Raw genomic sequence first — 55,485 nt, 5'->3', positions numbered from 1 at the left:
GAACGCGGCACCATCAAAAGCCGAGCCGGATTTCACTGGTGGCCCGAAATCGCAAATGCGAAGTGATCAAACGGAAACCGTATCAAACCCCAGCCGCCGCTCGCCGGCGCTTCCGGAAGCAGCGCGACGCCGAAATAGCAGGCGGAGACCACCACGAACATGAAGGTGAGCGACTTGATGCCGCCGATGCGGTCGGCGATGGCGCCGCCCACCGGGCGGAAGGTGGAGCCGAAGAACACGATCGGCGACACGATCAGGCCAGCCGCCACCTGAGTGACGTGAAAGTGAGCCGTAAAATACAGCGGCAGCGCCGAGGCGAGGCCAATGTCTGACACCATTAATGAATTCTTAATTGATCGCATTAATAATTTTACGGGAAGCAATGCCGGTTCAAATCTCTTCAGCGCGCCTCATGGTCGCAACGCGTGCGGGTATTCAGCGATCCTGCCCAAATCACGTTGTTACGCGTTTGGCGCTCATCACCAGTGGGGTGGATATGGCTCGACAAGCGGCTTACGTATCGCCAGCATATGTACTCGATATCGACGACGACGACTGGCGGATCATCGTTCCCATTTATGGCAAGCTGAATCCCTACAAGCACGGCGTCCGTTTCGGAACGCGCGTTGAAGCGGAGCAATGGCTGTCGGGCGCCGAGGGTCAAACCATGATCTCCCAACTGCAATCGCGCGTTCCGGCCGCCCGATAGATCAAAAAAGACAGATGCGTTCATTCGCGCGCCGCATCCAAGGAATCCGGGGACGCCAAAGGCGCGCGCGTGGCTCTCGTCTGTTCCCGGGCCGCTGAGCAATCCGCCATTTGGGATGTTGTCCGACGATCGCCAAACGATGCCGTGGCGTCCCGGTCGTCTGTGGCCTTCGTCACCCGGCGGGCGGCGCCCGATCGCTGATTTTTTTTGAATTCAAAATTGTCGGTTAACGATTCGTTCAGCAATACAACGCAAGGTTGCGTCGCGCGCTGTGTACGTCGGAACCCCATGTTTTTCCACTTGAAATCCGAGACCGCCAAAGCTGTTGCCGCTTTCGCCGCGCTTGATCGCGCGCAAGCGATGATCCCGTTCGACAGGGCGGGCGCGATCCTCACCGCCAACATTTCGCAAAACATGCAGGTCGCGGCCGGCGGCGTCGAGGCGATCACCCATGCGATGAACCGGATCGCCGAGGCGACGACGAAGATCGACGACGCCGCGCAACAGGCGCCCGCGATTTCGCCTGCGGCCGCACAAAACGCCCGGCGAAGGCTCACAGCCTTCGCGTTCGAAGCCGTCGAGCCGGGCGCCCCCCGGCTCGATATCAATGTCAAGGATCGAATTCGTGCCGGCCATTCTTCGAAAACCTTCGGGGCCCATCAAACAGAAACTGCTCTCGCGGGTCGCTCCGACAGGCGTCGAGCGCAGCTTCGCCGAGACCGACATCATCGTCTCCAAGACGGACGCCAAGGGCGTCATGACCTACGCGAACAGGGTCTTTCTCGACATGGTCGGCCTGAGCGAGCGTGAAGTCATCGGCGCGCCCCATTCGATCCTCCGGCATCCGGACATGCCGCGCGCCGTGTTCGCGCTGATGTGGGAGCGCCTCAACGCCGGGAGGGAAATCTTCGCCTATGTCGTCAATCTCGCGGCGAACGGCGATCATTACTGGGTGCATGCCCATGTGACGCCAACCTTCGGCGCCAATGGCCAAATTCTCGGCTTTCACTCGAACCGCCGCGTTCCCGACCGGGCCGCGGTCCAAAAAATCGAGCCGATCTATCGGACCCTCAAGGGCATCGAAGATGGCGACGCCAGCCGGGCCGAGGGGCTCGCGCGATCCTGCGCCCATCTGAAATCGATCCTCGCGCAAGCTGGAATGACCTATGACCAATTCGTCTTCTCTCTCGCAAGCTAAGGCGCTCGCCTGGCTGAGCGCCGGCCTGACGACGGCGGGCGCGCTCTTCTCCATCCTGTCGGGCGAATGGCTTTGCGCGGGCCTGTTCGCCGGCGCCGGAATCGCCGCGATCCTGACCGTGGTCCGCCTGGGGCATTGCCATTCCACGATCAAGGCGATCCGCGCCGTTCTGGCCGCCGCCGCCAGCGGCGATCTGGAGCCTCGTCTCGTCCTCATCGGCGAAGGCGGCGAAATCGGGGCGCTGACCGACGACCTGAACCGCGCGCTGGACCTCGTCGACGCCTTTGTGCGCGAGGCCACGGCGACGCTCGCTTGCGTGCGCGACGGCGAATTCCATCGCCGCATCGTCCGACGCGGTCTTGGCGGCACTTTTGCGCGCGGCGCGCAGACGATGAACGAGGCGGTCGCGGTCATCCACGACAGGTTGAACAGTTTTTCGCAAATGATCGGCGCGTTCGAGCGCACGGTCGGCGCCATTTCCGGCGTCCTGTCGAGGGAGGTCGATGTGCTCGATGGCGCGGCCAAGGCGATGAAGTCCGCCGTCGCCGACACGCGTCATCGCTCCGGCGCCATCACGCATCAGGCCGGCCAGACCTCGGCGAGCGTCGCGACGGTCTCGTCCGCCTCGGAGGAGCTGACGGCTTCGGCCAGCGAGATCGCCGCGCAGACGCGCCGCGCGCTCGACGTGTCGCGCTCGGCGCAGAGCCAATCGGCGCTCGCCGGCGAGGCGATGACCACGCTCGCCGCGTCCATCGATGAAATCGGCGCGATGGTGGACCTGATCGCCAGCATTTCCGGGCAGACGCGCACCCTCGCCCTTAACGCTAATATCGAGGCGGTGCGCGCCGGCGAACATGGTCGCGGCTTCGGCGTGGTCGCCACCGAGGTGAAGATGCTGGCGGCTCAGACCGCCGAGGCCACCGAAAAGATCAGGACGCAAATCGCCGACATCCAGGCGAAATCGGATCGCGGCCTGAATTCGATCGAGGAGATGGGCAGGACGACCTCGGAAGTCGTGGAGATCGCCACGGCGATCTCGGCGTCCACGGAGCAGCAGACCCTGGCGACACAAGAGATCGCGCGCACCATGCAATCGGTGACCGACGCGACCGTGGCCGTCTCCAGCGATGCCGCGGCGGTGACCGATGTCGCCAATGACAGCGGGCGGACCGCCGACAATGTCGCCAAAATGTCCGCCTCGCTCGCGGAGGAAGTCGGACGCCTCAATGGATCCGTCGCCGATTTTCTCTTGATGGCGCGCGAAGTGGCGACCGGGCGGACAACGCAAGCCGCGTGAACCGGGGCGTCAGCGCATCGGCGATCTGTCCGGCCCGCGCCGGCCAGCCCAAGCGATCTCGTCCCGGGCCACGCCGGTCGGGGCGACGAGGGCGCGGCCGCCGGAAGGCCCGGGCGATTGCGGCTTATACGGAGCGCAACACCGGGAACCGCATGCGTCGGCGCCGGAATGAACGGCCTTCCCCCGGCGCGCGCCGGATCTTCAAGATCAATGTCAATGGCCACGATGTCGACGGCCCCGAGGACAATCCGCTCCCATCAAGCGGAATCAACAGGCTACAAATTTTGAACGAGGGAGCTTCCGTTTGGACGCGCTGGCAAAATCCGCCGACGTTGGTGTGGCCCAAAAGCGTCAGTCTCGCCGGATTATGTATCGCCACTTCTGAACGCCGATGACTTACCCCATTTGGGTGAAGCGTCGGGCTTTGTCACATGATTAGAGAAGGCGAATGTGTCTGATCGCGGACGAGGTGGGGCATGCGCGATTTCCTTGAGTTCGGGACCAGGTTGGCGCGCGAGAAGGCGCCGGGCAATTACATGGTCTGCGTCGGCGGCTACCCGCGCGAGGCCCTGCCGACCTTCGCGGCAGCGGAACGCCGCGCATGGGATCTGCTCAGGGTCGAGCCGAAAGGGGACTTCTCGATCTACGAAGTCGAGACGGGCATCCATTTCGACATCCCGGAAAGCCCTCGACTCGATGAAGGCGTGATGCCCGGCGTTTTCGATGCGTTTTTCGGCGTTCCGCAGATGAGGTAGGTCTGAATAGACTTTTCGGCGTCCTTCGTTAGAGTTGCACGCAACCTAACGGATCGCTCCGCCATGGGCGGGTCGATATTTGAAGCTGAAATGTTCGATCCCGATTCCTTTATCGACCGCATCTACGAAGCCGCCATAGTTCCCGAAGCCTGGCCCGACGTCCTGGAAGCCATTTCGACTCCGGCGCGTTCGGTCGGCGGCGTGTTGTTCACGGCCAACATGCATTATCAGGGCTGGACCGCCTCGCCGGCCTTCGCGCCGCTGTTCCAGGATTTTCTCACGACCGGGTGGAGCGAGCGCAACCAGCGGCGTCAGCGCGGCCTCGACCGGATGTTGCGCGGCTTCTTCACCGATCTCGATCTCTTCTCCCAGCAGGAGATCGACGCCGACCCGAGCTACGACTATCTGCGCGGCGTGGGATGCGGGATTTGCGCGGCGCTGGCCGCGCCCGTGCCCAGCGGCGACGTGATCGCCTTCAGCTGGGAGCGCAGCGTCGAGACCGGCCCCTACGAGGCGGCAACGCTCGACGCCTTCAACCGGATCGCCGCGCACTTGCAGCGGGCGGCGCTGATCGCGGGGCGGCTGGGCCTGGAAAAGGCGCGCGTCGCCGCCGAGACCATGCGCGCCATCGGCCTGCCGGCGGCGGTCTTGGGGCACAGCAGCAAGCTTTTGGTCGCCAACGATCTGTTCTCGCCCTTGATTCCCGGCGTGGTGCAGGACCGCCTTGCTCGCGTCGCTTTCGCGGACCCGCGCGCCGACGCGCAGTTCGAGCAAATCCTTGCGCGGCTGCGGCGCGGGCATCTGGTCGCCGACCAGGTTCAGTCGCTGCCGATTGCCGCTCAGGAGGGGCGCTCGCCCATGGTCGCCCATGTCGTCCCGATCAAGCGCAGGGCCGCGGATGTGTTTTCTGCCGCCAGTTGCATGCTGGTCATCACCGAACTTGCGGCCTGGGCCTCGCCACAGGCGGCGCTGATCCAGGGGCTTTTCGATCTCACTCCCTCGGAAGCGCGGGTGGCCCAGGCCATCGCCGCCGGGGCGCAGCCGGCCGACATCGCCCGTCAGCAAGGCGTGGGCGTCGATACGGTGCGCACCCACATGAAGGGGGTTTTTGCGAAAACCGGGACGTCGCGGCAGGCGGAACTGGCCCTGCTTCTGCGTGGGGCGGTGCTTTAGAGCATTTTCAAGCGAAGCGGATGCTGGTTCGCGTGAAGAAAATGCGTCGAAACAAGAATCTAGAGCTTTTTCACGTTTCCATGAAACGTGAAAAAGCTCTAGGTCCCTGATCGACGATCGAAGCCAAGGCGGAACAAAACGCCTTGCTTATGACAGTCGTGCAATCAGGGCCGCGAGTTCCGTCTGGCTGCGCACGTTCATTTTCTGCATCGCCATCTTCAAATGGGTCCGGACCGTTCCCTGGCCGATTTGCAGGCGCCCGGCGACGGCCTCCACGTTGAGCCCGGTGGCGATCAGGGCGGCCACCTGGGATTCGCGTTGGGTGGCGCCGAAGGCGGAGCGCAGTCCGCAGAGCAAGGCTTCGCTCAGGTCGAGCCGGCGCGCCGTGTCGACCAGCGCCACGATCGCGCTGGCCGAACAGAAAATGTCGCGCGCGTCGCCCTCGACGGGCATCGCCACCAGCAGGTACCGCGCGGCGCCCTGGCCATCGTCGATCCGCTCCATCGCCGGACGAAGGTCGCGAATGGCGCGGCCGATCGCCTGTTCCACGCGCTTCTGGTCCAGCGGCGAGGCCGAGGTCAGGCGTCCGTTGACCAGGCGAAGCGGCCCCTTCAGGGCCTGTTCCGCCGCGGCGTTCATGCCCATCACCGCCCCGTCGTAGTCGAGGCGGAACACCGCTTCGCCACGGCGTTCATAAGGCGCCGCCTGCACTTCGGCGCGCAGCCGCGTGAACTCCTGCGCCACCAGCACGGTCGCCTGCAGGTGCGGAATGACCGTGGCGAATTCGGACAGTTCGCCATCGTCATATGGACGCAGGCGGGGGTCGCGAATGATGTTCAAAGCCAGCGGCGCGTTGCTGATGTTCAGGACCGGCGTCGCATAGCGTTGGGTCAGTTCGTTCGGGCGCATGAATTCATTGTAGAACGGATCCCGATTGGCCTGCTGGAGCCAGTCGGAATCCAAGGTGTGGGAAAAGCCTGATTTGCCGGATTCGAGGAGAACATGGAGCTGCGACATCGGCGGCGTCTTGTTCGAAAGAAAGGCGGTGGCGCGCTCGTCCGGCGGCGCGAAAATATAGGGGCGCTGATGGGCGAAACGGCAGAGATAGATGAGCGAAGCGCCCATGGCGTCGGAAATCGCTCGCATCGCCGGCGCAACAGAGGTCTGCGTCGCGCATGCGGTCAGGAGAGAGCGCGAGGCTGAGAGCAGGGCTTGCGATCGGCTGCTCAAGGCATGTCACCTCATCGAAATTCTTATAATCTCTGTATAGGTTAAGCTCTGGCCTGTGAAGCCGGGAGCGCGCCGCGTGCGTCCCGTTCGCGCTTCGGCCGTCCAATTGCCCCGCCGAAACGGCGGAGGACCTGAATATTGCGCTGCTCGAAATGGAGCATGTCGAATCGGGTTGTTGACGCGCCCCAGGACATACGCGCCGCCCTCAGGGCCGGCGTTTCCGCCGCCTCACGATCAAAAATGCTCCTTTTCGTCCTCCGCCTTGATCTCGTGTTTCATGATGAGCGGGGTCTGGGCGAGGGCGAAGATGAGCGTGAGCGGCATGATCCCGAAACTCTTGAAGCCGGTCCAGACATCCCAGCTCTGAGTCAGGCGCACCGCTTCGTTCAGACCTGCCAGCACGAAAAAGAACACGCCCCAGCGTAGGGTGAGCTTTTTCCACCCCTCCTCGTCGAGGTGCAGCACGCTGTCGAGCGCGATGGGCAGCAGCAACTTTTCGAACGCCAGCCCGATCAGCAGGGCGCAGCCGAACAGCAGATTCACGACGGTCGGCTTCAGCTGAATAAAGGTCTTGTCCTGAAAGACAAAGGTCAGCCCGCCGAAGAACAGCACGGCGACCGCCGTCACCAGCGGCATGATCGGCCAATGTTTTGTCAGGACCCAGGAGGCCGCCAGGGCGACCACGACGGACGCCATCAACACGGCGGTCGAGGTCAGGATCGCGATCTGTTCCGCCGGCAGTCCGGCGGGCAGGGCGGGCGCGACCAGCCAGGAAAACAGGGCGGGTTTCGAATTGGCGAGGAAGAACAGGACCAGCGGCCCCAACTCCAGCGCGAATTTCAGCAGCGGATTGATTCTCTTGTTGGCTGACATTCTGTTTACTCGTCAAAACCCGCGATGGCGCGGGCGAAATCACGGGCGGCGAACGGCTCCAGGTCGTCGGCCTGTTCGCCGACGCCGATGAAATGCACGGGAAGGCTGAATTTTTCCGCTATTGCAACAAGGATGCCGCCGCGCGCGGTGCCGTCGAGCTTGGTCATCACCAGTCCGGTCACGCCCGCCGTCCGTCCGAAAATCTCGACCTGATTCAGGGCGTTCTGGCCCACGGTGGCGTCGAGCACCAGCAGAACCGCATGCGGCGCCTCCGGGTCGACCTTGGCCATGACCCGGACAATCTTGTCGAGTTCCGCCATCAGTTCGGTGCGGTTTTGCAGGCGTCCCGCCGTGTCCATCAGCACAATGTCAGTGTTCTGCTCCTGCGCCGTCTTGATGGCGTCGAAGGCCAGGCCCGCCGCGTCGGCGCCGGGCTCGCGGGCGATGACGGGGGTGTTGTTGCGCGCGCCCCAGATTTTGAGCTGTTCGATCGCGGCGGCCCGAAAGGTGTCGCCGGCGGCGAGCAACAGGGTCTTGCCCTCGTCGGTGAACTTTTTGGCGAGCTTGCCGATGGTCGTGGTCTTGCCGGAGCCGTTGACGCCGACAACAAGGATGACGAACGGTTTTTTCGTCTCGTCGATCTCCAGCGGCAGGGCGACGGGGTCGAGCACGCGCTCGACTTCTTCCGCCAGGATGGCGCGGACCTCGTCCGGGGCGATCTGCTTGTCATAGCGGCCCTTGCCCACCGTCTTGGCGATCCGGGAGGCGACGGTCACGCCGAGGTCGGCGCGCACCAGCACGTCCTCCAAATCCTCCAGCGTGTCCACCGACAGTTTTCGTTTGGTGAAAATGTCGGAAATGCCCTGGGCGATGGAGGAGGAGGAGCGCGAAAGGCCCTCGCGCAGCCGCCGCCACCAGCTCTTTTTCTCGGCCATTTCGGGCGGGGAAGGCGGCGCAATTTCGGGCGCCGCGGGGACGGGGGCCTCCAGGGGCGGCTGCGTCGGTTGCGGGTCGATGGACGGCGGATATTCGGGCGGCGAGGGCGGCGAGGGCGGCGCGACCGGCGAGGGCGTCGGTGCGGGAACGGGGGCGGGCGGGACCGGCTGGGGCGGCGTCGGCTCGGGCTGGGGCGGGACGGGCTGCGGCGTTTCCGGCAAGGAGGAGGGAGAGGGCTCGGGCTGAAGTTCGGGCTGCTGGTCGGCCGGCTTGGGGCGCACGCCGAACATGCGGGACATGAAGGTGGATTTCTGCTCTTCGCTCATGCGCAAGAATCTCCCAAGGCGAAGCCCTTCTCAGCGTAAGAGCTATCTGCGATAAGCGGGCATGGCCTGCCGCGCAATCCCTAAACGCCGAACCATCGTCTAAATGACCCCCGAAGCGATTTCCACCAGACTGCTCTATCGCGACGGGCTGGTGCTGGTGGTGGACAAGCCCGCCGGCTTGCCCGTGCATCGTGGCCCCAAGGGCGGCGAGTCCTTTGAAGACTCCTTCAAGCATCTGCGCTTCGGCCTGCCGCGCGATCCGGCGCTGGCGCATCGGCTCGACAAGGACACCTCCGGCTGCCTGGTGCTCGGGCGCCACCGCAAGGCGCTGGAAAAGCTGATGAAGCTGTTCAAACAGGGCCGCATTTCCAAAACCTACTGGGCCGTGGTGCGGGGCGGGCCTGCCGACGATGAAGGGTTTATCGATCTGCCGCTCGGCCGGCTCGACGCCACGCGCGGCTGGTGGATGAAGGTGGACCCGATGGGACAGCCCGCGCAGACCCGCTGGCGGGTCTTGGGGCGCGGCGGCGATTTTTGCTGGCTGGAGCTCAAACCGCTCACCGGGCGGACCCACCAGCTGCGCGTCCATTGCGCGTCGGAAAACTTTCCGATTTTCGCCGATCCCGTTTATGGCGTGGCGGCGCCCGGCGAAACCCTGCACCTGCACGCCCGCGCCATTTCCATCCCGATTTCCGCCAACAAGCCGGCCGTTGAGGTCGAGGCCTGCGCGCCCGACCACATGAAGGTCCTGCTCGCCGCCTGCGGCTGGACGCCGGCGCTGGACGTGGCCGTGGTTGCGGCGCGCCGGGCGCGGGAGGCGGAGCAGCTGCGGCGCGCCGACGAATCCGCCTCGAATCCGCCCGAAGCGTAACGTTATCTCCACGCGGAGAAACGGCGCCTCGCGCGCTGGGTTTCGCCCGCATATATGACTATAGGACTGGCGCCCGTTCGGGGCTGAACATGAGCAGGTTATGGCCACCACACCGCTGAGCGCGAAGCTTTCGTTTTCCTTTGTCGTCGTTTTCGCAACCGCCGTCTTCGCCTGGCTGCTGCTGCCGTTTTACGGCGCGATCCTCTGGGCCGCCATTTTGGCGATTGTCGTGAATTCCGCGAACAAGGGTTTTTTGCGCATGCTCAACGGGCGCAGGACGCCCGCCGCGGCGCTGTCGGTGCTGACCTGCGTGTGCATGCTGCTGTTGCCCGCCTCAATTGTCCTGGCCTCGCTGACGCGGGAGGCGACAAACCTTTATGTCGCCACGCGAGACCGCCAGTTCGACCCCGCCAAGACCCTGGAGCAGGTCTGGGCGGCGATCCCCGCCTCGTTGCGCGACCTCCTCGCCAACAACAATTTTGTCGACGTGTCCGACCTGAAACAGAGCATCAACGCGCTGGTCGGGCAGTTGAGCCAGATCATCGCCACCGGCGCGCTGAACGTCGGGCAGGGGACGGCCATGCTGCTCGTCAATATCCTGTTGATGCTCTACCTGCTGTTCTTCTTCGTCCGCGACGGCTCCGAGGTCATTGAAACCATCAAGAGCGCCAGCCCCTTCGAGCGCCGGCACACCGACCATTTTATTGAAAAATTCTCGGCGGTGGCGAAGTCGACCGTGCTCGGCAGCATCATCGTCGCCATGGTGCAGGGCGCGATCAGCGGCCTGATGTTCTGGGTGGTCGGCATACCCTCGGTGCTGGTCTGGTCAGCGGTGATGACCCTGCTGTCGCTGTTGCCGGCGATCGGCGCCGCTCTGGTCTGGGGTCCGGCGGCGATCTATCTCATGGCGACCGGCTCCGTCGCCAATGGCGTGGTCCTCGCCGTGGTCTGCGGCGTCGCCAATACCGCCGTGGACAATTTCTTGCGGCCGCTGCTGGTGGGCAAGGGGATCAGGCTGCCGGATTACATCGTGCTGGTCGCCACCATCGGCGGTCTCGCCTCGTTCGGGGTGAACGGGCTGGTGATCGGGCCGCTGATCGCCACCCTGTTCTTCTCCGCATGGTCGCTGTTCCGGGACGATTTGCGGCGGCCGAAGGAAGAGTAGGCCGAAGTTCAGCCCATATGGCGCATTGCCCTCACTCTCCCGATGCTGTAGTCACTCGGCCTTAAATCTGGAGAGGATCATGGGTTACAAGGTCGCTGTCGTCGGCGCCACGGGAAATGTGGGCCGCGAAATGCTGGATATTCTGGCCGAACGTCAGTTCCCGGCGGATGAGGTGGTGGCGCTCGCCTCCTCGCGCTCGATCGGCACGGAAGTCTCCTACGGCGACAAGACCCTGAAATGCAAGCATCTCGACACCTATGATTTTTCCGACGTGGACATCGCCCTGATGTCGGCCGGCGGCGACGTGTCCAAACTCTGGTCGCCGAAAATCGGCGCGCAGAAATGTGTGGTGATCGATAATTCCTCCGCATGGCGCTACGATTCCGATGTGCCGCTGGTGGTGCCGGAAGTGAACGCCGACGCGCTCGTGGGTTTCGGCAAGAAGAACATCGTCGCCAATCCGAACTGCTCGACGGCGCAACTCGTGGTGGCGCTGAAGCCTTTGCATGACGCGTTCGGCATCAAGCGCGTGGTGGTTTCGACCTACCAGTCGGTGTCCGGCGCCGGCAAGGAAGGCATGGACGAACTGTTCGCCCAGACCCGCGCCGTGTTCGTCTCCGATCAGGTCGAGAGCAAGAAATTCCCGAAGCGCATCGCCTTCAATCTCATCCCGCAGATCGACGTCTTCATGGAAGACGGCTTTACCAAGGAAGAGTGGAAGATGATGGCCGAGACGAAAAAGATTCTCGACCCGAAGATCAAGCTGACCGCGACTTGCGTCCGCGTGCCGGTGTTCATCTCGCATTCCGAAGCGGTGAATGTCGAATTCGAGAGGCCGGTGACGGCGGATGAAGCGCGCAAGATTTTGCGCGAGGCGCCCGGCGTGCTGGTGATCGACAAGCGCGAGCCCGGCGGCTACATCACTCCGCATGAGGCGGCCGGCGAAGACGCCACCTACATTTCGCGCATCCGCGAGGACGCGACAGTGGAGAACGGTCTGGCCTTCTGGTGCGTCTCCGACAATCTTCGAAAAGGCGCGGCGCTGAACGCGGTGCAGATCGCCGAGGCGATGATCAATCGCAAGCTGCTGACGCCGAAGAAGATGGCGGCCTGAAGTCGTTCCGATGGCCATGGTTCGAGACGGCCGCTGTCGCGGCCTCCTCACCATGAGGAATTCTCTATAGTCAAGTCGCCCTCACCCTGAGGAGCCGCCGGCAGGCGGCGTCTCGACGGGCGAGGGCGGGCCACGAACCGCACCGGCGCCGCGAGCGTCGGTTTTTCGTTGGAGGGCCAATGGAGCCGCGTGAACCCCTCAATGAACTGAAGCTGCCCGAGGGCCTGCGTCCGTTCAACGATTTCGTCCTGGACCTGATGTCCTGGCTGAACGGCCTCGCCCATCTGGTGCTGGGATTGGCGCTCGGCGCCTCCGTCCTGCTGTTCACCTGGCTGTTCGTCATGGACATTTGGACGGCGGTCGGCGCCGACAATCTCGCCCAAGGGTTTTTGCACGGTCTGGGCACGCTGATGCTGCTGTGGACGGTGTCGGCGCTGATCACCGCCGAAATCCGATATATGCGCGGTCACAAGCTGAACGTGGACACTTTTGTTGAAGTCGCCATCGTCGTGTTGGTGCGAAAATTGATCACCATGCCGGTGCAATCGACCCTGCCGAGCCCGCAGGACTTTTTGCTCTGGGTCGGCGCGGCGGTGCTTTTGGGCGTGATGTATCTCGTCGTCCGCTTCGCGCAGAATCTGGAGCCTCCCGACAGCCGGCCGTCAAAGGCTGAGGACATGCTCCGCAATCGCCAGTGACGAGGTGAGGCCCGGGCTCTCGATGCCGAACAGGTTTATCAGGCCGGGAACGCCATGTTTTTTCGGGCCGTCGATGCGGAAATCCGCCGAATCCTGGTCCGGTCCCACGATTTTCGGCCTGATGCCGCAATAGGCCGGGGACAATTTTTCCACCGGGGCTTCCGGCCAGTAGCGGCGGATGGCGTCGCTAAACATTTTGGCGCGCCGGGGATCGACATTATAATTGATGTCGTCGATCCATTCGACGTCCGGCCCAAATCGCGCCTGCCCGCCGACGTCAAAAGTGAGGTGCAAACCGACCCCGTGTTTCATCGGCATGGGATAGATCAGGCGTGAAAACGGCGCGCGGCCCGGCAGGGTGAAATAATTGCCCCGGGCGTAGCGCGTTTCCGGAATTTTCGCGGGATCGAGGCCCGCGATGCGCGCCGCCACCCGCGAGGCGTAAAGGCCGGCGCAATTGACCAGCAGCGCTGTTTTGAGCCGCATCGGCTCCGCCCCGCCGGCTTCGACCAGGATGCCGTCGTCCTCGACCTGCGCCGACAGGAACGGGGTTTTGAGGGCGAAACTCGCGCCCGCCGCCTCCGCGTCGCCTTGGAGGCTCAGGAAATAGGCGTGGCTGTCGAAAATGCCGGTGGAGGGGGAGAGGATCGCGCCGACGCAGGCCAGCGCCGGCTCCAGCTTTTTGGCCTCTTCCGCCGAAATCAGTTTGAGGTCGTCGACGCCATTGGCGGCGCCTTTGGCCGCAAGCGCTCGCAGGCCCGGCATTTCGCTGTCGTCCGCCGCCACCACCAGTTTTCCGCAGCGCTTGAAGGTCACGCCCCGGCTCTCGCAATAAGCGTAGAGTTTTTTGCGGCCAGAGACGCACAATTTCGCCTTCAGACTGCCGGTGGGATAATAGAGCCCGGCGTGGATCACCTCGCTGTTGCGCGACGAGGTCTCCGAGCCGATGCGATCCGCCGTTTCCAGCACGACCACGCTGCGCCCGGTGAGCGCAAGGGCGCGGGCGACCGCGAGGCCGATCACGCCGGCGCCAATCACCAGGGCGTCGATGTCAGTCATGGGTGAAATTTGCCGGACGTTTTTGCACGAATGCCGCCATGCCCTCCTTCTGGTCGTTCATGGCAAAAGTCGCCTGGAAGACGCGGCGCTCGAAGCGCACCCCCTGCGCCAGCGGCATTTCGAAGGCGACGTTCACCGCCTCCTTGTTCATCCGTGTGGACGGCAGCGACATCGAGGCGATCAGTTTTGCGGCGTCTAGCGTCTCGTCCATCAGGCGTTCGGGCGGGACCACGCGCGAGACGAGGCCGGAGCGCTCGGCTTCCGCCGCGTCCATCATGCGGCCGGTCAGGATCATGTCCATCGCCTTGGCTTTGCCGACGGCGCGGGTCAGGCGCTGCGAGCCGCCAATGCCGGGCATGACGCCGAGTTTGATTTCCGGCTGGCCGAATTTCGCCGTGTCGGAGGCGATGATGAAATCGCAGATCATCGCCAGTTCGCAGCCGCCGCCGAGCGCATAGCCGGAGACGGCGGCGATCATCGGTTTGCGCACGCCCGCCAGCAAATCCCAGAGGTGAAACCAGTCCAGCCTGTGGGCGTCCATGTAGGACAGGTCGGTCATTTCCTTGATGTCTGCGCCCGCCGCAAAAGCTTTTGCGCCTCCGGTCACCACGATGCAGCCGATGCTCTCGTCCGCATCCAGTTCGCGCGCGGCGTCGGTGATGTCGTGGGCCATCTGCACATTGAGTGCGTTGAGCTGCTTCGGCCGGTTGAGCGTGATCAGCGCCACGCGGTCGCGGCGTTCGACCAAAAGTGTTTCGTACTCGGCCATGTCAGCCCTCGGCGGCGCGCAGGAATTCGATGATACCGGAAAAATCCTTTTCCGCGCCTCCGTGGTTCACGAAAGCGGTGAAAATTTCCGCCGCGCGGCGGCCGAGCGGGGTATGCGCGCCGGAATTTTTGGCCGCCGACTGCGACAGGTTCAGGTCTTTCAGCATGAGAGGCGCGGCGAAGCCGGGGGCGTAATCGCGGTTGGCGGGGCTTGTCGGCACCGGGCCGGGCACGGGGCAGTAGCTTGTGAGCGACCAGCATTGGCCGCTGGCCGTGGAGGCGACATCGAACAGCGCCTGATGCGTCAGGCCGAGCTTTTCGCCGAGGATAAACGCTTCGGAGACGCCGATCATGGAAATGCCGAGGATCATGTTGTTGCAGATTTTCGCCGCCTGACCGGCACCGGCCCCGCCGCAATGCACGATCTTCTTGCCCATCGCCTCCAGGATCGGGCGGGCGAGCGCCACCGCGTCTTCGGCGCCGCCGACCATGAAAGTGAGGGTGGCGGCCACCGCGCCGCCGACGCCGCCCGACACCGGGGCGTCCACCGATTTGAGGTGGCGTTGCCCCGCGAGGGTGTGGGCGGTGCGGGCGCTTTCCATGTCCACGGTCGAACAGTCGATCAGCAGCGCGCCTTTTTTCGCGGCGCGCAACAGGCCATCTTCCGCTTCCAGCGCGGCCAACAAGTGCTTGCCGGTTGGCAGCATGGTGATGACGACCTCGGCCTGTCCGGCGGCCTCGGCGCTGCTTTGCGCGGCTTCGACCCCCGCCTCGCGCGCCTTGGCGAGCGCGGCATTCGAAAAATCGAAGCCGAGCACGCGATGGCCCGCCTTGACCAGATTGGCGGCCATCGGACCGCCCATGTTGCCGAGGCCGATGAAGGCGATTGTTGTCATTTTCCCCCCTTTCGTGGACCGCCCTCTCCTTCGAGACGCCGCTTTCAGCGGCTCCTCAGGATGAGGGCTACTTATCGGAAACGCCCTCATGGTGAGGAGCAAGGCGCAGCCTTGCGTCTCGAACCATGGCCATGAGAACGGTCCTCAACCTCTGTTTTCGATCAAATGCCGGGCGACGATCAGCCGCATGATTTCGTTCGATCCTTCAAGAATCTGGTGGACGCGCAGGTCGCGCACGATCTTTTCGACGCCGTAATCGGCGAGATAGCCGTAGCCGCCGTGCAATTGCAGCGCGTCATTAGCCACGGCGAAACAGGCGTCGGTGACGAATTTTTTCGCCATGGCGCAGAGCGCGGTGGCGTCGGGCGTCTTGGCGTCCAGCGCGCTGGCGGCGCGCCACAGGAATGTGCGCGACGCCTCCAGGTCGATCGCCATATCGGCGAGGCGGAATTGCAGCGCCTGAAACGTGTCGAGCTTTTTGCCGAAGGCTTGGCGCTCGCCCATATAGGTCACGGCCTTGTCGAGCGCTTCCGCCGCGCCGCCCAGCGAGCAGGCGGCGATGTTGAGCCGGCCGCCGTCGAGGCCGGCCATGGCGATGCGAAACCCCTGGCCTTCGTCGCCGAGCCGGTTTTGCGCGGGAACGCGGCAGTCCTCGCAAATGACCTGCCGGGTGGGCTGGGCGTTCCAGCCCATCTTTTTCTCGTTGGCCCCAAAACTTAGCCGATCCTTTTCCACGACAAAGGCGGTCAGGCCGCGCGCGCCCTCATCCGACGTGCGCGCCATGATTACGTAGAGGTCGGAGACGCCGGCGCCGGAAATGAACTGTTTGACGCCATCGAGGACATAAAAATCGCCGTCGCGCCGCGCCTTCATTTTGATCGCGGCGGCGTCCGAGCCCGCCGAAGGCTCTGTCAGGCAATAGGAGGCGAGCAGGTCCATGCCGCAAAGGCCCGGCCCCCATTTTTCTCGCTGGGCGGCGTCGCCGAAGCGGTCGATCATCCACGCGCACATGTTGTGGATGGAGAGATAGGCGGCGACGGTCGGGCAGCCGCGCGAAAGGGCCTCGAAAATCAGCACGGCGTCGAGACGAGACAGGCCGGAGCCGCCGATGTCTTCTCGCGCGTAAATCCCGGCCATGCCGAGCGCCGCCGCCTCGCGCAAGACGTCGGTCGGAAAATGCTTGCGCTCGTCCCAGTCCAGCGCATGGGGCGCGATCTTTTCGCGCGCAAAAGTCTGCGCCATGTCGGTGATGGCGCGGTGGTCGTCGTTCAGGGCAAACAATGGGGAGGACACTTTTCTTCTCTTTTTGGGAAAACCCCTCATCCGTCTCGCCGCCTGAACGGCGGCGAGCCTCCTTCTCCCGCAAGGGGAGAAGGAGGCCCAACCTACCAAGATTTTTTATGGAGGAAACACCTGCGGTCACACGATGGACTTGAGCTTTTTCGGCAAGACTTTCGTATAAACTGGCGGAGACCGTGGATTTGCGCACATCGGTTCCGCAACGGCGCGCATTGCCTCGGCCCCCCCGAACGCCGAGAAAGCAACAAAAAGGGAGGCGAAACATGCGCGAAATGACGCATTTCATCGGCGGCCGGCACGTCAAGGGGACGTCCGGCCGCTTCGTCGATGGTTTTCAGCCGATGACCGGCGAGGTCATTTCGCGCGTGCCGCTGGCCTCCAAGGCTGAAGTGCGCGCGGCGGTCGAAAACGCCCGCGACGCGCAGCCCGCCTGGGCCGCGACCAATCCGCAACGCCGCGCCCGCGTGATGATGAAATTCGTTGAACTTTTGAATCGCGACATGGACCAGCTGGCTGATCTGCTGGCGCGCGAACATGGAAAAACGGTTGCGGACGCGCGCGGCGATATTGTTCGCGGTCTGGAAGTGGCCGAATTCAGCATCGGCATCCCGCATCTGCTCAAGGGCGAATACACCACCGACGCCGGCCCCGGCATCGATCTCTATTCGCTGCGCCAGCCTCTGGGCGTGGTGGCGGGCATCACCCCGTTCAATTTCCCGGCGATGATCCCAATGTGGAAATTCTGCCCGGCCATCGCCTGCGGCAACGCCTTTGTGCTCAAGCCTTCGGAACGCGATCCCGGCGTGCCGCTCAAGCTCGCGGAGCTGATGATCGAGGCTGGGCTACCCGCTGGCATCCTGAATGTCGTCAACGGCGACAAGGAGGCGGTGGACGCCATTTTGGACGATCCCGACATTCGCGCCATCGGTTTTGTCGGCTCGACCCCCATCGCGGAGTACATTTACACGCGGGGATGCGCCCACGGAAAGCGCGTGCAGTGTTTTGGCGGGGCGAAGAACCATATGGTGATCATGCCCGACGCCGATCTCGATCAGACGGTCGATGCGCTGATCGGCGCCGGCTATGGCTCGGCGGGCGAACGCTGCATGGCGATTTCGGTGGCCGTGCCGGTGGGAGAGGCGACCGCAGAGGCGTTGATCGAAAAACTTGTTCCGCGCGTGGAGGCTTTGAAGATCGGCCCCTCAACCGACGCTTCAGCCGATTACGGCCCGGTGGTGACCCGGGCGCATCTCGACAAGATCAAATCCTATGTAGACCTCGGCGTGAGCGAAGGCGCAAAACTGCTGGTCGATGGACGCGGGTTCTCGCTGCAAGGCTACGAGAACGGGTTTTATATGGGCGGCTGCCTGTTCGACGGGGTCACGACTGACATGCGCATCTACAAGGAAGAGATTTTCGGCCCGGTGCTCTGCGTGGCGCGCGCGGAAAATTTCGAGACCGCGCTGCGCATGTGCAACGACCACGAATACGGCAATGGCGTCGCCATTTACACGCGCGACGGCGATTCTGCGCGCGATTTCGCCGCCCGCGTCAATGTTGGCATGGTCGGCGTCAATGTGCCGATCCCCGTGCCGCTCGCGTACTACACCTTTGGCGGCTGGAAGCGTTCGTCGTTCGGCGATCTCAACCAGCACGGTCCCGACGCCGTGCGGTTCTATACGAAAACAAAGACCGTGACCTCGCGCTGGCCCTCCGGCGTGAAGGAGGGCGCGAGTTTCGTGATCCCGACCATGAACTGAATTGCGGTGGGGGGACGGCGGCGGTCGGACGAAAAAAATCCGGGGAGCCCGCTCCGTCCTCCCAAGGGGTTAGTCGTAGTAGCCCACGCCGCAGGCGTAATCGGCGTTCACCCTCGTCACATAAGAGGTTTTGTGGGCCGGTTTCGGGTCGGTCGGCTTGCCGAACATATAGGTGACTTCGCCGATCACGCCTTCCTTTTGTCCGGCGGCGTAGATTTCCTCGCCATAGGCCTTGCCCGTCGGATCCTTGAGCGCCCTCACGTCCGTGCCGAGCAGGTCCTTCGCATTGACGTTGCCCTGGGCGACGAATTTTCCGTCTGCGGCATTGAAGCAGAACACATAGATGTTGCCCGTCATGCCGGTCAAAAATTTGCCTCTGCCCATGTTGAATTCTTCAAAAGCGTGCTTGCTGTCGAAGGTCACGTCGGCGGCGGCCGTCATGAGCATGGCCTTGGCGATGTATTTGTCGGCGGGATGAGCGAAAGCCATGGGCGAAAGCGCCAGGATTGCGCCAGACGCCGCCGCAAGGATGTTTTTGCGCATTTTGCCCTCCGTGATCGCCTCGCGCCTCTCGCCCAAACGGAGACGGCGCCCGATTCAGCCGCTTACGACTTTAGCGCGAGATGGAGCGGTCCGGCAGGGCCCTGATCCTTATTTAGCTTTGATAAAGCGGCGCCGCCGCCTCAAAAGCATTCCTCTTCAAGCGTCTTCAAATCCTTGAGCGCCTGGTCGTCGTCATGGTCCTCGAACAGCTCGACCATGTAATAGACGTGCGAATGCAGCAGCAGCAGCTTGTCGGTGATCGAGTTTTCTCCGGCCTCGATGGCGGCGAGGCGGGCCTTGAACCGGTCCCAAAAGGCGTTGCCGGTCTCGGGATTGTCGATGTAGCGGCGCAGATGCGTCAGCACGCGCACCATATTGCCCTCGAAATCAATGTCGAGAAAGCTGACGTAACGGTCGGGCTGGGCGGCGGCGTTCATGATCGGCTCCGGTCAGGAATTTTCTCCAGTAAGACCTGAGCTTTTTCGCCCGCGCAACGGCGAAGGCGCGACCGGCGGTGCGCTTGCATGAGCGGTTGCCTGCTTGAATAAACGGCAAGCCTAAAAAGCCAGCAGTTTTCGCAGGCGCTCCACCTGCCGGCGTCCCACAGGGATCTTGGTCGCGGCCTTGTCGGCCATGCGCAGGAACCATGCGCCGTCCAGCCGCTCCGCCGCGCGGACATGGCTGAGGTTGACGATGTGGCGGCGGTGGACGCGCACGAACAGGGCGGGATCGAGCCGCGCCTCCAATGTCGCCAGCGAGCGGGGGCAGAAAGCGGTAAAATCCAGCGTCAGCGCCTCCGCATAATGGCCCTGAGCGGAAAGGGCGGCGACCTCGTCGATGTCGATCAGCGCGGTGACGTCCCCCATGCCTTTCTGAATCGGCAGTTTGACCAGGAAGGGACCGGGTTCGGCCTCGGGCTCGGGGGGCGCCGCGAGATCGCCGAGCATGAAGAACATCAGGACGGTGGCGGGGTCTTCCGGGCCGCCGCCCGTCGCCAGCGCGATGGCGCGGGCCAAAAGGTTGCCCATGCGGGTGGCGACGATGATCGAGGCGCCGAGTGGGGATTCGCCGGCGCTGGCGATCAGCCAGCCCACTTTGGCGCGGGCCTGGGGCGGGTGCAGGTCCAAAATGTCGACGCCGAAAATCTCGCCGGCGCCGGCGCCTAAAAAATTCTGGACGGCGCCGCTGGCCGCGCGGATGCGGCGGTCGCGGTCGAGCATGACGACGCCGAGAGGCAGGCGCTGGAGGCGGTACTCAAAAGTCTGCCCCTCGCCGGCCACTTCAGCTCACGAAATCCTGGAGCCGGTAGCCCTGCGCGAACAGCAGCGCGGTGAGGTCGCTGTGATCGATGCGCGCGTCCGCGGCGCTGGCCACCGCCGGCTTGGCGTGAAAGGCGACGCCCAGTCCGGCCGCCTGGAGCATGTCGAGGTCGTTGGCGCCGTCGCCGACCGCGAGGGTTTTGTGGGGCGGCAGTTCGTGCTGTTCCGTCAGTTCCTTCAGCGCCGCGAGCTTGGCGGCCTTGCCGAGCACCGGCTCCTCCACCTCGCCCAGAAATTTTCCATTGGCGATTTTGAGGACATTGGCTCGGTTTTCCTGAAAACCCAGCTTTTCCGCGATCACCTGGGTGAAAAGGGTGAAGCCGCCGGACACCAGCGCCGCATAGGCGCCGTGCGCCCGCATGGTCATCACCAGTTCGCGCCCGCCCGGAGTCAGGGTGATCCGGTTGGCGATGGCCTCGTCCACCACCGCGGCGTCGAGGCCTTTGAGCAGGGCGACACGCTCGCGCAGCGCCGGCTCGAAGGCGATCTCGCCGCGCATGGCGCGCTCGGTGATTTCGGCGACTTTCTCCTTGAGGCCGACGAAATCGGCGAGTTCGTCGATGCATTCCTGGCCGATCATGGTCGAATCCATGTCGGCCAACAGCAGCTTTTTGCGCCGGCCCGCCAGCGGCTGCACGAAAATGTCGACCGGCGCGCCGCCCAGCGCCAGACGCAGCACGTCGGCGGCGGCGCGGCAATAGCCGGCGTCGGCGAAGGAGCCGTCGGCGTGATTGCCATGGGCGGCGCCCGGTGCGAAAGGAATGTCCGCGGCGCGGCCCGGCGCGAGACTCTGCGGGTCGCGCGCGCCCGGCAGCCGGCGGGCGGCGGCCATGAGAAGATCGGGGCTGATCGTCTGGGCGTCGGCGGCGCCGACCAGGGTCGCGACATGGGTCATTTGCTGTTGAACACTCTCAAGATTCCAAATTCCGACGCCGTGCAGGCCGTGCTCATCGCAGGTCCGACCGCCAGCGGCAAGACCGCACTTTCCGCCGACATCGCCGAAAAAATGGGCGCCATGGTGATCAATGCGGATTCCATGCAGGTTTACGCCGATCTGCCCGTGCTCTCGGCGCAGCCGACGGCGGCGGAAAAAGCCGCCGCGCCTCATCTGCTTTTCGGACATATCGCAGCGGAACGCAATTATTCCGTCGGCCAATGGCTTGTGGACGCGCGAGAGGCCGTGGCGGAATGTCGCGCGCAAAACCGGACGCCGCTGTTTGTCGGCGGCACCGGCCTGTACTTCAAGGCGCTGCTGCGGGGGCTGTCCGACATTCCCGCCGTGCCCGAAGAGGTGCGCGCGCGGGTGCGGGCCGAGTGCGAAGGAACGGCGCCGGCGGAGATCTACGCCCGGCTGGCGAAGGTCGATCCGGAAACAGCGGTGCGGCTGCGGCCGACCGACCCGCAGCGGCTGATCCGCGCGCTCGAAATTTTCGAGGCGTTCCAGACGCCGCTGGCGCGCTTGCAGGGCGCGCGGCAAGCGCCGTTGCTTGAGGCTTCAAACTGCAAATGCGTGTTTCTCGCGCCGGAGCGCCCGGTCTTGAATGCGCGGATCGAGGCGCGGTTCGACCGGATGATGGAGCGCGGCGCGCTCGACGAGGTTGCGCGGTTGCGGGCGCGGGGGCTTGACCGTTCGCTGCCCGCCCTGCGCGCCGTCGGCGTTCCCGGGCTCCTGGATCATCTCGACGGGCTGTGCGCGCTCGACGAGGCGGTGGCGCGCGGAAAACGCGACAGCCGTCATTATGCGAAGCGGCAATTCACTTTTGCGCGCACGCAACTGCCTGAGTTCGAGTGGGTCGCGGCGTCCCGATGATCCGACGCGGTTCTCCCGGGCGGACCAACAATCCGCCCGGGCGGACAAAGAGTCCGTCCGGGTCGGCCATGATTTGATTGCGTCGAACGGCTGTTACCGACGGCCGCCGTGAAAGCCGCCGCCGCCGCCGCGATAGGCGCCGCCGCCACGATAGGCGCCGCCACCGCGATAGGCGCCGCCGCCGCGATAGACGCCGCCGCCGCGATAGACAGCGCCGCCCCGATAGTAAGCGCCGCCGCCGCGATAGCCGTAGCCGCCGCGATAGCCATAGCCGCCGCCATAGCCACCCGCGAATGGAATGCAGCCACCGTAGGGGCCGCGGTAAAAGCCGGGGCCGCATCCTCCCGCGATCAGCGTCACGTCAGGCCGCGCCTCTGGAACCGAAGAGGGTGAAAAGGCTTCCGCGCCCGAGGCAAACAGGCCGGTCGACAACGCGCCGACCATGCCTAGCATGCGAAAAAATGTCCTCATGGGCTAAATCCTCCTTGGAGTTATGGTCCAGCAGCATCTGGACCCCCAGACGTTCGCTCGGACGACTCTTAAGGTAGTGCATTCGCGCAGCCACGGCCACCTTGCGCCGAAATCTACTTTTTTGCGCCCTTCGCCGCCCTGGGGACTTTTCCCGGCCAGCTGACCACGCGCTCGACCTGTTCGTCGATGGAGAGATCGTCCTCGAGCGCGTAGACGCGGCCGACCACGGAAACGCCGGCCTCGACCACGCTCTCCTTGCGGCCACTCACCAGTGGATGCCAGTGCGGCAAATCCTGGCCCTGGCCGATCAGGCGATAGGCGCAGGTCGGCGGCAGCCAGGTCAGGCTTGAGGCGCTTTCGGGGTCGAGGCGGATGCAATCCGTCACCCGGCGCGAGCGGTGGCCGTAATCGGCGCAGCGCGCCTTGGCCGCGTCGAGCAGCCGGCAGCCGACGTCGGTGAAGTAGATTTCCCCGGTGTCTTCGTCCTGCAGTTTGACCAGGCAGCAGCGGCCGCAGCCGTCGCACAGGCTCTCCCATTCGGATTTGGAAAAATCCGCGAGCGACCGGTCGACCCAGAATTTCTCGCCCTTGCGCGCCAAAAATGCTCCGCTGTTCCAGAATGAAACGCTTTTCGTGGCGCCGGTTTTGCGCCGGAGCCGAGATGCGCCGCGACGGTGTGCGCGTCAAGCTCCGCGCTCGTCAAGCGCGTAAAAAAAGTGTTAAGACAGGTCCGCTCTTTCGCGTGTAGAGGGTTTGAGGTGCAGTCCGATCAAGACAAATCCGCTCTGTTGCGCCGTCTGCGCCATCTGGCGCTGGCCGCGGATTCCTGGCTCGATTCGCAGCTGTTCTCGGCGCAGGTCAGGGCGGGCGAGGTTTGGCGGGATTTCTCCGGCTTCATGGAGAATTTCTCCGTGCGCGGCGTTTCGCGCGTCGCGGTCGAAGTCGCCTGCGAGGGGCTGACGCTCGGCGTGTTCGGCGGCATGGTCCTGGTCGTGCTGGCGCAGCCCGCGTTCAAGATGACGGCCAACGACGACTGGCTGAAAAAGACCAATCTCGCCGTGGTCTTCCGCGACCGCGACGATGTGGAGGTCGGCCGGCGGGGCGCGCTTCATGAAGATTCCGTGCCGATCGAGCAATATCCCGACCATGTGATCCAGGCGCTGCTGGCGACCGAGGACCGCCGCTTCTTCGACCATCTCGGCATCGACCCGATCGGTCTGGCCCGCGCGCTCACCGTCAATGCGCGCGGCTCCGGTTCGGTGCAGGGCGGCTCGACCCTGACCCAGCAGCTGGCGAAAAACCTGTTCCTGTCCAACGAGCGCACGGTCACGCGAAAAATCAACGAGGCTTTCCTCGCCTTTTGGCTGGAGAGCCGGCTGACCAAGCGCGACATCCTCCAGCTTTATCTCGACCGCGCCTATATGGGCGGCGGCGTGTTCGGCATCCAGGCGGCGGCGCGATTCTATTTCGGACATTCCATCAAGGATGTGACGCTGGCCGAGGCCGCGATGCTGGCGGGCCTGTTCAAGGCGCCGACCAAATATGCGCCCCACGCCAATCTGCCCGCCGCGCGCGGACGCGCCAACGACGTCTTGAGCAATCTGGTGGCCGCCGGCTTCATGACGGAAAACCAGGTCGCCGAAGCGCGGCTCATCCCGGCCTCCGTCGTCGAGCAGCGCGGCGCCAACGCCACGCCGGACTGGTATCTCGACTGGGCCTTCGGCGAGATCAAGGGCTTGGCCGATTCCGGCAAGCTCGGCGCCGACCGCGTGTTGAACGTCAAGCTCGCGCTCGACAGCGGCGTGCAAAAACTCGCGCAGGACACGATCGAGAAGAATCTTCGCGAGAGCGGCCCCACCTACAACGCCCATCAGGCGGCGGCCGTGATTCTTGAACCGGACGGGGCGGTGCGCGGTCTGGTCGGCGGTCGGGACTATGGCGCGAGCCAGTTCAACCGCGCCGTGGACGCGCGGCGCCAGCCGGGATCGTCGTTCAAGCCCTATGTTTATCTGACCGCGCTGATGAGCGGAAAATTCACGCCGCAGACCACGGTGGTCGACGCGCCGATTTGTCTGGGCAACTGGTGCCCGAAAAATTATGGCGGCTCCTATGCCGGCTCGATGCCGATGTGGAACGCGCTCGCCCATTCGCTCAACACCGTCGCCGTGCGCCTGTCGGTGGCGGTCGGCGACGGCGACCCGAAAAAGGGGCGGAAAAAAATCATCGACACGGCGCGGCGTCTCGGCGTCACCGCGCCGCTGCCCGACACGCAATCGCTGCCGCTCGGCGCCGACGACGTCAGCGTCATGGACCAGGCCACCGCCTATGCCGCCTTCGCCAATGGCGGCAAGCGCATCAAGCCCTATGCCGCGCTGGAGATCGCCAACAGCCGCGGCGAGCTGATCTATCGTCACGACCGCGACGGCGAGCAGCCGCAGCAGGCGATCGAGCCGCGCTTCATCGAAATGCTCGACTTCATGATGACGCAGGTGGTGGAGCAGGGCACCGGCGGGCGCGCCAAGCTGGACGGAATCAAGGTGGCCGGCAAGACCGGCACCACCAATGAATACAAGGACGCCTGGTTCTGCGGTTTTACGGGCAATTTTGTCGGCGCGGTCTGGTATGGCAACGACGACGACGAGGCCATGGCCAAATTGACCGGCGGCACGCTGCCGGCCATGACCTGGCATGACGTGATGCAATACGCCCATAGCGGCGTCGATTTAAAGCCGCTGCCCGGCATGACCCTGATCGCGACGCAGGGGCCGCCGGCGCCGGCTGGCGACGCCAGCGCCGGCGCCCGACGCCCCGAACGGCTGACGCGCAAGGCGACCGAGACGATCGGCGCCATCGAGGTTTTGATGAAAACGTCGTCTGGGCGGCGCGCCATGCTCGACCTCGGCGAAGGCCGCGCGCGGGGCGGCGGCGTCATCGAACTGCGCTGATCCGGCAAGGGGACGCGCAGGAAAATGTTTTCGCGGCCGTCCGGCGCTTTCCTCCAGTCGATGATCCGCCTGCTGCGGGCGCCCAGCTGGCGGCGGGCCGCCTTCGGCGTCACGCTCGCCCTGCTGGCGGCGGCGCTGCATTTCGTCTGGCCGCCTGTGCGGCTGGAGCCGTTGCAGACCGCGGGCTTGGGTCCCTTCATCGCCATCGCCGCTCTGCTCGGGCGCCGCGCCGGCGGCTTGGCGGCCTTGGGCGTCGCCACGGCGCTGATCATGTTTTTCGACGACCCCGACCCCGAGCCGTTCCGTTTCGTCCTGTTCATCGGCAAGTGGCTGGTCGTGGTCCTGATCGTGGATGTCGCGCACGATCTCTGGCTCCGCGCCGCCGAAAACGAACGCGTCAGGGCCGAGGAAGCCCGTTTGGCGCAGCAGCGGCTGGAACTGGCGCTCGAATCCGGCGCGATCGGCACGTTCGAGGTCGATCTGTCCACCGACCACATACGCTTCAACGAAAAACATCGCGAAATCTTCGGCTGGAGCAACGACCAGCTCGTGACGACCGGCCTGCTCGATACCCTGGTCGTCGCCGAGGATCTTCCGGGGCTGCAAGAGGCGCGGGCGCGGACGCTGACCGGAAAGGAGCGCTTTCACGCAAAGATTCGCATATTCCGCGCCAATGATGGCGCATTGCGGCACGTCGAGACGCGGGGCGAAGCGGTTTTTGAAAACGGCGTTCCGGTTCGCGTCTTCGGCGCCACCCGCGACGTCACCGATGAGATGGAGGCGGCCGCCTCGCTGGAGGAGCGGGCGCGGCTTGCGGAACAGAACCGCTCCAGGGCCGAAGAACTGGTCGAGGCGCAGAAGGGCCTGGCGCTGGCGCTCGAGGCCGGCGCGATCGGGGTGGGCGAGCTCGACCTGCGCACCGGCGTAGTCAAGGTCAGCGACAAGCTGCGCGAGATTTATGGCCTGGGCGCCGCCGACGCCGTCACGTGGGAAAGCCTCGACGGCCTTGTCGAGGACGAGGACCGCGCGGCCTATCATGCGATGATCGCGCAGGCGCTTGACCCGCGCGGCGACGGTCAACGCGAACAGCGTTTTCGCATCCGCCGCCGCGACGACGGCGCCTTGCGCTGGGTTTACACGCGCAACCAAGTCTTTTTCGAGGACGGCGTCGCGGTCCGTGTCGTTGGCCTGATGCGCGACATCACCGACGAACAGGCGGCGGAGGCGGTTCTGGAGGAAAAGGCGCGGCTGGCGGAACAGGATCGCGTCCGCGCCCAGGAACTCGCGCTGGAGCGGCGGCGCCTCGAATTGGCGCTCGAAGCGGGCGCCATTGGGACTTTCGAAGTCGATTTGATCAAGGGCGACATCCGCCTCAGCGAGAAACACCGGGAAATTTGCGGCTGGACCAGCGAGCAGCCCTTGCCGGTCGGTCTCATGGACGAAGATTTGGTCGTCGACGAGGACCGCGCCGCGCTTCATGAGGCGCGGGCGCGGGCGACCGCGTTGCACGGAGACGGGCGCTACGCCGCGCAATTCCGCATCCGCCGCGCCAGTGACGATACGATCCGCTGGGTCGACACGCGCGGTCAGGTCTATTTCGACGCCGACGCGCCGGTGCGCGTTTTTGGCGTAACCCGCGACATCACCGACGAGAAGGCCGCCGCCGCCGTCCTGGAGGAAAAGGTGAAGCTGTCGGAACAGTTGACTCGGCTTGCCGAGGCGCTGCCCGGCGCGATTTACACCTATGTCCTGCCCCCGGACGGCAACGCGTTCATTCCTTACGTGTCGCCCAATGTCTGGGGATTGCTGGGGTTCGGACCCATGACCTACCTGCGCGAATTGACGCGGTTCTGGGAGCGCATTCATCCCGATGACGTCGCGCATCTGGCGGAGGCGGAGCTGGCCTCGGCGCGCGACCTGTCGCGTTGGACGGTGCTGTTTCGCTACAATCACCCCGAAAAAGGCGAGGTTTGGATCGAGGGCGATGGTCAGCCGATGCGCCGCGAGGACGGCGCCACCGTCACGCATGGCTACCTCCAGGACGTGACCGCCCGCGAAACCTCCGCCCGCGCGCTGGCCGAAAGCGAGGCGCGGGTCCGCGCGCTCAAGGACGAACGCCTCGCCGAGCTGGAGAAACTGGCGGCGCGCCTCGCCCATGAGGTCAACCAGCCGCTCGCCGCCGCCGCGACCCTGATGGCGGTCGCCCGCCGCCGGCTCACGGCGCGGCCCCTGGATGACGCGAGCCGCGACGCGGGGGCCGAAGCCTTGCGCAAGGCCGCCGATCAGCTGTTGCGCGCCGGCCAGATCATCACCCGGGTGCGAGAGTTCTCCCAGTATGGCGAGGCGGACAAGACGTTTCGAAGTCTGCACCAGACCATCCACGAAACCTTGGTGCAGCTCGAGGGCGATTCGAGTTTCTCGGACTTCGAATTTGTGTTGCGTCTGGAGGCCAGCCGCGATCGCGTCCTGATCGATCGCGTGCAAATCGCGGCCCTGCTCACCAATCTCCTGCGCAACGCCGCCCAGGCCGCCTTGCCCGGAGGCCGGCGCGCCATCGTCGTCGCCACCCGCAACCAGCGGGACAGTATCGAGATTTCGATCATTGATTATGGCGCGGGAGTGTCGGAAGATGCGCGCCGTCATTTGTTCGAATTGTTCTGGACCACCAAGGGGTCGGGCATGGGCGTGGGTCTCGCCATGTCCAAGGCCATTGTCGAGGCCCATTGCGGGCGAATCTGGCTGCAAGACCAGGCGGAGGAAACCATGTTCATTTTCAGCCTTCCCTTGATGGAAGCGGGCGACGGCGCCCAGGACGCGCGATGAACGAGGCGGCGTCCGTTTACATCGTCGATGACGACGCCGCGATCCGCGAGTCCCTGACCCTCTTGCTGGAGACCGAGGGCCTGAATGCGCTGGCCTTCTCCAGCGCCAGCGCTTTTCTCGCCGCCGCGCCCGCCGCGGGGCCGGCTTGCGTGGTGACGGACCTGCGCATGTCCGGCATGACCGGCATGGAGTTGCTCGCGCAGATCCGGCAATCGCCATCGCCCCTGCCGGTCGTGGTCATCACCGCCTATGGCGACGTGCGCCTGGCGGTGGAGGCGATGAAGCTCGGCGCCAGCAATTTCCTGGAAAAACCCTATTCGGAAACGGCTTTCGTCGCGGCGGTGCGCGGCGCGCTGGACGAGGCGGCCGACGCCGAGGCGCGCGCCGCCGACCGGCGCGAAATCGAGCTGCGGTTCAAGGCGCTGACGCCGCCCGAGCGCCGGGTGCTCGCCGGCCTGCTCGAAGGCAAGCTCAACAAGACCGCCGCTTTCGAGATGGGGGTCAGCCTGCGCACCGTGGAGGCGCTGCGCGCCAGCGTCATGGCCAAGCTCGGCGCCGATTGCCTGTCCGACCTGGTGCGCAGCACCATGCGCGCCGGCCTCGACCGCTTCATTTCCTTCGGATCAGACGAGACAGGCCCATCTCCGCGGCCGTGACGCCCAGCGCGCGGGCGCCGGCCACCAGCGCCGCGCCATAGACCAGGGCGCCCAGCAGGCCCAGGCCCGCAACGCCGGCGAGCAGGCCGGGAACGCCGCCGATGGCGCGCGCCAGGGCGAGGAACGGCCCTTGCAGCCAGAGCGCGATATTGGCCAGGATCACGCTCGCCGTCGCGCAGGCCAGCAGGATCGAGCCGAAGGTCTTGTCCGGCTGGAACAGGTAGCGGCGCAGCGCCAGGATCGCCAGCAGCCCGACATTGACCCAGGCGTTGACCGAGGTCGCGACCGCTATGCCGACGGCGCCCAGAGGCTGGTACAGCGCGATCTTCAGCAGCAGGTTGATCGCCAGCGCGCCGAGGGCGACATACATGGGGGTTTTCGTGTCGCCCATCGCCTGGAAGCCGGAGCGCAGGGCGTTGATCGCCACCATCGCCAAGAGCCCCGCGCCATAGGCGCGCAGCACGGCGGCGGTCGCCAGCGAATCCTCGATCTGGAAACGCCCGTGCTCGAACAGGGCGCGCACGAGAAAATCGGGGATCACCATGAAGGCGACGACGAAGGGGGCCGTCAGGGCCACGCTCATCGCCAGCGTCCGGTTCTGCGCGGTGAAGGCGCCCTCCCAGTTCTCGCGGGCGAAGCAGCGGCTCATTTCCGGCAGCAGCACCGTGCCGGCGGCGACCCCGACGAGGCCGATCGGCAATTGATAGAGCCGCTCCGCATAATAAAGCGACGACAGGCCGCCGGTCGCCAGCAGCGAGCCGATGATCGTGTCGGCGAACATAGCGATCTGCACGCCCGAGGAGCCGATCACCGCCGGACCGAACATGCGGAAGAAGGCGCGCACGTCCTGGCCCAGACCGGGTTTGGCGATCTTCTCGATCAGCCCGTGCCGGCGCGCTTCGAGCATGAGCAGGACGAGCTGGGCGACGCCGGAGGCGACCACGCCTGTCGCCGCCGCATAGGCCGCGCTGGGGAACAGGAAGCTGATCGCGAGAAACGCCATGGTGACGACGTTGAGCAGCACCGGCGCGAAGGCGGGGACGGCGAACACCCCGTGCGCGTTCAGCGTCGCCGAATGCATGGTGACCAGGGTGATGCAGAACAGGTAGGGGAAGGTGATACGGGTCAGCGACACCGCCAGTTCGTATTTCTGCGGATCGCGGGAAAAACCGGGCGCCAGCAGGTCGACGAAGGCGGGCATGAACAGCCAGCCCAGCGCCAGCATGACCACCTGAGACAGCAGCAGCAGCGTGAAAATCTGATTTGCAAAGTTTTGGGCGCGCGTTTGGCCGTCCTGTTCGAGGACGCGCAGATAGGTGGGGACGTAGGCGGCGTTGAAGGCGCCCTCGCCAAAAATGGCGCGGAAATGATTGGGCAGGCGCTGGGCGACCGCGAAGGCGTCCATCATCATGCCCGCGCCCAGCACGCCGCTGAGCACGATGTCGCGCAAAAACCCGGTGAGGCGGGAGAGCAGCGTGAAGCCGCTGACCGATAAAAAGCTCTTGTACATCGGGACCGGGCGGTGGGGGTGGGACTTTTGGAGATGAATCACGTTCGATTAAAATTTGGCCTTTTCCGCCTTCGCGGCCGGGCCGGCGTCGAGGTTTGCCGCGCCGATGCGCCTGCCGATGCGCTCCTGCACCAGATAAAGCGGGCGTCCCTTCACCTCGGCGAACACCCGGCCGATATATTCGCCGAGCACGCCGAGCGAAATCAGCTGCACGCCGGCGAAAAAGGTGATCGACACCACGAGAGTCGCAAAACCGGGGGCCGACACGCCCAAGATCAGGGTTTCCAGCACGTAATAGAGCGCGTTGGCCAGCGCAAAGGCGGCGACGGCCATGCCAATGTAAGTCCAAATCTTGAGCGGCACGGTGGTGAAGGAGACGAGGCCGTCGAGGGCGAAACGGGTGAGTTTCCGGTAGGAAAATTTCGATTCGCCGGCATGGCGCTCCGCCACGTCGAAGGGAACGCCGACGCTGCGAAAACCGATCCAGGCGTAAAGGCCTTTTGAGAACCGCGCCTGCTCCCGGAGCGTCTTGAGCGCGTCGAGCGCCACGCGGTCGAGCAGGCGGAAATCGCCGGCGCCTTCGGGCAGGCCGATCTCGCCGAATGTGCGGAACAGCCGGTAAAAATAGCGGGTGAGCCATTTGCGCGCCGGCGAATCCGTGTCGCGGCTCTGCCGCACGCCAAAAATGTTCTGGTAGCCCTCGCGCCACTTTTCGACGAACAGGGCGATGGCCTCGGGCGGGTGCTGGAGGTCGGCGTCCATGATCACCGCGCCCCGGCCGCGGGCCGCGTCGACCCCGGCGGCGATGGCGATCTCCTTGCCGAAATTGCGCGAAAACGACAGGGCGGTGATGCGGGGGTCGGCCGCGTTCAGCTCGCGCGCGACATCCAGCGTGTTGTCGCTGGAGCCGTCGTCAACAAAAATGATTTCGAAACTTTTCACGCAGGCCAGCGCCGGGATGAGGCGCGCGACCAGCGCGCGCAGATTGTCGCCCTCGTTGAACACGGGAATGATGACCGAAAGCTCCGGCGTTTCCTCTGTTGCGTTCGACATCTTTTCCCGTTCCAGCGGCCATGCGTGCGTCAGGTCTAGTTTGCCGGACAAAAATGCGCAAGAAAGGGGCGGATTTTCGACTGGTTGCGGGACACATGACCTTCGCTTTCGCCCTGTGCGCCGACGATTTCGCGCTCTCGCCGGCGGTGACCGCCGGGATTCTGGAGGCCCTGGCCGCCGGACGGCTCAGCGCGACCTGCGCCATGACCACGCAACCGGGCTGGCCGGAGGCGGCGCGGGCGTTTCGCGATCTGGCCCCCGACGCGGACCTCGGTTTGCATCTCAACCTGACGCTGGGCGTTCCGCTGGGCGGCATGCCCCGCTTCGCGCCGTCGCGCTTTCCGGCCATGAATGCGATTGTGCCTGCCGCGTGGCGGGGCGCGCTGCCGCTGGACGAAATTCTGGACGAATTGCGCCGCCAGCTCGATGCGTTTGAGCAGGCTTTCGGCGCGCCGCCGGATTTCGTCGATGGCCACCAGCATGTCCAGGTTCTGCCGGGAATTTCCGATGTCCTGCTCTGCGAGCTTTCCGCGCGGGGTTTTGCGGGAAAATGCTGGCTGCGCGATTCCGCCGATCGGCCGCAGCGGATTTTTTCGCGCGGAAAACATTGGGGGAAGGCGCTGACGGTCGCCGCGCTGGCGCGGGGATTTCGCGGGAAGGCGCGGGCCGCCGGCTTTGCGCTGAACGACGGGTTTTCCGGCTTTTCCGATTTCGACGCCGGCGCCGATTATGCGGCGGATTTCGCGACGTTTTTGACGGCGCCGGGGCCGCGACAGCTTGTGATGTGCCATCCCGGCCATGTCGACGAGGACCTGGCGCGGCTCGATCCCGTCACCGCCTCGCGCGAGGCGGAACTGGCGTTTCTGCTGTCGCCGCGCTTTGAAGAGGTGGCGGGCGCGGCGGGGGCGCGGCTGATGCGGTTGTCGGCGAGGCTCGGGGGCTGAGCGGGGGGCTTTGGCCGTCAGGCGAGGATCGAAATCGGCTCGTTTCCGACGTTCGTGACCAATGTTGGGAACGTAAAGCTTAAGCCACCCTTGCATTGGCCAAATACGACATCTAGAATCGCGAATACAGGTTTGGAGGGGGTAGTCAAGCCCATCTGGGCAAGAGAAATCCTTCCAAGTGGACGAAGCGCACTTTGAATTGCGTGAGTGGACTAATATAATCTTCCCTCTTACTAATTTCGAGAACAAGCATGAGAACCGATCTTGCTGTTATAGAATCGCGATGGGAGCGTGAAACTAACAAACCCGTTAAGCCAATATTCGATTTGATTACACAAGGATTGCTCAACAACGAGTTTGACGCGATTCCATACGAGCGCTTTATTAGCAAGAGTGGATTGGCCGAAGCTATTGATTACTTCAACTCAAATAAAAATATTCTAACTATTTATATTGGGTGGCACGGAGACGAAAGGCGCTTATGTGTAGGTGAATATGAAAAAATGGATGCAAAAAGTCTTTTGGAAGTCATCAAAATGAGGAGATTCGAAGATAGAGAAAACCCAATCAAGGGCATGTTTGTTGGATCATGTTATTTTGGTCGAAAGGCAAACGCAAAAATACTTCTAGGTTTTGATAGCCCTCTAACGTGGTTTGCTGGATACCGAGATGAGGTAGATTGGGGCCTGTCGAGTTTGCTTGATGGTTTCTTTATGATGGAATACGTGAATATTCGCTTGAGGAACGTCATCCAAAAATACAAAACGCGAAACACATTGATTTATGTCTGCAAAAGCATCAGAAAGCATAATAGTGGATTGATATCAAATCTTAAATTTAGTGTTTACTTAAAGCTAAAAAATGCGGAGCAAGAAATTGTCGACTTGATGGAAATTAGCGATGAGGAATTGGATTCGCTTGGTTATTACAAGGGGGATTAATGAAAGTTTCATTGTCTTCATTATTATGAGTCCAAGACGTAGTTTTTAGCTACCGCACGGCACCGTTAACTTTGTGACGAAGAGCGGATCGTTGAGCCAAATCGCCGCATAAGCGTTGGTCCGCTTTCCGCCGTTTCCGGCCGATCGGGGCGTGTTTCCCCGCCGAACGGGCGCGGCGAGAGCTGCGGCCGTGTTCCGGTGGATCGCCGGGTCGAACCGGTGGCGGGCCGACGTTTCGGGAAAGTGCTGGATTGCTTTTGGCGCCGTTCGACGGCGCTTGAGAGCGGGCGTTTCTCGCCCTGGTTGAAACCTGTCCGCGCAAAATGTGGAAAAATACGCGAATTCTTGCAAAAAACGCGCGATTTTTGACGAAAACAGCGTGGTTTTCGCCTGTGCAACCGTGCGGTTGCTGGCGTCAAAAGTGTTGGCCGCCTGGGGCCGGCCGGGGTGGGCCACGAGATAATTGGCTGTTTTTCAGAGGATTGCAGCTCACTCTGTCATGTTTCATGTGAAACATATCATGAACATTGCCTGACAAAATCGCGGTTCCGGCGGGTTTGCGGTTTTCACTTTCCGCCAAAAGGCTTTTTTGGCGACGGATCGCCCTTCATGCCGGCGTGGCCGTGACAAGCCCGGCCATGACGCGGTGGCGTGACTGGGCTTAGACGGGAGTCGAAGCCGGGTTTGAAGCGCTCGCCCCGTCGTCCCTGATATGCACCGCCAGCCAGAGCGTCGGCGGTTCGGCTTGCGTCCATTCGATGCGATGGCGCCGGCGCGGCGTGATCAGGACGTGGTCGCCCGGCCGGAACAGCACCGCTTCCGTATCGTCCTCGAAACGCAGCCGCGCCGCGCCCGCGAGCAGCATCACCCATTCCGTCCAGTTCTGGTCGTACCAGAAACCGGGCGGGCTCGCCTGTCCCGTCGAGACGATGCGCTCGATCATCACGCCGCCCCGGTCGAACAGGACGGCAAAATTCTCCTCCATCGAGGAATGGGGCAGGTCTTCGAAAATGTTGAGCGTTTCTTCCATCATGGCGCGCATTTCGGGGGATCGAGGAACAGGGCTTTTTCCGCGTGGGTCGCCGCGTGGATGTGGTCGGCGACGGCGCGGATCTGCGGAAAATCACGGCCATCCGCATGCATCAGCAGATAGAAGCTGCGGGTGATGCAGATGTCATCCGGCAGGATGGGAACAAGGTTGAAACCTTGCGCGAGAAAACGCGGCAGCACGGCGATCCCCAATCCGGACAGCACCGCGTGCAATTGCGCGATGAGGTTGGCGCTGCGGATCTGCGCCGACAGGCCCGGCAGGATTTGCGGCAGATAATCCAGTTCCGGGGTGAACAGCAGTTCGGAAATATAGCCGATCAGCCGGCGGTTTTTTATATCCTCGCGGGTTTTGATGGGACCCGTTTTGGCGAGATAGTCGGGCGAGGCATAGAGGAACAGCCGATAATCCAATAATTTTCGCCCATAAATGCGTCCCTCGCGGGGCAGGGCGAGACTGATGGCGATGTCGGCCTCGCGCTTGGACAGGCTGAACAGCCGCGCCGTCGCCACCAGTTCGATCTGCAAATCAGGGTGTTTTTCGGCCAGCGGGCCGAGCCGGGGCGCGAGGAAGAACGAGCCGAACCCGTCGGGCGCGCCGACCCGCACCGTGCCGGCGAGTCGCGCCGCGCCGCCGGAAATCTCCGCCTGTCCGCCGCGAATCTGCGATTCGATGGTTTCGGCCATGCCGGCGGCGCGGCGGCCGGCGTCGGTCAGCTCATAGCCGGTCTTGCGCCGGGCAAAGAGCTTGGCGCCGAGGTCGCGCTCCAGCCGGTCGATGCGCCGGATGATGGTGGCGTGATCGACGCCGAGTTTTTTCGCGGCGGCCGACACGGTGCCGTCGCGGGCCACCGCCAGGCAGAATTGCAGATCGTTCCAGTCGAGCGCCATAACAGCTTCTTTTTAGGGCGCATGCGCGCGCCCTATTCTGCAAAGGTTTCGGTCGCCGCGCAAATCCAATGCGCATTTTTGCCCGGTTTCGTCCGCGCGCCCCCCGGCCTATAGACGGCGCATGAGCGATGACACCGAAATCCTGCTTGCGCGACATGGCCATCTCGGCCTGATCACCCTCAACCGCCCCAAGGCGATCAATGCGCTGACGCTCAACATGGTGCGCGTGATGACGCGGGCGCTGGAGGACTGGGCTCGCGACGATGACGTGGCCAATGTCCTGATTCGCGGGGCGGGGGAGCGCGGTTTTTGCGCCGGCGGCGACATTGTCGCGATTTATCATGCCGCGCTTTCGGGCGACCGGGCGCCGACACATTTTTGGCGCGAGGAATATGCGCTGAACCTGATGATATCAGAATATTCAAAGCCGATCGTCGTGGTCATGCATGGGATCGTGATGGGCGGCGGCGTCGGCGTTTCCGCCCATGCGGCGCATCGCATCGTGACCGAGGGGTCTTCGGTCGCCATGCCGGAGGTTTCCATCGGGTTTGTTCCGGATGTCGGCGGCACGTTTCTGCTCTCCCGCGCGCCGGGGGAGCTTGGAACCCATCTGGCGTTGACGGCGGGGCGCGCCGGGCCGGCCGATTGCCTGCTGCTCGGCCTCGCCGATCTTTATGTGCCCCAGGACCGGCTCTCCACCCTGACCGATCTGCGCGAATGCGCCACGCATGAGGATGTGCGCGCCGTGCTGTCGGCTTTGTCGGCGCCCGTGGGGCCGGCGCCGTTGGCCGAACATCGCGCGTGGATCGACGTTGCTTACGCCGCCGAGACCGTGGAGGAGATTTTCGAAGCGCTCGCGGCCAGGCCCGAGCCGGCGGCGCAGGCCGCGCTGACCCAGATCCGAAAACACTCGCCGACATCTCTCAAAGTGACGCTGCGCGCTCTGCGAAAGGCGCGGTCCTATGGCCGTCTCGCCCCCTGCCTCGACATGGAGCTGATCGCCGCCTCCGCCTGCCTCGGCGGTTCGGATTTTCCAGAGGGGATACGCGCGGCGGTGATCGACAAGGATCGCGCGCCCAAATGGGCGCCGGCGCGGCTGGAGGACGTGGGCGAGGCGGAGATCTCCCGCTATTTCGCCCCACAGGCGTAATCGAGCGCCGCCGCGATCAGGTCCTGGAACGGGGCGAGATCGCGGTTTTCTGGCGTCACTTCGATCCATTCGCGCATCGCCGGCCTGCCATAGGGCTGGAAAGCGGTGGCGCGTCCCGCCGCCTTGGCCTTGATCGCCAGAGCTGCGGGAATTTTCAGCGCGACCGCCGCGCCATGGACGCAAACCGCCAGCTTCTTGCCGCCATAAATCGCGGGACAGCCGAACATTGCGCCGCGCCGCACGCCCGGGCGCAGCATTTCGGCCAAGGCCGCGAGCGCGGCGAACAGGTCGGCGTCGTGGTCGGCGGGCTTCACGTCAGATGTGGTAGGAAAAGTGAGTCTCGTCCGGATTGCTCTGCGCGCGCATGTCGGCGAGGCTGTGGTTGTCGAGCACGTCGGCGATGGCGTTGCGCGCCTTGACCATCATCAGCCTCACGGCGCAGCCCTTTTCGTCGCCGCAATCGTCGCAGGGGCGATAGGCGGTGACGCTGGCGCATTGAATCGGCGCGAGCGGGCCGTCGAGCACGCGCACGATCTGGCCGACGCTGATCTTGTGGGCGGGCTGGGCCAGCGCATAGCCGCCGCCCTTGCCCTTCTTCGAGAACACCAGCCCGGCGTTGCGCAATTCGGACAGAATCTGGTCGAGAAATTTCTTGGGAATGTTGTTCTGGTCGGCGATGTCCTGGACCTGGGCGAGCGCGCCCGGCTCCATGCCTGCGAGATGAACCATGGCCTTGAGGCCGTATTTCCCCTTGTTGGTCAGCATACACGAATCCCTTCGGCGCCCAACATATCAGCATCGGACGTCCGCAATCCAGTAATTGACTAGAGAAGCTGTGGCGTCTTTGTCCAAATTTCACGCTTTTCGTGCGATAGTCGGGCGTATGGACACCGAATCGCCGCGCGGCCTCAAAATTCTCTCCGACCGCAAGCTCACCATGATGCTGGGCCTGGGGTTTTCCTCCGGTCTGCCTTTCCTGCTGGTCTTCTCCACGCAATCCACCTGGTTGCGCGAAGTGGGCGTCAGCAAGGAGGCCATTGGCATGATCTCCTGGGTGGCGCTGGCCTATTCGCTGAAATTCTTGTGGGCGCCGTTGCTCGACCGTTTCGACGCCCCGTTCTTGGGACGAAAACTTGGGCGGCGGCGCGGCTGGATGGCGCTGATCCAGATCGGCGTCATGCTCTGCCTCGCGGGTCTCGCCTTCGGCGATCCCGGAAACGGCCTGCTCTGGACCATTGTTTTCAGTTTTCTGCTCGGATTCTGCGGCTCGACCCAGGACATTACCATTGACGGCTGGCGCATCGCCGTGGCGCCGCCGGAAAAGCAGGGGGCGATGTCCGCCGCCAGCCAGGTCGGCTACAAGATCGCGTTGCTCTGCGCCGGCGCCGGGGCGCTTTATGTCGCGCAATTCTATTCGTGGCGCGCCGCCTATCTGGTGATGGCCTTGTTGATGCTCGTCGGCATGGTCGCTAATTTTTTGGCCCCGGAGCCGCAGAAGCACATTGAGACGGCGCCGGGGGCGCATCGCTCGCTGGTTCAAACCTATGCCGAGCCGTTAAAGGAGTTTTTTGCGCGCAACGGGCGGCACACCATCCTGTTCCTGTTGCTGCTGGGCATCTACCGCCTGCCGGATTTTCTCTCCGGGGTCATGGCCAACCCGCTCTATATCGACCTCGGCTTTTCGAAAACCGACATTGCCAATATCACAAAGGTGTTCGGCTTCGCCGTGGGACTCACGGGCATTTTCGCCGGCGGCTGGAGCGCATCGCGCTTCGGGCTGATGCCGACGCTGCTGGTCGGCGGCATCGCGGCGGCGGCCTCGCATCTGAGCCTCGCTTTGCTCGCCCATGTCGGCCATGACATTCGCCTGCTGACCTTGGCGATCTGCGTCGAAAATTTCGCCGGCGGATTTGCCGGGACGGCGCTGGTCGCCTTCATGTCGTCGCTGGTGTCGCCGCTGCACGCCGCCGCGCAATATGCTTTGTTGTCCTCGCTCTACGCGCTGCCGGGAAAGATTTTGGGCGGCTTTTCCGGCTTTGCCGCGGCAAAATTCGGCTATGCCGCGTTTTTCGTCGCCACGTCCTGCATCGGCCTCCCGGTGGCGGCGCTGTGCCTCGCGGTCTGGCGCGCATATGCCGCGCAAACCAAGGCTGGCGCGGAACAAAACTCTCTGGCATGAAACCGCATTCAAAAAACAGGTGAGCCGATGACCGCGCCGCTGCCGATCAAGACCGTCGCCACAAGAGCTTTCAATGACCAGCGTCCGGGCACGTCCGGCCTGCGCAAGAAAACCAAGGTTTTCGAACAGCCGCACTATCTCGCCAATTTCGTCCAGTCGATCTTTTCGTCGCTGGAAGGTTTTGAGGGCAAGGCGCTGGTGGTCGGCGGCGACGGCCGTTATTTCAACCGCGAGGCCATCCAGATCATATTGAAGATGGCGGTCGCCAACGGGTTTGGCGAAATCATCGTCGGGCGCGCCGGAATTTTGTCCACTCCCGCCGCGTCGGCCGTGATCCGCCACGAAAAAGCCTTCGGCGGCATCGTGCTTTCGGCGAGCCACAATCCTGGCGGCCCCGACGCTGATTTCGGCATCAAATACAATATTTCGGCTGGCGGCCCGGCCCCCGAAAAGATCACCGAAGCCATTTTCGCCCACAGCAAGGTGATCGAGAGCTACAAGACCGTCGAAGCGCCGGATGTGGACATCGATCATCTCGGCGAGACTTTTGTCGGCGCGACAAAGGTGCGGGTTATCGATCCCGTGGCGATCTACCGCGACCTCATGGCCAGCCTGTTCGACTTTTCGGCGATCCGCGCGCTGTTCGCCTCCGGTTTCACCATGAAATTCGACGCGATGAGCGCGGTCACCGGTCCTTATGCGAAAGCCATTCTGGAAGGCGACCTCGGCGCCGCCCCTGGAACCGTCCTGAACGGGGAGCCGCTGCCGGATTTCGGCCACCACCACCCCGACCCGAACCTCGTCCACGCCAAGCACCTCTACGATCTCGCCATGTCCGACGCGGCGCCGGACATTTGCGCGGCCTCGGACGGCGACGGCGACCGCAATCTGGTGATCGGACGCGGCCAGTTCGTCACGCCTTCGGATTCGCTGGCGATCATCGCCGCCAACGCCCATTTGGCGCCGGGCTATTCGCAAGGGATTGCGGGTGTCGCCCGCTCCATGCCGACCAGCGGCGCCGCCGACCGCGTGGCGAAAAAACTCGGAGTCGGCATTTTTGAGACCCCCACCGGCTGGAAGTTTTTCGGTAACCTCCTTGATGCCGGCAAAGTCACGATCTGTGGCGAGGAAAGCGCCGGCGCCGGCTCGAACCACGTCCGCGAAAAGGACGGGCTGTGGGCGGTGCTGATGTGGCTGAACATTCTGGCTGTCCGAAAACAGAGCGTGAAGGAGATTGTGCGCGCGCATTGGGCCGAATTCGGCCGCAACTATTATTCGCGCCACGATTACGAGGAAATCGCCACAGAGGGCGCCAATGCGCTGGTGGCCGGCTTGCGCGAAAAGCTCGCCAGCCTGCCGGGGCAGATTTTTGGGAGTCTGACCGTCGCGGCGGCCGACGATTTTTCCTACCTCGATCCGATCGACGGCTCTTTGTCGCAGCAGCAGGGGATTCGCATCCTGTTCGCGGATGGGTCGCGCATCGTCTATCGCCTGTCCGGTACCGGCACTTCGGGCGCGACCCTGCGGGTTTACATCGAGCGTTACGAGCCCGATCCCGCGCGGCACGACCTGGAGACGCAGGCGGCTTTGGCCGAGTTGATCGCGCTGGCCGGGAGCATTGCGGAGATTCGAAAGCACACCGGCCGCGACGCGCCGACCGTGATCACCTGAGCGGCGGTGCTTTTTCCCAACATAATCAATAAAATCTCAATACGACGCGCCGCCGACGGCCGGCGCGTCGCTCTCTTGGCCGGCGCGGCTTGGGTCGGCCGCGCGTCGCGCGCTTTATTAACCTCTCGTTAACGCCTTGCATTATGCTCAGACTGAGTATATGTAGGAACCATGACGCCGTTTAGACGGCGTATTTTTGGGTGCGTGTTATGCTCAACATGAGCATAAGGGGGGTAAGCGTCATGCAGGCCACTTCAGCCAAAGCCGTCCTCGGATCGCCCGCGATCGCCCTCGACGCCGAACCGCGCCGCGAGCGGAAATTCGCCCCCGTGGCCCTGCCCAATCTCGCGTGGACGCCGGAAGTCGCCCGCGAAACCGCGCATCTCTACGAGAAGGTCAAGGCGATCATCCCGCCGATCGAATGGCCGTTCCATGCGCCCTATGTGAAGGCGATCAACGAGCTGAAGAAGCAGCGCAACGCCGTCATCCTCGCGCATAACTACCAGACGCCGGAGATTTACAATTGCGTCGCCGACGTCGTTGGCGACAGCCTGCAGCTCGCCCGCATCGCGGAGCAGTCGGAAGCCGACGTGATCGTGCAGGGCGGCGTGCATTTCATGGCCGAGACGTCAAAGATTCTCAGCCCGGAAAAAACCGTGCTCATCCCCGACAGCAAGGCTGGCTGCTCGCTCGCCGCGTCCATTACGGGCGAGGACGTGCGCGCGCTCAAGCGCAAATATCCGGGCGTGCCGGTTGTGGCCTATGTCAACACCTCGGCTGAGGTGAAGGCCGAGGTGGACATTTGCTGCACCTCGTCCAATGCGGTGAAGATTGTCGAGAGCCTGGGCGTGGACACCGTCATCATGGTTCCCGACAGATTCCTCGCCGCGAACATTGCGCGCCAGACGCGGGTCAAAATTATCGCCTGGCATGGCGCCTGCGAAGTCCACGAGCGTTTCACGCCCGAGGAACTGCAGGCCTATCGCGAGGCCGAACCGGGCATCGAATTGATCGCCCATCCCGAATGCCCGCCTGAGGTCGTGGATGTCTGCGATTTCTCGGGCTCCACGGCGGCGATGATCGACTATGTGAAGACGCGCCGGCCGAAAAAAGTCCTGTTGGTCACCGAATGCTCGATGGCCGACAATGTCGCGGCGGAGACGCCCGGGGTGGAGTTCATCCGCCCCTGCAACCTCTGCCCGCACATGAAGCGCATCACCCTGCCGAAGATCCTCGACAGCCTTGTCTACATGCGCGAGGAGGTGGTCATTGACCCCGCACTCGCCGCCCGCGCCCGCCGGTCGGTGGAGCGGATGATCGCGGTCAAATAGGCCGTTCGGGAGGGCGTCATGCCCAGGTCTGATATTCTCATCGTCGGCGGCGGGCTCGCCGGGCTTTTTTGCGCGCTCAAACTCGCGCCGGAGCCGGTGACCCTGCTGGTCGCGGCGCCTTTGGGCGAGGGCTCGTCCTCGGCCTGGGCGCAAGGCGGCGTCGCCGCCGCCGTGCTGCCCAGCGACAGCCCGGAAATGCACGCGAAAGACACGGAGGTCGCGGGCGCCGGCATTGTCGATGCGGACCTCGCCCTGTCGGTCGCGCGCGAGGCCCGCGCCCGCGTCAACGATTTGCTGGCTTTTGGCGCGCCCTTCGACCGCGATGCTTCCGGCGCGCTGCTTCCCTCGCAGGAGGCCGCCCATTCGGCGCGGCGCATCGTGCGGGTGAAGGGCGACGGCGCCGGCGCGGCGATCATGGCCGCGCTCATCGCAAAAGTGCGCGCCACGCCGTCGATCAACGTGGTCGAGGGATTTGTCGCGGAAGACCTCATCGTTCAGGACGGCCGCGTCGCCGGCGTCTTCGCCCGTGACGCGCAGGGCGCGTACAAAGCCTTTACCGCGCGCGCCACGATTTTGGCGACCGGCGGAATCGGCGCGCTCTACGCGCTGACCACCAATCCGCCGCAGGCGACGGGAGCGGCGCTGGCCATGGGCGCGCGCGCCGGGGCGCGGATCGCCGACGCCGAATTCGTGCAGTTCCACCCCACCGCCATCGACATCGGCCGCGATCCCGCGCCGCTCGCCACCGAAGCCCTGCGCGGCGAGGGGGCGATTCTCGTCAATCGCGCGGGAAAGCGGTTCATGCCGGCGCTGCACAAGGACGCGGAACTGGCGCCCCGCGACGTCGTCGCGCGCGGCGTGTTTGCCGAAGTCGCCAGCGGGCGCGGCGCTTTCCTCGACGCCACCAAGGCGGTCGGCGCCGCTTTCGTCGAAAAATTCCCGAATGTCGCGAGCGCCTGCCTCGAAGCCGGCATCGACCCGGCGACGCAGCCGATCCCCGTTGCGCCGGCCGAGCATTACCATATGGGCGGGCTGTGGACAGACGCGCGCGGCCGCACCACGCTGCCCGGCCTGTGGGCGGCGGGCGAAAGCGGCTCGACCGGCCTGCACGGCGGCAACCGGTTGGCCTCCAACAGCCTTTTGGAGGCCGTGGTTTTCGCCGCCCGCGCCGCCGAGGACGTCAAGACCGCCCTGGCCGAGCTGCCGGCGCCAAAGACTCCGACGCATGCGCCCCGCGCCGTCGCGCCCGATGCCGCCGGCGCCCGCGAAATCCGCGAGATCATGCAGCGCCATGTCGGCGTGCTGCGCGACGAAAAGGGTTTGCGCAATGCCGTCGTCCGGCTGCTGCGCTTGCGCGAAAAAGCCGTCGCTTGCGAAAATCTTGACCTGCGCAATCGCGCCGAGGCGGCGCTGCTGATCGCCGCCGCCGCCTATGATCGTCGCGAAAGCCGGGGCGGGCATTTTCGCACCGACTATCCGCAGGCCGATCCGAAGCAGGCGCACCGCTCCAGCCTCACGCTGGACGAAGCGCTCGCCCTCGCCAAAACCCTTGTCCGCGAAGAGAAATCCCATGTCCTTGCCCGTGCTTAATCCCCTCATCGTCGAACAGGCGGTTCGCGCCGCCCTCGATGAGGATTTTGGCCGCGCCGGCGACATCACCTCGCAGGCCACCATTCCGGCCGAAGCCCGCGCCCGCGCCGTGATCGCCGCGCGGAAAAAGCCGGGCGTGCTGGCCGGGCTCGATCTGGCGAAAAAGGCGTTCGAACTGGTCGATCCCACCCTGACTTTCGAGGCCCTGGCCGGGGACGGCGATCATCTCGCCCCCGGCGCCATCGTCGCCCGCATCGAGGGCTCCGCGAGGGGCATTTTGTCCGCGGAGCGGGTGGCGCTTAATTTTCTCGGACGCCTGTGCGGCGTGGCCACCCTGACCTCGCACTATGCGCAGGCCATCGCCCACACCAAGGCGAAAATCTGCTGCACGCGCAAAACCACGCCGGGTTTGCGCGCGTTTGAAAAATACGCGGTGCGCTGCGGCGGCGGCATGAACCATCGATTCGGCCTCGACGACGCCGTCCTGATCAAGGACAACCATATCGCCGTGGCGGGCGGCGTCGTGCCCGCTCTGCGCGCGGCCAAAAATTTTGTCGGCCATCTCGTCAAGATCGAGATCGAGGTCGACACGCTCGACCAGCTTCAAGAGGTTTTGGCGGAAGGCGCTGATGTCGTGCTGCTCGACAACATGACGACCGACCAGTTGCACGACGCCGTCAAAATGATTGGCGGCCGCATGCGCAGCGAAGCCTCGGGCGGGGTCGCGCTCGGCGCGGTGAAGGACATCGCCGAGACCGGAGTCGATCTGATTTCAGCGGGCGCGCTGACCCATTCCGCGCCGACGCTCGACCTCGGCCTCGACATAGAAATGACCTGAGCGCCCTTGTGCTTCGGGCGCAAAATCGCCATCTTGAGCTGCGATTGCTTCGTTTCGCGACGCGCCCCACCGTGCGCAAAGCCGCCAGAAAGTTCATTCGTGCCCAAAACCTCCCTTACGCCCTCGCGTGGCCGCAGACTTGGTCTGTTGGCGGTTTCGCTGCTTTTCCTTGGTTCTGGGCTGGTCCAGGCGCGTGAATCGGTTTCGTTGTCCGACCCCTTCGAGGTCAGCGACAGCCCGGCCGGCAATTATCTCTCGGCCCGGGTGGCGGAGGCGGAGCGCGATTCGCTGGCGGCCTCGACCTTCGCCCGCGAAACCCTGCGCGCCGACCCGCAAAATCTCGAACTGATCGAGCGCGCCTTTGTCGCCACGCTGCTCAACGGCGACATGCCCGACTGTTTCGCTTTGGCGCAAAAACTTGTGGCGCGCGACCCGAAGAATGGCACGGCGCGGCTGGCCCTGGCCGTGCGCGACATCAAGGCGCGCAATTTCGCTTCTGCGCGCAAGCACCTCAACAGCAGCGGCAACCTGCGCCAGCGCGATCTCACCGCGATCCTGCTGGACGCCTGGACCTATGTGGGCGGGGGCGACGCCAAGCGCGGCGTGGCGCTGGTCGACACGTTGTCGGAATCCAACCTGGCCGTGTTCCGCGATTTCCACGCGGGACTCATGCTTGATGTCTCCGGCAATGTCGAAGAGGCGGGCAAGCGCTTCGCGGCGGCCTATGCGGTCGACCAGAACACCTTGCGCCTGGTGGACGCCTATGCGCGCAACCTTTCGCGCCAGGGCAAGACCGACGAGGCCAAGGCCGCCTATACCGCCTATCAGAAAATTCAGCCGCGCCAGCCCATGGTGAAGGCGGCGCTGCGCGATCTCGAAGCCGGTCGCAAGCTCGATCCGCTGGTCAAAGACGTGGGCGGCGGCGCGGCCGAAGTGCTTTATGGCCTCGGCGCCTATGGCCTCGGCTCCTCCGGCGGCCGCCAGGGGGATGAAGTCGCCGCCACTGTTTTCCTGCGGCTGGCGCTGGCGCTCTCGCCCGCCCATGAACTCGCGATCGATACGCTCGGCGAGGCCTACAGCCGGTTGAAGCAATACCGCACCGCCATCGAGGTGTATGACGAGACGCCGGAAAACGGCCCGATGCGGACCACCGCGGACATCCGCATCGCGCTGCTGCTCGACGCCATCGGCAAGCCCGACGAGGCGCTCGCCCGGCTGCGCAAGCTCAGCGAAGCCCATCCGGACAATCCGGAGGCGCAGTCGGCGCTCGCCGATCTGCTGCGCAACAAGAAGAAATATCTAGAGGCCGCGGACGCTTATACCCGCGTGATCGATCTGAGCCCCGCCGGTGAAAAGGGGCTGTGGGCGGTCTATTATTTCCGCGGCATCTCCTATGAGCGCGCCAAGGTCTGGAACAAGGCGGAGCCGGATTTCAAGAAGGCGCTCGAACTCTATCCCGAACAGCCGCTGGTGCTGAACTATCTCGGCTATTCCTGGGTGGACCAGGGCGCGCATCTCGACGAAGCCTTTAAAATGCTGCGGCGCGCCGTCGAGTTGCAGCCCGAGGACGGCTATATCGTGGACTCCCTTGGCTGGGCGCATTACCGGCTGGGTCACTACGATGATTCGGTGAAGCTGCTGGAGCGCGCCATCGAGCTCAAGCCCGGCGATCCCACCATCAACGACCATCTCGGCGACGCCTATTGGCAGGCGGGGCGCAAGCTCGACGCGCAGTTCCAGTGGAACCACGCGCGCGATCTCAATCCCGAACCGGATGATCTGCCCAAGATTTTGGGCAAAATCGCCAACGGGCTCACGGAGCCGAAGCAGCCGACCGCCGAGCAGAAGCTGGAGGCGCCGCCGGCCACGCCGAGCAACGGCGGATAATCAGGGCTCGCTGTCGTCGTCGGTCTGACCCAGCGCGGCGACCAGCGCCGTGTCTAAGAAACGCACGCATTCGACGATTCTGAAGTCCCGCCACTTCAGGCGATCGACGCCCTCGATGTCGGCTTGCGCGCCTGTGCCGCGACCGCGCAGCGTCATGCGCCAGGACACAAAGGCGAGGCGCGGCAGGTCCGCGACGAAATCGTCGATTTCGAAATGGACCATTTCGAAATCCACCTCGAACGCCCTGAGGGCCTCGCGGATCTCCTCCTTGCCGACGCGTAGACCGGCGGCGGGAATCAGCGCGCGTGAGCCCAGGATGCGGAAGGTGGCGTTGTCGTCGAACAGGGCCAGCGCCGTTTCAAAATCGCCGCGCGCGCGGCGCCCGTAAATTTCGCGACAAATGGCGACGAAATCCTCGCGCTCCATTTCAAAAAAATTCATCGGAATCCTTGCACGCCATCGAAACTCGCGCCACCGCGCTTCGAAATCGTGGCGCCAGTCGAGCGAATGAGCAAGAGGCGTGTAGAGCATTTTCAAGCGAAGTGGATGCCGGTTCGCGTGAAGAAAATGCGTCAAAACAAGAATCTAGAGCTTTTTCATGTTTCCATGAAACGTGGAAAAGCTCTAGAGCGGCCCAGACCAAAAAAAGAAAATAAGGGTCCGATTTCGGACCGATATGTCGCCTGGGCGCCGTTCAAGCAATACGGCCTCGGCGCCCACGCCGTTCAGTGGCAGGCGGCGGCGGCTTTGCCGAAATGGATGCGGTGAGAATCGAAAACGGCGCGTCCCGAGGGACGCGCCGTTTATCTCTTAGTTCTTCGCCTTGTCGACGAGCTTGTTCTTGCCGATCCAGGGCATCATGCCGCGCAGCTTGGCGCCGACTTCCTCGATCTGGTGGGAATCGTTGACGCGGCGGATGCCCTTGAAGCGGGCGGCGCCGGCGCGATATTCCTGCATCCATTCGGAAGTGAAGCGGCCGGTCTGGATGTCGTTCAAAACCTTCTTCATCTCGGCCTTGGTCTCGGCGGTGATGATGCGCGGGCCCGTGACGTATTCGCCCCATTCCGCCGTGTTGGAGATGGAGTAGTTCATGTTGGCGATGCCGCCCTCATAGATGAGATCGACGATCAGCTTCACTTCGTGGAGGCACTCGAAATAGGCCATTTCCGGCGCATAGCCGGCTTCCACCAGGGTTTCGAAACCGGCGCGGATCAGCTCGACCAGACCGCCGCACAAAACGGCCTGCTCGCCGAACAGATCGGTTTCGCATTCCTCGCGGAAATTGGTCTCGATAATGCCCGAGCGTCCGCCGCCGATGGCGGAGGCGTAGGACAGGCCGATGTCATGGGCGTTGCCGGAGGCGTCCTGGTGGACGGCGATCAGGCAGGGCACGCCGCCGCCCTTCAGATATTCGCCGCGCACGGTGTGGCCGGGGCCCTTGGGGGCGACCATGAGCACGTCAATGTCCTTGCGCGGCTCGATCAGGCCGAAATGGACGTTGAGGCCGTGGGCGAACAGCAGCGCGGCGCCGGGCTTGATATTGTCGGCGATGTCGGCCTTGTAGATGTCGGCCTGGAGCTCGTCGGGGGTGAGCATCATCAGCACGTCGGCCCATTTGGCGGCCTCGGCGACGGTCATCACCTTCACGCCCTCGCCCTCGGCCTTCTTGGCGGTGGCGGAGCCGGCGCGCAGGGCGACCGCGACATCCTTGACGCCGGAATCGCGCAGGTTCAGCACATGGGCGTGGCCCTGAGAGCCATAGCCGACCACGGCGACCTTCTTGCCCTTGATCAGATTGATGTCGGCATCGCTATCGTAATAAACGCGCATTGTTATTGCTTTCCGCGGTGAGGGACGGCCGGGCCGCCGGGAATTCATCCCGCACGCCTATAAATGCACAGCGCCCGCTCGTCAAAGGGAGCGCGCGCTTTTCCCGCCTGTTCCTAGCCGAATCGCGCGAATGCCGATTGGGGAAATCGCCCTGGCCGGGCCGGTCATGCCGTCGTTCCACGCTCTTTCCCGCACCCTGATGCGGCATGAGGAACTCATCTCGGCGGGGGGCGCGCCGCCATCACAAAAACACCACAGTTTGCCAATGCTTTATGCGATCCTGTCACGGAAACGGGCGTGGTCCCGCCGCGTTCAGCGAACTGGAGGAGAGGTCATGCTCATTCGCGTCGGAACGGATCTCCCAATCGCCTCCAGCGAGATCACGCCGCGTTCGCTCTGGCTTCGGCGCCGCGATTTCTTGGGGGCCGGCGCGGCGCTCGGGCTTGGCCTCACCGGAGTGGCGCGCGCGGCCTCGCCTTATTCGACGGATGAAAAGCCCAACAGCCGCGCCGACATCACCGGCTACAACAATTTTTATGAGTTCGGGACCGACAAGAGCGATCCCGCCGCCAAGGCCGGCCGTCTCAAGACAAAACCCTGGACGCTGCGCATCGACGGCCTCGTCGACAAACCCGCCGACTACGCGCTGGAGGATTTTCTCAAACCTTTTTCGACGGAGGAGCGGATTTATAGGATGCGCTGCGTCGAGGGCTGGTCCATGGTCATTCCCTGGCTCGGCTTTCCCCTGGCTGAAGCGATCAAGCGGGCGCAGCCGCAGGCGAGTGCAAGATATGTCGCGTTCGAGACGCTGGTGCGGCCCGAGGAAATGCCGGGGCAGCGCAGTTTTCCCCGCATCATTCCCTGGCCCTATCGAGAGGGGCTGCGGCTCGACGAGGCCATGCACCCGCTGACGATTCTGGCGACCGGCCTCTATGGCGAGCCGCTTCCCAACCAGAATGGCGCGCCGCTGCGGCTGGTCGTTCCCTGGAAATACGGGTTCAAGGGCATCAAGTCGATCGTGCGCATGACGCTGGTCGCCGAGCAGCCAAAAACCTCGTGGAACATGATCGCGCCCGACGAATACGGGTTCTTCGCCAATGTGAACCCGGAAGTCGATCACCCGCGCTGGAGCCAGGCGACCGAGCGGCGCATCGGCGAGGGCGGCCTGTTCGCCAAGCGGAGGCCGACGCTGATGTTCAACGGCTACGAGTCCGTCGCCAGCCTCTATTCCGGCATGGATCTGAGGGCGAATTTTTGAGGCGCGGCTTTCCCGTCTGGGCGGTCTATGCGCTCGGGTTTGTTCCGGCCGTGGTCGCTTTTGGCGGCGGGCTCGCCGGGACCACCGGGCCGGACCCCATTCGCGCGCTTGAACAGACGCTTGGTTTGTGGGCTCTGCGTTTTCTGCTCGCGGCGCTGTGCGTGACGCCCTTGCGCCGGTTTTTTGGCGTCAACCTGCTGCGCTATCGCCGCGCGCTCGGCCTGCTCTGCTTTTATTACGCCAGTCTGCACCTGCTCGCCTTTATAGGGCTCGACCACAGTTTTGACTGGGCCGAAATCACCCGCGAAATCCTCAAGCGCCCCTACGCTTTCATCGGCATGGCCTGCCTGCTTTTGCTGATCCCGCTGGCGGCGACGTCCAGCAACGCCATGATCAAGCGCCTCGGCGCGAAAAACTGGACGCGCCTGCACAGGCTGGTTTATCCGGCGGCGCTGCTGGCCGCCGCCCATTTCATTTTCGCGGTGAAAAGCTGGCCGCTTGAGCCGCTGCTTTATGCCGGCGCCGCCGTGGCGCTGCTGGCGGCGCGTCTGGCGCCGAAGCGCCGTCCGTCACTCGAACAGCCCCATGAAGCCTGAATAGACCCCGAAGGACGCGGCGATGACGATCACCGCGGCGCACAGGGCGGCGTACCATCCGCGCAGACGGAGAAATTCGGGCAGGCGCCGCGCCAGCAGATAGAGAAAGCCGAGCACGAACGGCAGCAGCAGCGCATTCATCACCTGCACGCCGACGCTGAGCGACACCAGATTGACGCCCGAGGCGACCACCAGGCCGCAGACAATCAGGGCCAGGGAATAGGCGCCATAAAACCACGGCGCCTCGCGCGGCGAGTCGTCGAGGCTGCATTTGACGTCGAGCATTTCGCTCAAGGTGCGCGCCGCCGTCAGGCTGACGACAATGGCCGCCACCAGCGCCGCGCCGGTCATGCCGAGGCCAAACAACAGTTTGCCGCCGAACTCGCCGAGAAAGGGGGTGATGGCCTCGGCGATGCGCTGCACGGTGTCGAGATCGGCGGCCTCGCCCGCGCGTCCCAGGGTCGCGGCGGTGGCGACCAGCACCGAGGCCATGATGATCTGGGTGAGCACGGCGCCGATGATCGTGTCGAGCCGCGCCGCAGGAAGGTCCTCGGGCGTCAGTTTCTTTTCGACGACCGCGCTCTGCTGGAAGAACACCATCCAGGGCATGATCACCGCGCCGATGTTGGCGGCGATCAGATACAGGTATTTGTCGTTGTGCAGCGGGATGTCCGTCATCTGGGCCGCCACGGTGGCCGCGTCGGGCTGCGCCAGCATGACGACGACGAGGAAGACCAGTTCGAAGGCGCCGATCGCTATGGCGATGCGCTCGACGGTGAGGTAGCTGTGCGACCACGCCATGACGATGAGCGCGGTCACGACAAGCCCCATGGTCACGGGCGGGGACAGGCCGAGCAGGGCGCCGACGCCGGCGAGGCCGGCGAATTCGCTGAGCAGGGCGCCAAGGCATGCGACCAGCAGGGTCGCAACCGAGGCCCAGGCCCAGAACCGGCCGAAATGGCGAAGAATGAGCTGCGCGTGGCCCTCGCCGGTGGCGACGCCGATGCGCACCGTGAGCTCCTGCACCACGAACAGGATCGGAATGAGAATGATTTGCAGCCAGAGGAGACGGTAGCCCCAGGAAGCGCCGCTCTGCGCGGCGGTGATCACGCTGCCGGCGTCGGTGTCGGCCAGCATCACCACCAGCCCGGGGCCGGCCACGGCCAGGAATCGCGCCAGGCGGGTTTTTTTGGTGGGCAGAGGTTCGCTCAGGACCGTCATTGCATCGCTCAAATCAATTGCGCGCATATTGCGCCGCGGGAGTGGGCGCTTCAATCGCAAAGGTTTAGCGCGGCTGAATTATTGGTCGGAGGACTCGCCGTCCGGGTCCTCCTCGGCCGGCGCGCCGGCGATGGAATAGGAATTCTTCAGCCAGCGGTGCAGGTCGACATCGGCGCAACGCTTCGAGCAGAACGGCTTGTATTTCGGGTTGACCGGCTTGCCGCAGATGGGGCAGGGGGCCGCCTTGTCCTTCTCCTTGGCGTCGGTCACACCGCCGCCCCCACAGCCCGCAAATCATGCGCGGGAAAGCCCAGGCCGTCGAGGAGGGCGCGCGTCTCATAGAGCGGCAGGCCGACCACGGCGGTGTAGGAGCCGACGAGTTGCACGACAAAACCGCCGGCGGCGCCCTGGATGGCGTAGCCGCCCGCCTTCCCCATCCATTCGCGCCCGGCGAGATAGGCTTCGATGTCGCGGGACGACAGGCGCTTGAAGCGCAGCCGCGTCTCCACCAGCCGCGAACGGTCGCGATCGTGGGGGTCGATGACGGTGACGCCTGTATAGACGCGATGCGCGCGCCCGGACAGAAGCCGCAGGCAATCCTCGGCCTGTTCCACCGTCTCACATTTCGGCAGGATGCGACGGCCGACGCAGACGACCGTGTCGGCGGCGACGACAAAACAGGGGGAAAGGTTTTCGCGCGCGCGCGCCACATGCGCGCCCGCCCGCGCCTTTTCCAGCGCCAGACGCGCCGCGAGCTTTCGCGGCGATTCGTTGCGGCCGGGGGTCTCGTCGAGGTCCGCCGGCAGCAGCGCGTCGGGCTCCAGGCCGATTTGCTGCAGCAGCGCGAGACGGCGCGGCGATCCGGAGGCGAGCGCGAGATGCGCGGGGCGGGGAGGGCTTGCGGCGAACAAGGGCGGCTATTTGAAGCGGTAGGTGATGCGGCCCTTGGTCAGATCGTAGGGCGTCATTTCCACCAGGACGCGATCGCCCGTCAGCACGCGGATGCGGTTCTTGCGCATCTTGCCGGCAGTGTGCGCGATGATCTCGTGATCGTTGTCGAGCGTCACGCGGAAAGTGGCGTTGGGCAGCAGTTCGCTGACCACACCGGGAAATTCAAGCAGTTCTTCCTTCGACATCGGGTTCCTAACATGGTCGGCCTGCGCCTCTCCCCCCTGTACCTTCGGAGGAGAAAAAGACGCTTGTCATCCGCGCGCAGGCCGCGCAAGATCAAAAGTCGCGGCAAAGTTCGCGCCTGCCCGATCTAGGGCGCGGCAGGACGTTCAGCGAGGCAAATCGCGCTGATATCCGCCGCGCTATAACAAATTGTGACGCGCCTGCCAATGGCGCGGGAGGAGCGTACGAGTGTTTTCGCCGCCACAGGCGTTATGTGGGTGTTTCTTGAGACGGTGGGGTCATGAACGATATCTTTGCCTTCAATCGGCGACTGGCGAAATCTTGGTGGGACTTGACGGAAGTCGGCCTGGCGGCGTCCCAGACGATCGCGGCGCGACTGCCGATGATCGCGGCGGCGGCGACCGGATTCGGCTCCCCTCACGCGCAACGTGAAACGCGGGAGATGGTCACCGAAAAGCTGCAGGCGACGGCCGAGGGATTTCAGGCCGGCGCGCTGCAGACGGCCAAGGCGACCTTGCAGGTGATGACGGGCCAGAGCCATCCGGCGGCGATGGCGAATCACATGTTCGATGTCGCGGAGGCGGCGACACAGCCGGCGCGCCGAAAAGCCCGCGCCAACGCCAAGCGTCTGTGGACGGAGGGCGGATAAGCCGCAGGTCGTGTGACGGAATTTTGCACGTCTGGCGTTTCGAGGGCTGGACAAGCGCGGATGCGCTTTCTATAAGGCCCGTGCTTCGGCGTTGAGCCGCAGCCGCCCAGGTAGCTCAGTTGGTAGAGCATGCGACTGAAAATCGCAGTGTCGGTGGTTCGATTCCGCCCCTGGGCACCATCAAAATCAAGCACTTAGTCAAGTGGTCTCTCTCAGCGTAGACAGTTTTGTCGCTGCGTGTAGACAGCTTTCTTCAGCCTTTGTTCTTCGTCTCCGTCAGCCTCAAGGTCCGAACTAGCCCTTGCGCCTGCTCCGGCAGTGCAGCGTTTTCGGAATAGCGCCGAGCCATGCTGCTGGTCTTCTGCCCGAGAACGTCCGCGATGGTTCGATCGTCCGCTCCGGCCTCTCTAAGACGGGTGCCAAGGGTGTGTCTCAAGCCGTGGGGCGTCAGGCCTGGAGCCACGACGCCCTCCTGCTCCAGCGCCTTCTTGAAGGTCCGGAAGGACGCGTTGAAGCCGGTCTCAGTCCAAGGTTGACCCAGAGAATTGACGGCGATCTGAACGGCGTCGCTCTTGGGTCGCGTTTCGAGCGCCTGGGCCAGGATGGGATGCACCGGGACCGAAATGGGAACCCCGCGCTTCGATGTGCGGACAGTGATTGAGCCGTTTCTCAAAGACGTCAGCGTCACCTTCAGAAAGTCGCTCTTTCTCAAGCCCGCGCACATCGCCAGCGCCAAAGGGAGCTTCAGTTGCGGCGGTGCTCGGTCGATCACGACGCGGCATTCCTCTTCGCTCCAGGGTCGATTCGGCGCGCTACGATCTTCCGCGACTTTGATCTTCTTCACCGGCTCAGCGAGAGGATTTGAGGCGATCCAGCCGCGATCGCGCGCAAATCGCAGCACGATGCCCAAAACGGTGACGGCGTAGTTCGCCATCCAGGTGCCGTGTTTGGGAAAGAGCTTTTGGTCGCGCAGCTTGAAGACGAAAGGTCTGTCGATCTTCGCAAGCGGCATATCGCGCAGCGGCTTCAGCACGGCGAACGCCCGCTCATAAGAAACCCTTGTCTTATACCGAAGATTGCTCCAATCCGGAGACTGCATGTATTCAGAGATCGCAAGCCCCAGGGTCCCAGGTAACGGCTCAGACGCCTTCACAACTTTCTCGATCTCTGCAAGCTTACTGAAGAACTCAGGAGATCCGAAGTCTGCGTCAATGCGCTTGCCGGTCTTCCGGTGGTAGCAATAGACGATTCCGGTTCCGGGGTGCTTGTAACGCTTAATGCCTCTTACGATTGTCACGGATTTCATTGTTTTGGTCCATTGCTGCTAGCCAGTCTCGTTCAACTTCATCTTGCACGCCGCCCATGCGGTCTATCCATTTGTCGAGCGCTCGTATGTCGTAGCGAAGATTGCGGTTGCTCTCCCCCAGTCTCAGGGGCGCCACGGGGCACACGGACGCGAACGTAGGCGCGCTGACCCCGCAATAAGCGGCGGCCTGCTCCTTCGTCAGCAATCTAGGTGTGATCGACACATGGGACTTCATCCTAATTGTAATAGTGAGCGCGCGACGATTTGCGCGAAAAAAAATAAATGCTGATATTTCAACAACTTATGACGAGTATCGGTCAAAAGTGGCATATATGTCACGGACCGAGGTCGAGCTTGGTGCGCCGACCAAGGTCCTGGGCGACCCAGAGCACGACGGCGTCGTCGTCGACGGAGTGGCGCAGGCGGCACCCAGCCTTTACCCCTTCTCACGCCCTCTCAAGAGCGCGCGGGACGCCGGCAGCCGTCCAGTTAGCCCCGCTCCTTCTATGCCAGCGCGGCATAGACATGGAGCATGAACGGGCCCGCGTCGGCGTCCAGCTCGGCGACGATGAATGGGACGCGATGCGACATAAGACCGCTGATGAAGTGAACATCGCGGTTCAGCCGTCCTCGACGAGCCGGAGCACGGAGACGTCGTCCTCGACATCGCGGAGCACGGCGACGTCGTCCTCGACGACCTAGAGCACGGAGACGTCGTCCTCGACATCGCGGAGCACGGCGACGTCGTCCTCGACGACCTGGAGCACGGAGACGTCGTCCTCGACGTCGCGCTCCGCCCTACAGCCCCCAGCTTGCCAAAGCCGCCGCCGACTCGGTCGGATTGTCCTTGATGCGATAAATGGTCTGCCGCGACAGCGACGTGCTCTTGGCGATCATGCTGACGCCGGCGCCCTGGCTCAGCATGTCGTGGACGCGCTGGAACTGCTCCGTCGTGAAGCTCGGCTTGCGGCCCAGGTAACGACCGTCCTCAGCCGCCTTGGCGTGGTCAATGCCGGCCTTCTGCGCTTCCTTGGTGGCTTCGGCCTGAGCCTGGGCCGTCGCCGCCATGAAGGCTATCAGCGCGTCTCTGACGGCTTGCTGCATGGGGTCTTTGGTCGCGCCGTCGAACGTCATGTTGTTGATGACCGTCCTGACAATGACGCCCCGGCGCATGAACTCGCGAATCGTGTCGCAGACGTCGGCATAGTTTCGGCCCAGGCGATCGACCCAGCGAACGACGAGCACGTCGCTGTCGCGCAGCATGTCGAACAACCGCCGACCCTCCGGGCGCTCGCTCAACCGCGTGGTCAGGCCGCTTTCGCCCTTGTCGGCGACAACCTCGTCGATCATGAACCCCGCCGAACGTGCTTGAGCCTCTTGGTGCTCAATCGTCTGATCGGCAGTCGAGACGCGGGCGTAAAGGACGATCTTGGTCATGGGCTCCTCAGGTCCGTTAGGGTTGCGTCCGTATATAGACGTGTCCGAAAACGGAAATCAACCCTTACGGACACACTTTCTTGAGCTTGGCCTCATGTCCGCTGGGCTATACCCCAACAGACACTACCGAGAAATTTGCGCGCGCGATTGCCCTCGGGTAATGGCGCTTCTATTCGCTTGCGACGAACGCCGAGAGATTCGAATGATCAAACGCAAACTCATTATCCAAGCAGCAACCTGCAGCTTATACCAAGTCTCGCTGATCAGAACCCATGCGCCCAATCGCGGAGTCCGATGGACATGATGCGCCACGGTTGGTCGACGAGCT

General features: G+C 64.0%; 56 protein-coding genes and 1 tRNA gene. 28 read left to right on the top strand and 29 right to left on the bottom strand.

The features are described from left to right. Nucleotides 1-32 precede the first annotated feature (32 nt). On the bottom strand, nucleotides 33-338 hold the full coding sequence (locus GJ654_RS18545) for a hypothetical protein (protein WP_246664821.1): 306 nt from the start codon (nucleotides 336-338) through the stop codon (nucleotides 33-35). Nucleotides 339-382: 44 nt separating this feature from the next. Between GJ654_RS18545 and GJ654_RS18540 the strand changes: the two genes are divergently transcribed. After that, entirely contained in the window at nucleotides 383-709 is a 327-nt protein-coding gene (locus tag GJ654_RS18540) for a hypothetical protein (protein WP_155447661.1), read from the top strand. Nucleotides 710-922: 213 nt separating this feature from the next. On the opposite strand, the gene GJ654_RS18535 is transcribed toward GJ654_RS18540, so the two are convergent. Next, nucleotides 923-1,213: a hypothetical protein gene (locus tag GJ654_RS18535; RefSeq protein WP_155447660.1), complete on the bottom strand. Its 291-nt coding sequence runs from the start codon at nucleotides 1,211-1,213 to the stop codon at nucleotides 923-925. 130 nt (nucleotides 1,214-1,343) lie between these two features. On the opposite strand from GJ654_RS18535, the gene GJ654_RS18530 reads away from it, so the two are divergent. From GJ654_RS18530 to GJ654_RS18515, 4 genes are all read left to right on the top strand, one after another. Next, nucleotides 1,344-1,907, top strand: a complete 564-nt coding sequence (locus GJ654_RS18530) for a PAS domain-containing protein (protein ID WP_425540405.1) — start codon at nucleotides 1,344-1,346, stop codon at nucleotides 1,905-1,907. Beyond that, on the top strand, nucleotides 1,876-3,204 hold the full coding sequence (locus GJ654_RS18525; RefSeq protein ID WP_155447658.1) for a methyl-accepting chemotaxis protein: 1,329 nt from the start codon (nucleotides 1,876-1,878) through the stop codon (nucleotides 3,202-3,204). Before GJ654_RS18530 ends, GJ654_RS18525 begins: the two co-directional genes overlap by 32 nt. A 476-nt stretch (nucleotides 3,205-3,680) precedes the next feature. Continuing rightward, complete coding sequence (locus tag GJ654_RS18520; protein ID WP_155447657.1) at nucleotides 3,681-3,959, top strand: hypothetical protein; 279 nt, start codon at nucleotides 3,681-3,683, stop codon at nucleotides 3,957-3,959. A gap of 90 nt (nucleotides 3,960-4,049) precedes the next feature. Continuing rightward, nucleotides 4,050-5,132, top strand: a complete 1,083-nt coding sequence (locus tag GJ654_RS18515) for a helix-turn-helix transcriptional regulator (protein WP_196305615.1) — start codon at nucleotides 4,050-4,052, stop codon at nucleotides 5,130-5,132. Between the two features lie 147 nt (nucleotides 5,133-5,279). On the opposite strand, the gene GJ654_RS18510 is transcribed toward GJ654_RS18515, so the two are convergent. The 3 genes from GJ654_RS18510 to ftsY form a co-directional block, all read right to left on the bottom strand. After that, nucleotides 5,280-6,278 carry a helix-turn-helix transcriptional regulator gene (locus tag GJ654_RS18510; protein ID WP_155447655.1) on the bottom strand — a complete coding sequence of 333 codons (999 nt, stop codon included), beginning with the start codon at nucleotides 6,276-6,278 and terminating at the stop codon, nucleotides 5,280-5,282. Between the two features lie 318 nt (nucleotides 6,279-6,596). Next, nucleotides 6,597-7,235: a septation protein A gene (locus tag GJ654_RS18505; RefSeq protein WP_155447654.1), complete on the bottom strand. Its 639-nt coding sequence runs from the start codon at nucleotides 7,233-7,235 to the stop codon at nucleotides 6,597-6,599. Nucleotides 7,236-7,240: 5 nt separating this feature from the next. After that, on the bottom strand, nucleotides 7,241-8,497 hold the full coding sequence (gene ftsY, locus GJ654_RS18500; RefSeq protein WP_155447653.1) for a signal recognition particle-docking protein FtsY: 1,257 nt from the start codon (nucleotides 8,495-8,497) through the stop codon (nucleotides 7,241-7,243). Nucleotides 8,498-8,600: 103 nt separating this feature from the next. Here ftsY and GJ654_RS18495 point away from each other — a divergent pair, with 103 nt between their 5' ends. The 4 genes from GJ654_RS18495 (at nucleotide 8,601) to GJ654_RS18480 (ending at nucleotide 12,345) form a co-directional block, all read left to right on the top strand. Then, nucleotides 8,601-9,368, top strand: coding sequence for an RluA family pseudouridine synthase (locus GJ654_RS18495; protein WP_155447652.1), 768 nt, complete (start codon nucleotides 8,601-8,603; stop codon nucleotides 9,366-9,368). A 100-nt stretch (nucleotides 9,369-9,468) separates the two neighbouring features. Beyond that, entirely contained in the window at nucleotides 9,469-10,533 is a 1,065-nt protein-coding gene (locus GJ654_RS18490) for an AI-2E family transporter (protein WP_155447651.1), read from the top strand. A gap of 79 nt (nucleotides 10,534-10,612) precedes the next feature. Further along, complete coding sequence (locus GJ654_RS18485) at nucleotides 10,613-11,647, top strand: aspartate-semialdehyde dehydrogenase (RefSeq protein ID WP_155447650.1); 1,035 nt, start codon at nucleotides 10,613-10,615, stop codon at nucleotides 11,645-11,647. 179 nt (nucleotides 11,648-11,826) lie between these two features. Beyond that, nucleotides 11,827-12,345, top strand: a complete 519-nt coding sequence (locus GJ654_RS18480; RefSeq protein WP_155447649.1) for a phosphate-starvation-inducible PsiE family protein — start codon at nucleotides 11,827-11,829, stop codon at nucleotides 12,343-12,345. Here GJ654_RS18480 and GJ654_RS18475 read toward each other — a convergent pair. The 4 genes from GJ654_RS18475 to GJ654_RS18460 form a co-directional block, all read right to left on the bottom strand. Further along, nucleotides 12,310-13,404 (bottom strand): NAD(P)/FAD-dependent oxidoreductase, encoded by a 1,095-nt coding sequence (locus GJ654_RS18475; protein ID WP_155447648.1) that lies wholly within the window; start codon nucleotides 13,402-13,404, stop codon nucleotides 12,310-12,312. The genes GJ654_RS18480 and GJ654_RS18475 overlap by 36 nt on opposite strands. Next, on the bottom strand, nucleotides 13,397-14,173 hold the full coding sequence (locus tag GJ654_RS18470; protein ID WP_155447647.1) for an enoyl-CoA hydratase: 777 nt from the start codon (nucleotides 14,171-14,173) through the stop codon (nucleotides 13,397-13,399). Before GJ654_RS18470 ends, GJ654_RS18475 begins: the two co-directional genes overlap by 8 nt. Before the next feature lies 1 nt (nucleotide 14,174). Then, a complete protein-coding gene (gene mmsB, locus GJ654_RS18465) occupies nucleotides 14,175-15,068 on the bottom strand; it encodes a 3-hydroxyisobutyrate dehydrogenase (RefSeq protein ID WP_155447646.1) in 894 nt (297 codons plus the stop codon). 144 nt (nucleotides 15,069-15,212) lie between these two features. Next, the gene (locus GJ654_RS18460) at nucleotides 15,213-16,361 is read right to left on the bottom strand and encodes an acyl-CoA dehydrogenase family protein (RefSeq protein WP_264586309.1); all 1,149 of its coding nucleotides are present in this window, start codon (nucleotides 16,359-16,361) and stop codon (nucleotides 15,213-15,215) included. A gap of 269 nt (nucleotides 16,362-16,630) precedes the next feature. Between GJ654_RS18460 and GJ654_RS18455 the strand changes: the two genes are divergently transcribed. Then, nucleotides 16,631-18,127, top strand: coding sequence for a CoA-acylating methylmalonate-semialdehyde dehydrogenase (locus tag GJ654_RS18455; protein WP_155447644.1), 1,497 nt, complete (start codon nucleotides 16,631-16,633; stop codon nucleotides 18,125-18,127). 69 nt (nucleotides 18,128-18,196) lie between these two features. Here the strand turns inward: GJ654_RS18455 and GJ654_RS18450 are convergent, their stop codons facing one another. The 4 genes from GJ654_RS18450 to serB all read right to left on the bottom strand — a co-directional run bounded on the left by GJ654_RS18450 (nucleotide 18,197) and on the right by serB (nucleotide 20,884). Beyond that, entirely contained in the window at nucleotides 18,197-18,670 is a 474-nt protein-coding gene (locus GJ654_RS18450; protein WP_155447643.1) for a cache domain-containing protein, read from the bottom strand. 140 nt (nucleotides 18,671-18,810) lie between these two features. Beyond that, the gene (cowN, locus tag GJ654_RS18445; protein WP_155447642.1) at nucleotides 18,811-19,107 is read right to left on the bottom strand and encodes a N(2)-fixation sustaining protein CowN; all 297 of its coding nucleotides are present in this window, start codon (nucleotides 19,105-19,107) and stop codon (nucleotides 18,811-18,813) included. A gap of 120 nt (nucleotides 19,108-19,227) precedes the next feature. Next, the gene (locus tag GJ654_RS18440; RefSeq protein ID WP_264586308.1) at nucleotides 19,228-19,950 is read right to left on the bottom strand and encodes a PAS domain-containing transcriptional regulator; all 723 of its coding nucleotides are present in this window, start codon (nucleotides 19,948-19,950) and stop codon (nucleotides 19,228-19,230) included. A gap of 1 nt (nucleotide 19,951) precedes the next feature. After that, nucleotides 19,952-20,884: a phosphoserine phosphatase SerB gene (gene serB, locus GJ654_RS18435; protein WP_246664820.1), complete on the bottom strand. Its 933-nt coding sequence runs from the start codon at nucleotides 20,882-20,884 to the stop codon at nucleotides 19,952-19,954. Here serB and miaA point away from each other — a divergent pair. Then, nucleotides 20,876-21,799, top strand: a complete 924-nt coding sequence (gene miaA / locus GJ654_RS18430) for a tRNA (adenosine(37)-N6)-dimethylallyltransferase MiaA (RefSeq protein ID WP_155447641.1) — start codon at nucleotides 20,876-20,878, stop codon at nucleotides 21,797-21,799. The genes serB and miaA overlap by 9 nt on opposite strands. 93 nt (nucleotides 21,800-21,892) lie before the next feature. On the opposite strand, the gene GJ654_RS18425 is transcribed toward miaA, so the two are convergent. Together GJ654_RS18425 and GJ654_RS18420 are read right to left on the bottom strand one after the other, a co-directional pair. Beyond that, on the bottom strand, nucleotides 21,893-22,270 hold the full coding sequence (locus tag GJ654_RS18425) for a hypothetical protein (protein WP_196305614.1): 378 nt from the start codon (nucleotides 22,268-22,270) through the stop codon (nucleotides 21,893-21,895). A 113-nt stretch (nucleotides 22,271-22,383) separates the two neighbouring features. Beyond that, nucleotides 22,384-22,869, bottom strand: coding sequence for a YcgN family cysteine cluster protein (locus GJ654_RS18420; RefSeq protein ID WP_155447640.1), 486 nt, complete (start codon nucleotides 22,867-22,869; stop codon nucleotides 22,384-22,386). A 159-nt stretch (nucleotides 22,870-23,028) separates the two neighbouring features. Here GJ654_RS18420 and GJ654_RS18415 point away from each other — a divergent pair, with 159 nt between their 5' ends. The 3 genes from GJ654_RS18415 to GJ654_RS18405 are packed head-to-tail and all read left to right on the top strand — an operon-like array spanning nucleotide 23,029 to nucleotide 28,694. Continuing rightward, nucleotides 23,029-25,215 (top strand): transglycosylase domain-containing protein, encoded by a 2,187-nt coding sequence (locus GJ654_RS18415; protein ID WP_264586307.1) that lies wholly within the window; start codon nucleotides 23,029-23,031, stop codon nucleotides 25,213-25,215. A gap of 24 nt (nucleotides 25,216-25,239) precedes the next feature. Beyond that, nucleotides 25,240-28,038, top strand: a complete 2,799-nt coding sequence (locus GJ654_RS18410) for a PAS domain-containing sensor histidine kinase (RefSeq protein ID WP_155447639.1) — start codon at nucleotides 25,240-25,242, stop codon at nucleotides 28,036-28,038. Then, nucleotides 28,035-28,694 (top strand): response regulator transcription factor, encoded by a 660-nt coding sequence (locus GJ654_RS18405; protein ID WP_155447638.1) that lies wholly within the window; start codon nucleotides 28,035-28,037, stop codon nucleotides 28,692-28,694. The genes GJ654_RS18410 and GJ654_RS18405 overlap by 4 nt, the downstream gene beginning before the upstream one ends. Here the strand turns inward: GJ654_RS18405 and murJ are convergent. Together murJ and GJ654_RS18395 are read right to left on the bottom strand one after the other, a co-directional pair. Next, nucleotides 28,648-30,246, bottom strand: a complete 1,599-nt coding sequence (murJ, locus tag GJ654_RS18400) for a murein biosynthesis integral membrane protein MurJ (protein WP_319802138.1) — start codon at nucleotides 30,244-30,246, stop codon at nucleotides 28,648-28,650. The two genes, GJ654_RS18405 and murJ, sit on opposite strands and share 47 nt — an antisense overlap. 6 nt (nucleotides 30,247-30,252) lie before the next feature. Further along, nucleotides 30,253-31,257, bottom strand: coding sequence for a glycosyltransferase family 2 protein (locus GJ654_RS18395; protein WP_155447637.1), 1,005 nt, complete (start codon nucleotides 31,255-31,257; stop codon nucleotides 30,253-30,255). A 95-nt stretch (nucleotides 31,258-31,352) separates the two neighbouring features. Between GJ654_RS18395 and GJ654_RS18390 the strand changes: the two genes are divergently transcribed. Next, the gene (locus GJ654_RS18390) at nucleotides 31,353-32,201 is read left to right on the top strand and encodes a ChbG/HpnK family deacetylase (RefSeq protein WP_155447636.1); all 849 of its coding nucleotides are present in this window, start codon (nucleotides 31,353-31,355) and stop codon (nucleotides 32,199-32,201) included. A 251-nt stretch (nucleotides 32,202-32,452) separates the two neighbouring features. Further along, complete coding sequence (locus GJ654_RS18385) at nucleotides 32,453-33,142, top strand: hypothetical protein (RefSeq protein ID WP_155447635.1); 690 nt, start codon at nucleotides 32,453-32,455, stop codon at nucleotides 33,140-33,142. A 661-nt stretch (nucleotides 33,143-33,803) separates the two neighbouring features. On the opposite strand, the gene GJ654_RS18380 is transcribed toward GJ654_RS18385, so the two are convergent. Continuing rightward, nucleotides 33,804-34,175, bottom strand: coding sequence for a cupin (locus GJ654_RS18380; RefSeq protein ID WP_155447634.1), 372 nt, complete (start codon nucleotides 34,173-34,175; stop codon nucleotides 33,804-33,806). Next, nucleotides 34,172-35,080, bottom strand: a complete 909-nt coding sequence (locus tag GJ654_RS18375; protein ID WP_155447633.1) for a LysR family transcriptional regulator — start codon at nucleotides 35,078-35,080, stop codon at nucleotides 34,172-34,174. The genes GJ654_RS18380 and GJ654_RS18375 overlap by 4 nt, the downstream gene beginning before the upstream one ends. Nucleotides 35,081-35,201: 121 nt before the next feature. Here GJ654_RS18375 and GJ654_RS18370 point away from each other — a divergent pair, with 121 nt between their 5' ends. Further along, nucleotides 35,202-36,230, top strand: a complete 1,029-nt coding sequence (locus GJ654_RS18370) for an enoyl-CoA hydratase/isomerase family protein (RefSeq protein WP_155447632.1) — start codon at nucleotides 35,202-35,204, stop codon at nucleotides 36,228-36,230. On the opposite strand, the gene GJ654_RS18365 is transcribed toward GJ654_RS18370, so the two are convergent. After that, entirely contained in the window at nucleotides 36,209-36,544 is a 336-nt protein-coding gene (locus GJ654_RS18365; RefSeq protein ID WP_155447631.1) for a hypothetical protein, read from the bottom strand. The genes GJ654_RS18370 and GJ654_RS18365 overlap by 22 nt on opposite strands. Nucleotide 36,545: 1 nt before the next feature. Next, a complete protein-coding gene (locus tag GJ654_RS18360; protein ID WP_155447630.1) occupies nucleotides 36,546-36,995 on the bottom strand; it encodes an RrF2 family transcriptional regulator in 450 nt (149 codons plus the stop codon). Between the two features lie 118 nt (nucleotides 36,996-37,113). Here GJ654_RS18360 and GJ654_RS18355 point away from each other — a divergent pair, with 118 nt between their 5' ends. From GJ654_RS18355 to GJ654_RS18330, 6 genes are all read left to right on the top strand, one after another. Beyond that, nucleotides 37,114-38,409 carry an AmpG family muropeptide MFS transporter gene (locus GJ654_RS18355; protein WP_155447629.1) on the top strand — a complete coding sequence of 432 codons (1,296 nt, stop codon included), beginning with the start codon at nucleotides 37,114-37,116 and terminating at the stop codon, nucleotides 38,407-38,409. Nucleotides 38,410-38,436: 27 nt separating this feature from the next. Continuing rightward, nucleotides 38,437-40,080: an alpha-D-glucose phosphate-specific phosphoglucomutase gene (locus GJ654_RS18350; RefSeq protein ID WP_155447628.1), complete on the top strand. Its 1,644-nt coding sequence runs from the start codon at nucleotides 38,437-38,439 to the stop codon at nucleotides 40,078-40,080. A gap of 242 nt (nucleotides 40,081-40,322) precedes the next feature. After that, complete coding sequence (nadA, locus tag GJ654_RS18345) at nucleotides 40,323-41,411, top strand: quinolinate synthase NadA (RefSeq protein WP_155447627.1); 1,089 nt, start codon at nucleotides 40,323-40,325, stop codon at nucleotides 41,409-41,411. A gap of 18 nt (nucleotides 41,412-41,429) precedes the next feature. Continuing rightward, nucleotides 41,430-43,001: an L-aspartate oxidase gene (locus GJ654_RS18340; RefSeq protein ID WP_155447626.1), complete on the top strand. Its 1,572-nt coding sequence runs from the start codon at nucleotides 41,430-41,432 to the stop codon at nucleotides 42,999-43,001. Further along, nucleotides 42,982-43,839 (top strand): carboxylating nicotinate-nucleotide diphosphorylase, encoded by an 858-nt coding sequence (gene nadC, locus GJ654_RS18335; RefSeq protein WP_155447625.1) that lies wholly within the window; start codon nucleotides 42,982-42,984, stop codon nucleotides 43,837-43,839. The genes GJ654_RS18340 and nadC overlap by 20 nt, the downstream gene beginning before the upstream one ends. A gap of 207 nt (nucleotides 43,840-44,046) precedes the next feature. Then, a complete protein-coding gene (locus GJ654_RS18330; RefSeq protein WP_246664819.1) occupies nucleotides 44,047-45,726 on the top strand; it encodes a tetratricopeptide repeat protein in 1,680 nt (559 codons plus the stop codon). Here GJ654_RS18330 and GJ654_RS18325 read toward each other — a convergent pair whose 3' ends face one another. Then, nucleotides 45,727-46,167 (bottom strand): nuclear transport factor 2 family protein, encoded by a 441-nt coding sequence (locus GJ654_RS18325; protein WP_196305613.1) that lies wholly within the window; start codon nucleotides 46,165-46,167, stop codon nucleotides 45,727-45,729. It abuts the gene before it with no gap. A gap of 66 nt (nucleotides 46,168-46,233) precedes the next feature. Here GJ654_RS18325 and GJ654_RS18320 point away from each other — a divergent pair, with 66 nt between their 5' ends. Then, a complete protein-coding gene (locus tag GJ654_RS18320) occupies nucleotides 46,234-46,494 on the top strand; it encodes a hypothetical protein (protein ID WP_196305612.1) in 261 nt (86 codons plus the stop codon). Between the two features lie 42 nt (nucleotides 46,495-46,536). Here GJ654_RS18320 and ilvC read toward each other — a convergent pair whose 3' ends face one another. Further along, nucleotides 46,537-47,556 carry a ketol-acid reductoisomerase gene (ilvC, locus tag GJ654_RS18315; RefSeq protein WP_155447622.1) on the bottom strand — a complete coding sequence of 340 codons (1,020 nt, stop codon included), beginning with the start codon at nucleotides 47,554-47,556 and terminating at the stop codon, nucleotides 46,537-46,539. Between the two features lie 334 nt (nucleotides 47,557-47,890). Between ilvC and msrP the strand changes: the two genes are divergently transcribed. Then, nucleotides 47,891-48,814 (top strand): protein-methionine-sulfoxide reductase catalytic subunit MsrP, encoded by a 924-nt coding sequence (gene msrP / locus GJ654_RS18310; RefSeq protein WP_155447621.1) that lies wholly within the window; start codon nucleotides 47,891-47,893, stop codon nucleotides 48,812-48,814. Next, a complete protein-coding gene (gene msrQ, locus GJ654_RS18305; protein WP_155447620.1) occupies nucleotides 48,811-49,410 on the top strand; it encodes a protein-methionine-sulfoxide reductase heme-binding subunit MsrQ in 600 nt (199 codons plus the stop codon). Before msrP ends, msrQ begins: the two co-directional genes overlap by 4 nt. On the opposite strand, the gene GJ654_RS18300 is transcribed toward msrQ, so the two are convergent. The 4 genes from GJ654_RS18300 to infA form a co-directional block, all read right to left on the bottom strand. Further along, nucleotides 49,384-50,631: an NRAMP family divalent metal transporter gene (locus GJ654_RS18300; protein WP_210350852.1), complete on the bottom strand. Its 1,248-nt coding sequence runs from the start codon at nucleotides 50,629-50,631 to the stop codon at nucleotides 49,384-49,386. The two genes, msrQ and GJ654_RS18300, sit on opposite strands and share 27 nt — an antisense overlap. 78 nt (nucleotides 50,632-50,709) lie before the next feature. After that, complete coding sequence (locus GJ654_RS18295) at nucleotides 50,710-50,901, bottom strand: DNA gyrase inhibitor YacG (protein WP_264586306.1); 192 nt, start codon at nucleotides 50,899-50,901, stop codon at nucleotides 50,710-50,712. After that, nucleotides 50,898-51,542 carry a Maf family nucleotide pyrophosphatase gene (locus tag GJ654_RS18290; RefSeq protein WP_155447619.1) on the bottom strand — a complete coding sequence of 215 codons (645 nt, stop codon included), beginning with the start codon at nucleotides 51,540-51,542 and terminating at the stop codon, nucleotides 50,898-50,900. The genes GJ654_RS18295 and GJ654_RS18290 overlap by 4 nt, the downstream gene beginning before the upstream one ends. Nucleotides 51,543-51,548: 6 nt before the next feature. Further along, nucleotides 51,549-51,767: a translation initiation factor IF-1 gene (gene infA / locus GJ654_RS18285; RefSeq protein ID WP_088522381.1), complete on the bottom strand. Its 219-nt coding sequence runs from the start codon at nucleotides 51,765-51,767 to the stop codon at nucleotides 51,549-51,551. A 278-nt stretch (nucleotides 51,768-52,045) separates the two neighbouring features. On the opposite strand from infA, the gene GJ654_RS18280 reads away from it, so the two are divergent. Then, a complete protein-coding gene (locus GJ654_RS18280; protein ID WP_155447618.1) occupies nucleotides 52,046-52,414 on the top strand; it encodes a hypothetical protein in 369 nt (122 codons plus the stop codon). Between the two features lie 104 nt (nucleotides 52,415-52,518). After that, nucleotides 52,519-52,594, top strand: a tRNA-Phe gene (locus tag GJ654_RS18275). A gap of 73 nt (nucleotides 52,595-52,667) precedes the next feature. Here the strand turns inward: GJ654_RS18275 and GJ654_RS18270 are convergent. After that, nucleotides 52,668-53,720 (bottom strand): tyrosine-type recombinase/integrase, encoded by a 1,053-nt coding sequence (locus tag GJ654_RS18270; protein ID WP_155447617.1) that lies wholly within the window; start codon nucleotides 53,718-53,720, stop codon nucleotides 52,668-52,670. A 798-nt stretch (nucleotides 53,721-54,518) separates the two neighbouring features. Then, nucleotides 54,519-55,157, bottom strand: coding sequence for a recombinase family protein (locus tag GJ654_RS18265; protein WP_155447616.1), 639 nt, complete (start codon nucleotides 55,155-55,157; stop codon nucleotides 54,519-54,521). Nucleotides 55,158-55,485 lie beyond the last annotated feature (328 nt).

It is taken from the genome of Rhodoblastus acidophilus (assembly GCF_009720655.1).
GTDB lineage: Bacteria > Pseudomonadota > Alphaproteobacteria > Rhizobiales > Beijerinckiaceae > Rhodoblastus > Rhodoblastus acidophilus_A.
This window is presented reverse-complemented; position numbering and strand designations above follow the sequence as displayed.

Coding starts and splice junctions, on each gene's coding strand:
- GJ654_RS18545 (WP_246664821.1), bottom strand. CDS start 338: ATGGTGTCAGACATTGGCCTCGCCTCGGCGCTGCCGCTGTATTTTACG.
- GJ654_RS18540 (WP_155447661.1), top strand. CDS start 383: ATGCCGGTTCAAATCTCTTCAGCGCGCCTCATGGTCGCAACGCGTGCG.
- GJ654_RS18525 (WP_155447658.1), top strand. CDS start 1,876: ATGACCAATTCGTCTTCTCTCTCGCAAGCTAAGGCGCTCGCCTGGCTG.
- GJ654_RS18520 (WP_155447657.1), top strand. CDS start 3,681: ATGCGCGATTTCCTTGAGTTCGGGACCAGGTTGGCGCGCGAGAAGGCG.
- GJ654_RS18515 (WP_196305615.1), top strand. CDS start 4,050: ATGTTCGATCCCGATTCCTTTATCGACCGCATCTACGAAGCCGCCATA.
- GJ654_RS18510 (WP_155447655.1), bottom strand. CDS start 6,278: ATGCGAGCGATTTCCGACGCCATGGGCGCTTCGCTCATCTATCTCTGC.
- GJ654_RS18505 (WP_155447654.1), bottom strand. CDS start 7,235: ATGTCAGCCAACAAGAGAATCAATCCGCTGCTGAAATTCGCGCTGGAG.
- ftsY (WP_155447653.1), bottom strand. CDS start 8,497: ATGAGCGAAGAGCAGAAATCCACCTTCATGTCCCGCATGTTCGGCGTG.
- GJ654_RS18495 (WP_155447652.1), top strand. CDS start 8,601: ATGACCCCCGAAGCGATTTCCACCAGACTGCTCTATCGCGACGGGCTG.
- GJ654_RS18490 (WP_155447651.1), top strand. CDS start 9,469: ATGGCCACCACACCGCTGAGCGCGAAGCTTTCGTTTTCCTTTGTCGTC.
- GJ654_RS18485 (WP_155447650.1), top strand. CDS start 10,613: ATGGGTTACAAGGTCGCTGTCGTCGGCGCCACGGGAAATGTGGGCCGC.
- GJ654_RS18480 (WP_155447649.1), top strand. CDS start 11,827: ATGGAGCCGCGTGAACCCCTCAATGAACTGAAGCTGCCCGAGGGCCTG.
- GJ654_RS18475 (WP_155447648.1), bottom strand. CDS start 13,404: ATGACTGACATCGACGCCCTGGTGATTGGCGCCGGCGTGATCGGCCTC.
- GJ654_RS18470 (WP_155447647.1), bottom strand. CDS start 14,173: ATGGCCGAGTACGAAACACTTTTGGTCGAACGCCGCGACCGCGTGGCG.
- mmsB (WP_155447646.1), bottom strand. CDS start 15,068: ATGACAACAATCGCCTTCATCGGCCTCGGCAACATGGGCGGTCCGATG.
- GJ654_RS18455 (WP_155447644.1), top strand. CDS start 16,631: ATGCGCGAAATGACGCATTTCATCGGCGGCCGGCACGTCAAGGGGACG.
- GJ654_RS18450 (WP_155447643.1), bottom strand. CDS start 18,670: ATGCGCAAAAACATCCTTGCGGCGGCGTCTGGCGCAATCCTGGCGCTT.
- cowN (WP_155447642.1), bottom strand. CDS start 19,107: ATGAACGCCGCCGCCCAGCCCGACCGTTACGTCAGCTTTCTCGACATT.
- miaA (WP_155447641.1), top strand. CDS start 20,876: ATGGGTCATTTGCTGTTGAACACTCTCAAGATTCCAAATTCCGACGCC.
- serB (WP_246664820.1), bottom strand. CDS start 20,884: ATGACCCATGTCGCGACCCTGGTCGGCGCCGCCGACGCCCAGACGATC.
- GJ654_RS18425 (WP_196305614.1), bottom strand. CDS start 22,270: ATGAGGACATTTTTTCGCATGCTAGGCATGGTCGGCGCGTTGTCGACC.
- GJ654_RS18410 (WP_155447639.1), top strand. CDS start 25,240: ATGTTTTCGCGGCCGTCCGGCGCTTTCCTCCAGTCGATGATCCGCCTG.
- GJ654_RS18405 (WP_155447638.1), top strand. CDS start 28,035: ATGAACGAGGCGGCGTCCGTTTACATCGTCGATGACGACGCCGCGATC.
- GJ654_RS18395 (WP_155447637.1), bottom strand. CDS start 31,257: ATGTCGAACGCAACAGAGGAAACGCCGGAGCTTTCGGTCATCATTCCC.
- GJ654_RS18390 (WP_155447636.1), top strand. CDS start 31,353: ATGACCTTCGCTTTCGCCCTGTGCGCCGACGATTTCGCGCTCTCGCCG.
- GJ654_RS18385 (WP_155447635.1), top strand. CDS start 32,453: ATGAGAACCGATCTTGCTGTTATAGAATCGCGATGGGAGCGTGAAACT.
- GJ654_RS18380 (WP_155447634.1), bottom strand. CDS start 34,175: ATGATGGAAGAAACGCTCAACATTTTCGAAGACCTGCCCCATTCCTCG.
- GJ654_RS18375 (WP_155447633.1), bottom strand. CDS start 35,080: ATGGCGCTCGACTGGAACGATCTGCAATTCTGCCTGGCGGTGGCCCGC.
- GJ654_RS18370 (WP_155447632.1), top strand. CDS start 35,202: ATGAGCGATGACACCGAAATCCTGCTTGCGCGACATGGCCATCTCGGC.
- GJ654_RS18360 (WP_155447630.1), bottom strand. CDS start 36,995: ATGCTGACCAACAAGGGGAAATACGGCCTCAAGGCCATGGTTCATCTC.
- GJ654_RS18355 (WP_155447629.1), top strand. CDS start 37,114: ATGGACACCGAATCGCCGCGCGGCCTCAAAATTCTCTCCGACCGCAAG.
- GJ654_RS18350 (WP_155447628.1), top strand. CDS start 38,437: ATGACCGCGCCGCTGCCGATCAAGACCGTCGCCACAAGAGCTTTCAAT.
- nadA (WP_155447627.1), top strand. CDS start 40,323: ATGCAGGCCACTTCAGCCAAAGCCGTCCTCGGATCGCCCGCGATCGCC.
- GJ654_RS18340 (WP_155447626.1), top strand. CDS start 41,430: ATGCCCAGGTCTGATATTCTCATCGTCGGCGGCGGGCTCGCCGGGCTT.
- nadC (WP_155447625.1), top strand. CDS start 42,982: ATGTCCTTGCCCGTGCTTAATCCCCTCATCGTCGAACAGGCGGTTCGC.
- GJ654_RS18325 (WP_196305613.1), bottom strand. CDS start 46,167: ATGAATTTTTTTGAAATGGAGCGCGAGGATTTCGTCGCCATTTGTCGC.
- GJ654_RS18320 (WP_196305612.1), top strand. CDS start 46,234: ATGAGCAAGAGGCGTGTAGAGCATTTTCAAGCGAAGTGGATGCCGGTT.
- ilvC (WP_155447622.1), bottom strand. CDS start 47,556: ATGCGCGTTTATTACGATAGCGATGCCGACATCAATCTGATCAAGGGC.
- msrP (WP_155447621.1), top strand. CDS start 47,891: ATGCTCATTCGCGTCGGAACGGATCTCCCAATCGCCTCCAGCGAGATC.
- GJ654_RS18300 (WP_210350852.1), bottom strand. CDS start 50,631: ATGACGGTCCTGAGCGAACCTCTGCCCACCAAAAAAACCCGCCTGGCG.
- infA (WP_088522381.1), bottom strand. CDS start 51,767: ATGTCGAAGGAAGAACTGCTTGAATTTCCCGGTGTGGTCAGCGAACTG.
- GJ654_RS18280 (WP_155447618.1), top strand. CDS start 52,046: ATGAACGATATCTTTGCCTTCAATCGGCGACTGGCGAAATCTTGGTGG.
- GJ654_RS18270 (WP_155447617.1), bottom strand. CDS start 53,720: ATGAAATCCGTGACAATCGTAAGAGGCATTAAGCGTTACAAGCACCCC.
- GJ654_RS18265 (WP_155447616.1), bottom strand. CDS start 55,157: ATGACCAAGATCGTCCTTTACGCCCGCGTCTCGACTGCCGATCAGACG.